This window comes from Bacillus sp. P4_E1 (assembly GCF_056401715.1).
This window is the reverse complement of the sequence record NZ_JBFUIV010000021.1, coordinates 1-57073: the sequence shown is the minus strand read 5'-3', so window position 1 is coordinate 57073 and position 57073 is coordinate 1. Positions and strand designations below refer to the sequence as shown.

Here is a 57073-nt window from a genome sequence, read left to right as displayed (position 1 = left end):
CATAAGAACGCTCTAAATAAGATTCTCCTTTTTGGTAAAGAGGAGCAATAACAGAGTCCTTAAATAAGATTTTTTCTGATGCTAGTAACGCTTCCCAGCGAGCTTTTTCATCACCAGCCAAAGTAGTTTTAACTTTTTCAATTGTGTCATCAAACTCTTTATTAGAGTAATGATCTAAATTGTAAGGGTTATTCGTCGTAAATAGTTCAAGGAATGTAATTGGATCAGCAAAGTCAGGGCTCCAACCGTCAATTCCAATCTCGTAGTCACCTTTTAATAAGAGTGAAACTTGTTGTTTACGTGGTTGCGGTTTTATATTTACCGTTAAGCCATCTAAATTCTTTTCTAGTTGTCCTTTTAGGAACTCACCAGTTTTCTTCTCAAGGTCACCATCACTTGTTAATAATTCTAATGTTATCTTTTCAGAACCAAGTTCTTTTTTTGCTTTCTTCCATAATTCTTGTGCAGATGTTGTATCAACTTTTGTTAAATCGCCGTTTGCAGTACGGAAGTCTTTTCCATCAGGCCCTTTTGCAAAGTTTTTCGGCACGAGACTAAAGGTTGGTGTAGAGCCATCATTTAATAACGTATTTACAAAAGATTTTCGATCAATTGTTTGATCGATTGCTTGGCGTGCAGAAACGTTTTGAAGTACTTTGTTTTGCTGATTCATACGTAAAAACTGTACCCCTACGTTCGGACGTTCTTTAAAGTTAGCATCCTTTTTATATTTATCAACGAAGTCAGATGTTAGTTTTATACGGTCTAATTGTTTGGATTCGAATAAATTTACTTCTGTTGATTTCTCTTTCACAACGTTGAAATTGATTTCTTCGAGTTTGACATTATCTTTATCCCAATAGGTAGGGTTTTTCTTAAATTTAAAGCTTTGTTCATGCTTCCAATCACTTAGTGTAAAAGCTCCGTTGTACAAGATTTTGTTATCTTCTAAAGCGTACTTATCACCTTGTGCTTTAAAGAATTCCTCGTTGATTGGTAGAAATGTTGGGAACGCCGTTAAGCTAATAAAATACGGAACAGGGCGCTCTAATTCTACTTCAAACGTATGGTCATCAACTGCTTTTATACCAAGTTGATCGGATGGGAGTTCTTTGCTATTAATTTTTTTAGCGTTTTTAATATCCAGGAATAAAAAAGCATATTCAGAAGCTGTTGCTGGATCGACAGCTCTTTGCCAAGCGAAGACAAAATCTTTCGCTGTTACAGGTGTGCCGTTCGACCATTTTGAATCTCGTAAATGGAATGTGTATTTCGTTTTATCAGCACTTACTTCATGAGATTTCGCAACGCCAGGAACAGGTTTATTACCTTCACCAAGATTGTATAAACCTTCAAATACGTTTCTCATTACTTGACCAGAATCAGTATCTGTAGCACGAGCCGTATCCATTGTTCGAATCTCAGTAGGTGAAGATAAGTTTAAAACTTGCTTACTAGGTGCCTCATCTTTTGCATTTGCTCCGCTCGCTTCGTTTTTATAACTAACGCAACCAGATAATAAAATACTTACTCCTACAACTGATGCAATACCGGGTACAAACTTCTTTTTCATTTGATTTTCCTCCTAAATAGTTAATAAGATTGGATGATGATGAGGGAAATGAAAAACAAAAAATCCCTCTTTTCGTATTGAGAAAGAGGGATTTTTACGTACAAGTTATGCACCCGTATATAAACGAAGTCCCTCATTCTATCTTTCAAGCACAAAGCTTGCAGGAAGTGGCACAGTATTCAAAATGAACCTGCTGCCGAGGTTTCAAAGGGCCAGTCCCTCCACCTCTCTTGATACAATGAGAATAAATTTTATTAATTTTTGTGTTTCTTTGATAATTCAAAATCTTACACCTTAGATAATGAAGTGTCAATCAAATGGAATATAGTTCAAATTTTCAGTTTTATTAAAAATAAAAAAACCACTGCATATGGCAGTGGTTTCCCTACTAGAAGTTAAAGTTATCTGGATCTGGACCAACGCGATGATTTTCATTTAAAGCTTGAATTGCTTTCATATCATCCGAGCTTAATTCAAAGTCAAAGATGTTTGCATTTTCAATAATGCGGTGTTCTTTAATAGACTTAGGGATTGTTACAACTTCATTTTGTAGATCCCAACGTAAAATAACTTGTGCAGTCGATTTATTATATTTCGTAGCGATTTCTTGTAATGTTGGGTGATTAAGTAGCTGCCCCTGCATTAATGGTGACCAAGCTTCAAGCTGGATGTTATGTTCTTTACAGAAGGCATGTAATTCTTCTTGTGCTAAACGTGGGTGGTATTCCACTTGGTTAACCATTGGTTTAATTTCTGCAATTTCAAATACGTCTTGCAAATGGTGAATATGGAAATTACTCACACCGATAGCACGAACACGACCATCTTTATAAAGCTGCTCTAAAGCTTTCCATGATTCAGTGTATTTTTCTTTTACAGGCCAATGTACTAAATATAGATCTAAATATTCTAGACCTAATTTTTCTAATGTAGTTTCAAATGCTTGTAGTGTTGACTCGTAACCTTGATCACTATTCCACACTTTTGAAGTGATGAATAACTCTTCACGAGGAATACCAGATTCTTGAATTGCCTGTCCAACGCCTTCTTCGTTTTTATATATCGCAGCAGTATCGATACTACGGTATCCATTTTTTATAGCTGCTTTTACAGAATCAATTACTTCTGTACCATCTTCAACTTTAAAAACACCCAAGCCGAACCAAGGCATTTTCACGCCGTTATGTAATGTTGTATAGTCGTTTAAACTTGTTAAAGTCATATTAATTCTCCCTAGCTTTTTTATTGGTCGCTTCAACTGCTTGTTGAATGACTTCTGAAAAATTATTTTCATATAGAACTTTTAAGCCTTCAGCCGTTGAACCTCCTGGTGTTGTTACTTGTTCGCGGAGCATAGCTGGATCCTGATTTTGCTGGAGCATAGCGGCAGAGCCAGCAATCATTTGAATGACAAGGTGTTTTGCTGTTTCCTCATCAATACCATAGCTTTTCGTTGCTTCAATTAAACCTTCAGCAAAGTGATAGAGAAAAGCGGGTGCACTACCAGTAACTGCGGTAAGTTGGTGAACTTCCTCTTCGGTACAAAACTGTGAGGTACCGATACCTTTTAAAAGAAGTTGTAACGTTTCTTGATGTGTTTCATCTACAGAATGTCCCGTCGTATATAAGGAGATAGACTTTCCAATCCCAGCAGCTGTATTTGGCATAATCCAAGCAACAGGTGTCCTTTGGGGAAGTCTTTCTTCTAGATAAGATGGTCCGATTCCGGCAGCAACTGTCACGACAAATTGATTAGTTAGAAGAGGGGATAGATCCGCTAATAGCTGTTCATGTGCGACAGGCGGCATTGCTAAAACGATTGTATCTACAGATTTAATATGCTGTTTCCAATCTGTTGTAATCGATAGATCATATTGAGTTTGTAATTGCGTTAGTTTTTCTATGTTACTTCGGTTGGAAACAATAATTTCTTCGATGTATTCTTTACTTGTTGTAAGTAGTCCAGCAAATATAGCTTCTGCCATACGACCGGCACCAATAAATAAAATTCGATGTTTATTAGGCATATCCTTTATTCCTTTCTGATGAGAATATGTTATAAAAAACGATAACATTTTTAAGAGAATTTTGTAAAAAGAAACGGCTTATCGTAAGTGGAATAGATGAGTGGGGAGTTTTACAGGAGAAAATTTATAGTAAGTATAAGAGTTATTTCTTATACTGTTGATAGGGAGTTTATTACATATCTGGGGAGAGATAAATATGGTTAGAAGTCCACTTTTTTTACTCATTTCTAGTATTATTTGCATATTAGTTGGGTTCTATATCCGATCAAGTTATATTGAAATTTTCGCATCGGTTATGGGGATTATTAATGTTTGGTTACTTGCAAGGGAAAAGGTATCAAACTTTTTATTTGGGATGATTACAGTTGCGGTATTTCTGTATATTTTCACTACACAAGGCTTATACGCAATGGCAGTATTAGCAGCCTTCCAATTTATATTTAATGTGTACGGTTGGTATTACTGGATTGCGCGTAGTGGGGAGGAGAAGGTAAAACCGACAGTTCGCTTAGATTTGAAAGGATGGATTATTTATATACTTTTTATTTTAGTTGCTTGGATTGGTTGGGGATATTATCAAGTCCGTTATTTAGAATCGACAAGTCCATATTTAGATGCTTTAAACGCTGTATTAGGATTAGTAGCTCAATTTATGCTGAGCCGAAAAATCTTAGAAAATTGGCATTTATGGATTTTGTATAACATAGTTAGCATTGTGATTTATATTTCAACGGGCTTATACGTCATGTTAGTATTAGCTATTATTAATCTATTTTTATGTATCGATGGCTTGCTAGAATGGAAGAAAAACCATAAAGAGCGAGAACGTGTAAAAAATTATATTTAGAAAATAATTGTAATCAAAAACCCCCTGAAGCATATACGTTTCAGGGGGTTTAAATATAGTGTGAATTTATGCTTTTGTCATACCAAGCAATACAGCGCCGCCGATAATTAAAACACTACCTAGGGCAATAAAGATCAATTGACGTTTTGTTTTCTTTTCACCTAAGAAGACAATCGCACCGAATGTTGAGATAACGATTCCAGTTTGAGATAATGGGAAGCTTGTCGCTACTCCGACACGTGGTAATGAAAGAAGTAAGAATAAGTTTCCTGTTCCCCAAAGTAAACCAGATACAGCATTACGAATTGCATATTTGTTAAATGGTTTATGTTTAGACGTCAGTACAACCGCACCAACGAACATACCAACTGCCTGTGGTAAAATAGCAGACCAACCATCGATATTATACCAACGAATAATAATTACATATACAAGATAGCCGAAAGTAGAAACAATTAAAGTAAGAAGTCCCTTTTTCAATTGTCCTGGTGGCTGTGCATTTTCTTTATCATCTAGTGATGTGAATACTACACCAATTACGATTAATAGGATTGCAATCGTTCCCAGAACAATCGTTGTAGTAGTAGTCCACTCACGAAAAGCGATAACTCCAAAGATAGAAGTTGCAACAAGTTGCATACCAGTAGAAATAGTTACAGTAGTTGAAACACCTAGTTTTTCAACTGTTTTTAATTGGTTTACTTGTCCTAAAGCCCAGAATAAACCTGAAATAAAGCCAACAATCAAGACTGTCATTGTTAAAGTTGGTTGAGTAAATACATACATAGTTGTTGCGAAGAATAGAGCACCGATTGTCATACCTACCGTTTGGCTATATGCACCACCGCCCATTTTTACGCTTACTAATAAGATGTTTCCCCATGCGATTGCAGGAAGAAGCGCTAATAAAATGTCCATTACAAGACTCCCTTCGGTTTTCTATACCAATATAATTACATAGAGTTCTAACGATCGGTAATGCCCCACTAATAGAGTAGAAGATTACCGATCGCTAAAACAGGATGAAGAATTTACGATATAAATGCGTTTTCATTTCTTCATTTTTTGAAACACTTTCATATAATAACAGGAAATTACCTATTTTAGAAAGTGAATTCAAATAAAATGTATATTTAAATAAGGGAAAAAATTCAGTTATTAATCAAATCATTTTATTTTCCGGGAAATAAAAAGCAACTTTTGTCGAAAGTTGCTTTAAGAAGTAGTAATTCTTCTATTAATGAGTTGAATGCATAGTAAGAATAGAAGGGACATACTAATCGTTATGATTACAAGCGTCCAAGCTAGTTGCATATTACTCGCATCAATAGCCATATAAATCGCCGTTGGAATCGTCTGAGTTTTGCCAGGTATATTTCCTGCAAACATTAAAGTTGCACCAAATTCACCGAGTGCGCGAACAAAGCTTAAAATCATACCGCTAAGTAGTGCGGGGAATGCAAGCGGGAGTGTAACATGTAGAAAAACTTGATATTCACTTGCACCAAGATCGCGCGCGCCATCTTCAATTTGTACATTTGCGATAGAAAATCCTGTTTTTGCTGATTGGTACATGAGCGGAAATGCAACGACTGTAGAAGCAATGATAGCAGCAGTAGATGTAAACATAATGGACTGCTGAAATAATGATTCAATCCACTTTCCAATGGGACTGTTATTTCCAAAAATGATAATTAGAAAAAAGCCGATAACAGTTGGTGGAAGCACCATTGGTAATAAGAAAATAGTTTCTAGTAGTACTTTATATCGCCACGAGGAGCGCGCTAATGCTCGTCCAATAATCGTTCCTAAGATCGTAACGATTATTGTGGCGCACGCAGCTACTCGCAAGGATAGAAAGACAGGTGACAAAATTGCATCAAAGCTCATAGCGATTATGGCAGGATTGTAAATCCATATTTCTTAAAGATAGATTGTGCATCTTTTGATTGTAAATACTCATAGAATGAAGTCGCCTCTTTCTTATGCTTAGATTCCTTTATAACACCTAAAGGATAGTGGATTGGCTCATGAGAATTAGCTGCTACCGCTTCTACAATTTTTACCTTGTCTGAAACGAGAGCGTCAGTTTTATATACAATACCAGCATCAACATTACCTGTTTCTACATATGTTAACACTTGGCGAACATCTTTTGTAAATACGATTTTATTTTGAACGTCATTCCAAAGATTTTCATATGTGAGAGAAGCTTTTGCATATTTTCCTGCAGGTACAGATTCGGGTGTACCAAGTGCGATTTTCTTGATTTTCTCATCCTTTAAATCTTGAAGTTTTGTAAGAGCACTATCTTTTGGAATGACTAGAACTAGTTCATTTCCAAGAAGGTTTTTCCCTTCTTTTTCATTAATAAATCCTTTTTTAACAAGAGTTTGGAATTTATCCTCTGCTGCAGAGAAGAATAAATCAGCAGGTGCACCTTGCTCAATTTGTTGTTGAAGTGCACCAGAAGCACCGAAGTTAAAAGAAAGTTGAATAGTTGGTTCTTTCTCTTTATATTGCTTTTCAATTTCTTTTAATGCATCTTGTAAACTTGCAGCAGCTGATATAGTCAGCTCCACTGATTCTCCCTCTTTAGCAGCTGACTTTTCTTCACTTGAACAAGCTACACTGAATATAAGAAGAAAAGAAAGTATAAGTACCCCAATGGATCGTAAAGTAAATTTGTTCATAAAAAATCTCCCTTCGTTTACTAAATTAATTATAACTAATTATAACTAGTTATAACTAGTTATAATTGAATATAATTTGAACGATATAGTTGTTTTTAAAAACTAGGAGAAATATTCTTTTCTTTGTTACAATGAAGGAAGAAAGTGAGGAATCGTCTATGGATCATCATTCCTACACAACGGAAGAAGTAGCAAAGCAATTAAAAGTATCAAAATTAACTGTATACGACCTAATTAAAAAAGGAGAACTTCCTTCTTATAGGGTTGGTAGACAAATGCGCATTGATGCAGCTGATTTAGAACAATATATAAAGCAAATGAAAACAGGGAAGGTACAATTTACTCCTGTAAAGAAGGACGAAATTAGTAGTTCGAATACACGCATCATTAGTGGTCAAGAACTAACGTTAGATATGTTGGCAAAGCATATAGAAAATCGATTGCCAAATTCTAATATATTGAGAGCGTATCAAGGTAGTTTAACGAGTTTAGTGAAGATGTACCAAGGAGAAGGAAGCGTCGTTAGTTTACACTTATTTGATGGTGAAACGGGTACATATAATGTTCCTTACGTAAAACGTATTTTAGTTGGACAACCATATATTATGATGAATTTATTAGCAAGAAATGTTGGGTTTTATGTGCAAAAAGGGAATCCACAAAATATAAAAACATGGGCTGATTTAGCTCAGTCATCTATACGATTTGTAAATCGAGAAAAAGGTTCTGGTATTAGAGTGTTAGTGGATGAGCAATTGCGAATTCGAAAATTAAGTAAAGAAGATATTAACGGGTATGAATGGGAAGAATCGAATCACCTTGGTGTTGCCTCGCAAGTCGCGAATGGAAAAGCTGATGTTGGGGTAGGATCAGAAAAGTTTTCCCAAATTGTGAACGTAGACTTTATTCCAATAATGAAAGAACAGTATGATTTAGTACTTCTGAAGAATAAAGAAAATGATGAACTTATTGAGGTTATAAAAGGAATTTTGCAATCTGAAGAGTTTCACAATGAATTAAAAGCAATTGGTGGATATGATATAAGCAAAACAGGCCAAATTATATATGAAACAAACTAAAAAGCTGCTTGTCTATAAGACGAGCAGCCTTTTCTATATAAAGGGGGTTGGGGAAACGAATTGTTAAACGAGACTTTGAGCAAGTGTGTAAATGAAAGCTGTAAGAAGAGCTGCTCCACTTGCAAGTCCGATAAAGTGAAACTTTAATCAGTGAGGGCGGGGTATCCCTCGCTGATTATTAGCCCTCACCAATCGGGCTTTTACGGGCAGTTGATCCCAAACCTAACTTCTTTGATTTCGCTGAATTTTGAAGTGGGAGTCTTACTGCCCGTTAATGCGGGATAAAGTCTGATTTGTTGAAAGTAATGTTGTTCATTATAATCTCTCCTTATTTGTTTAATGTAGTTGCGACTGCTTTTGCATCGACAAGTGCGGATAGCACCATGCCCATTGTATTGAAAAATTTATTTGATTTCATTTTGTTCATCATGCGTATCCGCTCCTTTTCGAATTGTTGTTGCCCTGCTTTCTGTCTTAATTATATGAAATATAGCAGCCTGCAACTATCGAATTGGCTTACGTAAGACTTACACTTTTGTAAGAAAAAAAGACATTCGTGTAAGAATGTCCTTCAAAGCATATTGATATGATGGTGCTCTTTAATTGTTTTTAAAAAGCTGCGCATCGAATTGGTCATGTAACTATCTTTACGGCGTATGAAAACAGTTGAAATACTGCCGTATTTCTCCGGAATTGGATGGCAGTGGACTTTACCTGCTGTAGAAAGGTGCTGCACCGCAGACTGGGGGACGAGTGTAATCCCAAGACCGAGCGCTACGCTATTTAATATAGTTTCTAATATGTTAAACTCCATAATTCTTTTTGGTAACAAACCTTCATCTTTAAGCCATCGTTCAAGCTTGGAACGGTATCCACATCCTTGATTAAAAACGAGTAGGGGCGTCGTAGTAAATTCTTCTATATGAAAAGCTTTATTTTGTGTAACAAGCATTAATTTCTCAGTACTAACATCGTATTGTTCAATTAGTGGATGTTTAATAGGACCTGATATAAAGGCGCCATCTAATTGATGATCGAGTACTTCTCTAATAAGCTCTTCCGTTAGACCGGCTTGTAATGATAAATCGACATTTGGATAGCTTTTATAGTAAGAAGACAAGATGGTAGGTAATGTACTGACTGTTTCGACTGTACCAATTTTTAATATGCCAGAGGGTGTTTCACTATCTAAAAACACTTGTTTTAGCTCTTCAACATCTTGCAAAATTTTATGAACGTAAACGAGCATTTTTCTTCCTTCAGCTGTTAAAGTCATGCCTCGCTTATGACGGTAAAAGAGAGGTGTTTTCAGCTCGTTTTCTAATTGTTTAATACGTGCGGTTACATTTGATTGTACATAATTTAATTCCTTTGCTGCGCCGCTTACACTACCGCGGTCGGCAACGCTCTGGAAGATTTGTAAGTCTCGTAATTCCATTTTATGCTCCTCCTTGATGTTAACTATCATTATAAATGATAGTTAACATCATTTTGAATCATTTTACGTGATATATTTTTTCTTTTACAATTCTCTTTGTGCAAATAGAAAGAAGCGGGGGATTGTGGTGAGAAAAGGTCAAATGATAATAGGTGCTTTGGCATGTTTAATTGCAAGTATGTCATGGGGAGCGATGTTTCCGGTTGCTGATCATGCTCTAGAATACATAGATCCATTTTATTTTTCGTTTATTCGTTATGGGGCGGTAGCAATTGTATTGATTGTATTATTGCTAATGAAAGAAGGAAAGAAGGCATTTCGCTTAGAAGGAAGAGGGAAGTTACTCGTCTTTTTTGGAACAATGGCTTTTACCGTATATAATGTATTAATTTTTCTAGGGCAAATGTTAATGGGAAAATCAGGTGTAATGGTAGCTTCTATTATGGAGGCGCTTATGCCAATGATTTCAATTTGTATTTTATGGGGATATAAAAATATAAAGCCGAAGAAATATATGATAACGAGCATGATTATTGCGTTTGTAGGGGCTGTATTTGTTATTACGAAAGGTGATATGAGTTTCTTTTTAACATTGAAAGATAATATGTTTTCACTAGTATTTATATTTGTTGGTGTTGTAGGATGGGTTATTTATACGATGGGTGGTCAAACGTGTAGCGATTGGTCAACATTACGTTATTCAACATTAACTTGTATATTTGGGACAGCAGTTACAGGAATTATAACTATAATCATTACGTCACTTGGATATGTATCTGTTCCAAGTATGGAAACGATTTCTATTGTGAAATATGATTTATTATTTATGATGACATTACCAGGTATTGTAGCGCTACTTGCTTGGAACTACGGTGTGAAAATCTTATCATCAATTAATGGTATTTTATTTATTAACTTTGTGCCAATTACTACTTTAGTTATTATGATGATACAAGGATATAAAATAACGACATTTGATGTATTAGGAACATTATTTGTTATTGCAGCGCTTATTCGTAATAATGTTTGTCAGAGAAAAGAAGAAAATATAAATAAACAAATTTTGCAAGAAAAGCAATTGCGTCAAGCTGTTTAATAGGCAACTGGAGGATTTTATATGTTAGAAAGTTTATTGTTTTTCTTTGCTGCTGGAGTTGCCTGCGAGCTTGCAGCAATTAATCGAAACGGTCGTAAAAATATAAAACAACAAGCTGAACTGATACAGCTTTTAAAAGACTTGAAGGAAAGAAAAAATTAAAAAGACGACCGGGCATAGACGGTCGTCTTTTCTATTATTATTTATATAAAGGGGAAAGGGGACACAAAGTTATATAAGCGTAGCAGCGTAAATGAAAGCAGTAAGAAGAATCGAGCCGCTAGCTAGTCCTAAAAAATCTAATTTATTAAAAGTCATGTTATTCATTATAAATTCTCCTTACGTGTTTAATATAGAAGCAACAGCTTTTGCATCGATAAGAGCGGAGAATACCATGCACATTGTATTTAAGAAATTGTTCGTTTTCATTTTGTTCATCATATAGATCCGCTCCTTTTCAAATGGTTGTTGTTACTTTCTGACTTAATTGTATAAGATAGTGGAGGGAGTCACTATCGAATTAGCTTACAAGAAAATTACACTTTTGTAAGAATTGAAATTTAACAATAAATACTTATTTTTATTACCAACTCCTAAAACTTAGTGTTATAATCGTTGTAAGAAAATAATTATACTTCGGATATTCAGAAAGGAACGAAACAAATGTATAAACCAATTACATTTTCGTTGAAATATATATTTAAAATGGCTGGGAAGGTAGAAGTACAAGGGAGAGAGAAATTACCGGAAGATGGCCCTTACGTTGTTGCGTGTACACATACAAGTTTTATGGATGTTTTAATGTTAGCGGCAGGAATGTACCCAACCCAAATTCATTACATGGCAAAAAAAGAATTGTTTGAAGGGAAATTTAAAAATTGGTTTTTTAAAAATGTAAATGCATTCCCTGTAGACCGTGCGAATCCAGGGCCAAGCACATTGAAAATTCCATCACGTTTATTAAAAGAAGGAAAAGTAGTAGGGATTTTCCCGAGTGGGACGAGGTCATCAGAAGACGTTTCACTAAAAGCTGGGGCTGTTACGATTGCAATGCGTTCTAACGTTCCGTTAATACCGGCAGCTTATGTTGGTCCATCAAGTATAAAAGAATTGATAAAAGGAAAAAAAGCGCGATTAGTTTTTGGAGACCCAATTCAAATCGATGCTGAAGAACAAATAGATCGAAAAACGGCTATGAAAATGATGACAGATGAATTAAATGCAAAGTTTGAAGAACTAAAGGAAGTTTTGCAGCCAAATCAAAAATAAGAAAAGACGATCGTGCATAGACGGTCGTCTTTTCTATTATTATTTATATAAAGTGAAACTTTAATCAGTGGGGGGTGTTCATCCCCACTGATTATTAGTTGAACCAATCGGGCTTTTACAGGCAGTTGATCTCCCGCCTAACTTCCTCGCATTCGCCGAATTCTGAGGTGGGAGTCTTACTGCCCGTTAAAGCGGGATAAAGGGGAAAGGGGACACGAAGTTATAGTGTAGCAGCGTAAATGAAAGCAGTAAGAAGAACCGTGCCGCTAGCTAGTCCTAAAAAATCTAATTTATTAAAAGTGATGTTGTTCATAATGCATTCTCCTTACTTGTTTAATGTAGAAGCAACAGCTTTTGCATCGATAAGAGCGGAAAATACCAAGCTCATTGTATTTAAGAAATTGTTCGTTTTCATTTTGTTCATCATATAGATCCGCTCCTTTTCAAATGGTTGTTGCCCTGTTTCTGACTTAATTATATGAAATGTTGCGGAGAGTCACTATCGAATTAGCTTACAGGAAAATTACACTTTTGTAAGAAAAACGAATGAAAGTGTCATGATGAGAAGATTTGACATATGTTCATGTGATTCATTAAGTTAAAAGTAGAGGTGAGTGTATGGCTAATATTAAAGATATTGCAAAGATGGCTGGGGTTTCAGTTACGACTGTTTCGAGGGTATTAAATGATCATCCATATGTAAGTGAAGAAAAAAGGAAAGTTGTTTTAGAAATAGTTGAGAAATTGAATTACTCGCAAAATGCAAATGCTGTTCATTTATCAAAAGGGAAGACGAATATTGTTGGCGTGATTTTACCTTATATTAATCATCCGTCCTTTGATGCGATGGTGGGTGGAATGATGGAAGTTGCGTTAGCTCATAATTACAGGGTGCTTCTTTGTCAAACGAACTACAATAAAAAAGAAGAAATGAAAAGTTTACATATGTTGAAAACAAAGCAACTAGACGGTCTTATCATTTGTTCTCGTGCCAATGAGTGGGAAACTATAGAGCCTTATGCAGCGTATGGGGCGGTTATTGCTTGTGAGGATAATGATATTGAAAGCATATCGAGTGTATATACAGATCATTTTAATGCCTTTCAATTAGGGATGAGTTACCTTATTGAAAAAGGTTATAAGAAGATTGGATATTGTACGGGAAGAAAGTTAGGGCCAAGTAGTAAGAAACGTTTTGATGCTTATAAACAACAGCTACAATTAATAGATGAAGAAGTGATGGAAGATCGGATTTTCACAGAATGTTTTACGTTAGAAGATGGTGTAAGAGTTGCACATCAATTCAAGGAGATGGAGAATCCTCCTGAAGCATTAATAGTGGCAGGAGATGAAGTTGCTATTGGGATCATGACAGAAGTTAAAAAATTAGGTATTGAAGTTCCTGAGGATTTAGCGATTATTGGTTTTGATAATCAACCGATTTCTCAAGTTTTACAACTGACAACCATTGACCAAAATTTAAAGGGAATAGGTAAGACGGCTTTTGAAATGTTTTATAGGCAAGTAAGTGATGAGAGTTCTAAACAAGAAAAGATGGAAATTCCGTATAAACTTGTAGAACGCTCGACGGTTTAGTATTTATCCGTTATGTGTATAATCACATAACGGATTATTTTTTGAAATGTCTTTGACAGGAAACGCGTTTCATACTTTATAAAAGAGTTACACCGGTCTGTAATAATCCATGGATTCTTTTCAAGTGTTAAAACAATGAATAGAATTTGGAGGAATATGCATGAATGAACTTTTATTAAGTATGAAAAAATATGTAGAGGATGACGAAAAGATTTTAGCGTTTGTCGTAGGGATATTTGAAAAGGATGACTTTACTTTATGTTATCAACATGGGATTTTTGTTGCCACTACTAGACGTCTTCTATTTTACGGGAAATTTTCGTGCTATCCTGCGATATTTGAAGAGTATTCATATTTGCATATAGATGACATAGATTTCCGTCCATATTTCGAATGTACTTGTAATCGTGAAACCATTAGAGCTAAGTATATTCAGAGTGGGAATGTGGAGCGCTTTGTCCGTACAGTTAGAGCGAATATGAATAATTAATCACCCCTTTGTTTAAACATAATATCTTGGTCTTTGTGAGGGGAAATGCGGAATAAAAACAACTTCTAAACCTCTAGGAGATAGTGATACAATGTCAAATGGGGGGAGGTATGAACTATGGTTAATCAACGTATAAAGGAAATAACACTAATTACAATTGGTTCATTATTATTCGCAATTGGTATTAATTACTTTGCAATTCCAAACCGTTTATCAGAGGGTGGAATTATTGGTTTAACGGTTGTTACGTACTATTTATTTGATTGGTCACCAGGAATTGTGAATTTTGGTTTGAATGCAATTTTATTAGCTGTAGGTTATAAATTTTTTGATAAGAAAACGATGGTTTACACAATTATAGGTATTGTGGAAACCTCTTTGTTTTTATATGTTACAGAACATATCGAATATCAAGTAAATAGTGATACGTTACTAGCAGCTTTATTTGCTGGTGTATTTGTAGGTATCGGATTAGGCTGTATGTTCAAAGCTGGAGGTACATCAGGAGGATCGGCAATTTTAGCTCGACTAGCAAATCAATATTTAGGTTGGAGCGTTGGTAAAGGCGTACTTATTATTGATATCGTTGTAATTGCGGGTTCTGTATTTATAATAGGACAAGAAAAGGCAATGTATACACTTGTAGCTGTATTTGTCGGAGCGAAAGTAATTGATTTCATCGTGGAAGGTATGGATACAAAAACAGCTGTTACAATCATTTCAAATCAACCGGATTTAATACGTGAAACTATTACAAAAAACATGACACGCGGTGTCACTGTATTAGAAGGACGCGGCGGATATACTGGTAAAAATAAAGAAGTTTTATATATCGTTATTAATAAACAAGAGCTTGTTAAGTTAAAGCAAGTTATTAGTAGAGTTGATGAAGATGCCTTCGTTGTCATTCACGATGTGCGTGATGTACTTGGCGGTGGCTTTAAAGCAAGCTAAAAGGTGAACGAGAAAATTCGTTCATCTTTTTTTTATCCCGCATTAACGGGCAGTAGAACTCCCACCTCAAAATTCAGCTGGAGCAAAGAAATTAGGTGGGAGATCAACTGCCCGTAAACGCCCGATTGGTGAGGGCCGATAATCAGTGGGGGGATGAACAAAACCCCCACTGATTAAAGTTTCACTTTATTCTTACAAAAATGTAAGGGTAATGTAATGGGATTGAATGGTAGATTAAATTCCTGCTCTTTAGAATGGATGTATAAGTATCCTGCAGAGGAGGAAGATCAGTATTATGAAGAAAAAAATAATTACTACTGTAATAGCTATGGTAGTGATAGTAGTAGTATTACTACCTACGAAACTTGGACCAGTTATTGATAAATATAATCCGCTTTATACGACGAAAGAATACTATACAATTGTGGATGCGATTGGTCAGCATGTCGGTGATGAATGGTATGAATATGAATTTATTGCATTTGATGAACGTGGAAGAGAACAAAAAATAAAGAAGACTGTTAAGCATATGTTAAAGAGAGATGAAGCATTAAAGGTGTACGCAAAAGGACGCTACGGCGAGGCAATTGAAGAAATTGAAGCTGTAAATATTCCTATTAATGCGAAGAGTAAACTTTTAACGATGAGATAGCGAATTATACCCCCGCCTATTTTTTGTCGAAAATAAAAATACTAGGTAGGGGTATTTTAGGTTCGTGAAAAAGCCTTAGTCCATATGGACTAAGGCTTTTCTTATTATATAAAGGGGAAGGGGGTACATTGTAGTAGCATGAGTGAAAGGTATAAGAAGAGTCGGCTACTAGCAATGTAATTTGGTTATGTGAGTGTTCTTCTTATTTGGCTTACTTTCTAACTTTATTGTACGAAATATAGGTAAGGGAAACTATCGAATTACATTACACATAGCTTACAAACATGTAAGCCTTCTGTAATGTAATTCGATGGTTAAAATATAGTAAATTTCATATAGTGTAACTAGAAAGTCTCACTGTATCACTTTCTGTTTGTAATGTTAATGAAGAATGAAAAACCAACTAATTTTTAATAGCCCTCATCTCTATTTAGATGAGGCTCTTTTTCAAACCTTACAACATTGTAAGGTTTACGTAAGTTAATTCGATAGTAAATTTGTCATATTTTTTGCATAATAGATACAAATAGATAAAAAATAATTAGGGATATATTAAGAAGGGAGAAAACTGGGATGCGTAAAGAAGAAGTAGTGAAGTTTCCAATTAAAGATTTCTGTAGCTACTTTACTGTTGCCGTAGTATGTATTGGATTATTTGATATAATAACAAATTTAATTGTTAACTAATATAGATGATAAAACAAGAAGGAAGACCCTTTCTTGTTTTTTTTATGGGGGCATAAAGATGAAATTGATTGATAGTCATATACATGTTGATCAATATGAGAATGAAGAGAAAAGTAGATTATTTATAGATGTGGAAAACAGTAAAGAGATACAAGGGCTTATTGCAGTATCTATGAATTATCAATCATGTCTAGAAACTTTATCTTTAGCAAAGCGATATCCTTTTGTACATCCAGCAATAGGTTTTCATCCGGAGCAGCCGATTCATAAAGAGGAATGTGAGCAAATTTATAAATTAATTGAAGATCATGTAGAGGAAATCGTTGCGATTGGTGAAGTCGGCTTGCCATATTATTTAAGGAAAGAAGATGAAAATATTGCTATTGATCCATACATAGCGGTGTTAAAAAAGTTTGTGGAACTAGCTAGTAAATACGATTTACCAATTATATTGCATGCGGTTTATGAAGATACTGACACTGTATGTGATTTACTTGAAGAATATAAAGTTTCGCGTGCACACTTTCATTGGTTTAAAGGAAGTGAAGAGACAATGAAACGGATGATGAGGAACGGTTATTATATTTCTATCACACCGGATGTTTTACATAAGGAGAAAATTAGAAAAATAGTTTCGTATTATCCGCTTGAATATATGATGGTAGAAACAGATGGGCCGTGGGAATTTCAGAAGGATACGATGACACATCCTTATATGATAAAAGATGTATTACAAGAAATTAGTATAATAAAAAAAATATCAGTAGAGAAAGTTACTGAGCAAATATATGCGAATACGGTGCGATTTTATAAAGTTAGTGAGTCATAAAAAAACACCAAGCATCTCGCTTGGTGTTTTTTTTATGACTCTAATTTTTTCGCACGTCTTAATAATAAAAGAAAGACAATTATAATGAACCCAATTATAAGGAAGAACCCATATTGTTTTATATAATCAATTATGTCATTCGCACTTGTTGGTTTTTCAACGTGAATGCCTTCTTTATTAGTAGTAATATGAATATCTTTCATTTTTACTTCATTCATGTCTTTTTGTAAATCAATCCACTCTATGTTTGGAATACTTTCTAGTTCTTTTAATACTTCTTTTAATGGTTCAACGCCCAAGTAAGGATGATAAAATGCACCGATAATTCCATCAGATAGTTTAGTGATAGATAAAGCACGTTCTTTCATTTTTACTATAGCTTGTGGCTTCCCTTCCTCAATAAAGCCAACAGTTTCAGGAATTAATTTCATCCCATGCAAAAATGACGGTGTACTTATATAAGCTGGTGAGTGCATTGATTTCCAAGTTGTATCGTTTAGTTGTATTTGTCCTACATAAGTTGAAAAATATTGTGATAGTATTTCATATCCTTTTTGAGACATTGTATAGTGCGGAGCTTCAAAGGCAACTGGATATAATTTAGCTTCTACAAGCTCTGTAATCCCTTTTTCAATATGATCTTTAATATATTTTTCTTCGAAGGCTTTCCCGTTTTTTACGTATTTATTATAGTCTTCTGTAGACTGAAAATCTTTTTTTGTTTTTGATTTTTCATGGTTTGGTTGGCGAATTGGTTGATCTGTTTTTACATCCCAAAATTCAAAACCTTCGCCAGTTTCACTATCATAAAACTGATGTGTGTAACCATGCATAACGATAGAGCCACCATTATCTTGCATAAAGTGTAAAACATCGATTAATTCAGAGTTATCCTTTAAATGTACTGTTTTTCCTGTGTCTGGATCTTTGTAAACAGGGATAACGGTAATCATATAAGGGAGCTTTTTCTCTTTTAGTAATTCAGCGATTTCTTTTAATTGCTTTACATCTACAGCTGGATGAACGTCTTCAAGACGTAAATAAGCTGAAGTTTTATTTGTTTCAGGTTTTTGTCCGAAATAAGAAAATAACATTTCACCGACGTAATGAGACATCCAATCGAAAAGGTTTGGAGTTGCAACATAATAGGATGTTCCTTGTTGAACGATTAACGGATGAGTTCCACTTGAATTTAAAGCATTAGCAAGAACTGTTCCATTTGCATCAAGCGATCGAACTAATCGTTCTTCCTCTAAGGTATTTTTCAGCTTATGGGCTGGATATTCAATTTTTTTAACTCGTATATCATCATTTTTCAATGTAATGAAAGAAAAACGATTAGATAATTGTTCAACATTTTGTCCTAAAACTAATACTGGACCTGAGAAGTTTTCTAGAAATTGTTTTGCTGCAATAGAAAAATCTTCTTTTTTCTCTCCGATATAAACAATATGTGTATAAGAAGATGATTCAGTACTTTCCTTTATTTCCTTTAAGCTTTTTACTGTTATATCTTTTGTAAAGTGCCCTAACTGAGTATTAAGGATTTGTACATTGTTTGTAATTTTGTTGTCTTCTGTACTATACAAAACGAGTACTTTTGATTTTGATGATGTTTGTGCAGAGGTATGTATAGGAATGAGTAGTAAAATGCTGAAAAAGATTAGTAGAGTTCTTTTCATTTATTTATGCTCCTATTCTATATATGGAATTCAATTTACAATTATATACAAGAAATAAGTTATAGTCCATGTAAGTTACATTTTTGTACGTATTTACCATATGTTTTTTCACAAAATCGGTCTAAAGCATGATGATAATATGTATAGTTATTTGCTATGATTGAAAGGTAAGAGAATGATAGAGTGTTGGTAATTGTAAAAGGAAGGCTGAAAGGGGACAAATTTCAGCGGAGAAAGAGGTAGAGGTAGTGAAGAAATTCTTTGTAGGATTTTTAGTTGTTCTTGGAGTGTATTTATATTTCCAAGGAAAGTCTGAAGGAATGGGTAAGCTAATGAATGAAACAAGCTATGTTGATTCAGAAGAAGCAAAACAGATGAAACAAATCATTATAGAGGAAGCAAAGAAAGTAAACCTTCCGGAATGGATACCTCTTACAATTGCCGAACATGAAAGTAGGTTAAATCCAAGAAGTGTTGGAGATAACGGAACTTCATTCGGATTGTTTCAATTACACCGCGGTGGTGGGCTTGCGCCAGATCATTTAACTGATGAAGAGCTGAAAGATCCACGTACAAATGCGCAAATTGCAATGCCGCATTTAATGAAAGGTTATAAGCGCGGGGTGCAAAAAGGTTTGACTGATTTTGCATTACTGAAATATATAGCGAATACATCTGGATGGCCAGGGAATTTAGGACCAGAGTGGACGGATAACAATATGAAGTATAACATCGGATTAGAGGATGTATACTATCGAAATAAAGGTGTAATCAAAGAGTAGGTTTTCTATACCTACTCTATTTTTTTATGAATAATTTCATCCTTTTCTTTCATGAAATACTGCGCTAGTTGTATTTTCACATCTTCTAGTTTTGTAGAAACTTGAGGTATTTTATATCCTACATACAACGGTGAAACGACAAACCTAGGAACAACTTTACAAATGATTTTTCCATTTAGATGATAGAAGAATAAGTTATAACTACTACATCCTTTATGGAAATCTGTCAGTATGTAACGTACAGTTTGCTGAATATAATTTGCCATTTCATCTATAAATGCAATATCTTCAATGACTATGTTAAATTCAGTAAAGCCAATAATAGGACGCTCTGAAATGTTGAGTTCAATGCGTTCATTTTTTTGAACAATTACCCCTTGGAAATTTGCTTCCTCAATATTTTCAAGATAGTCTACATGTTTCATTCCGATAATTTGCATATGTGCATGATGCAAACTTCCGCCTGAAAATGGACCATGATTTTTGTATAAAATCACAGAAGTGAATTCTTCATTTTCCTGTAAGTTTAACCAATGGAGAATAGAGAAGCGAATTAGTTTTCTCATATGTTCTTCTGTATATGTTGCGATATGGTCTTCGCAATTATCTGTTTCGATTAGCACGGTTTGAAAGGTATCCTGTAATGTAGGGAATTTATTTTTTAACCAAATAATAGAGCCCTCAGTTGCTAAAATATCCGTTAAATTTTCTCTGTCACAAAAAGGACATGCAGTGTTTCTGTTCCGAATACTTTCTGGTTTTTGTTTACCGATATCGTTTAAAAAATATAGTTGTTGTGTATCCATTTGTATTTATGCCCCTTTAAAATATATGTAAAAATCCCGCTTAATACATTCGGGAAAAGGAGAAGGAAATCCTTTAAAGGGAATAGGGAAAAATAAAAGACAAGATATCCTCATTGCAATAGGGTACCTTGTCTTTTATTTTTTCTTTAATAGTGTGTATGGATAATATAGGGCATTTTCATTTTGTTTCTTTTTTCTATTTTTTATTGTGTATAAGGCAATTGCTGTACTTGCGATTACAATAATGGCTTTCTTCATATTCATATACCCCTTTTTATTGTTGGTTTAATTCTTGGCTAACTGCTTTCGCATCAACTAAAGCATGTAAGATCATTTTTACCATGTTCATCATAGTTCTTTCCTCCCTTTTATAGTTCGTTTAGTTCTTTTACAACTGCTTGTCCGTTCACTAATACCTCAAAGATTGCTTTTACGATTTCTTTCATCATGATTGTTTCCTCCTTGTTTTTGTCTCTCTTGTTTACATCTTTATTGTATAGGGAGGTGTCTTTTCGTACTATCGCTTTCCATTACGTGAACATAACAGTTTTGTAAGATTTGATGTCACTTATTGAAATGTTTAGTCTATCTTTATTATTTTCAGAAAAATGACTATTCAAACATAAATCGGGGAAGTATAATAAAGAAGTAAGTATTAAATTCCGTACGAAAGGAGTGAATGAGATGAAATGTTCTTTAGCTACGCGCGCAAAATTTTTAGATTATATCTATATTTGTCGTGCGATTTTTCATGATGTAGTTGTTAACGGGATACGTATGCCCTTTTTTAACAATTGCATAGTAGCTATTGAACGATAGAAGTCTCTTCACCCATTTTTGATAAACGTGTGAAAAGGGAGCTATTTGGCTTCCTTTTTCTATGACAAAAACCATGGGGAATGTTTCTTTCCCATGGTTTTTTATATTGAAAGGAGTACGGAAAATGACAATTTGTAGTGTAAATAATGTAAAGAAATCTTTTGGTGGAAACATCATATTTGAAAATATATCGCTTGAAATAAAGAATGGAGAACGTATTGGATTAGTTGGTCGTAACGGTAGTGGGAAGACAACTATCTTTCAGCTTTTAACAGGAATTGAGGGTTTGGATGCGGGAGCTATTCATGTGAAGAAAGGTACGCGCATTGGTCATGTAGCACAAATTCCAAAATTTAATAATGAAATGAATGTATATGATGTATTAAGCTCCGCTTTTAAAAAGGAAAAAGAGTTGGAGATAGAAATGCATGCTTTAGAAAAAAATATGGCGGAAGAACAGGAAGCATCTGCTTTACAAAAATTGATGGAGAGATACGGAGTAATTCAAGAAAGATACGCGTTTCTCGGTGGCTATGAAATAGAAGCGAATATTATGAAGGTAGCAAATGGTCTACAGGTGACGGAACTATTTCCCCGATCATTTATGGAGTTAAGTGGTGGAGAACAAACAAAAGTAAGTCTTGCGTATATGCTATTGCAGAAACCAGATCTACTTTTGTTAGATGAACCAACAAATCATTTGGACTTATTTGCAGTCGAGTGGTTAGAGCAATTTCTAAAAGAATATACAGGAACAGTTATGGTCATTTCGCATGATCGCTATTTCCTTGATGAAGTTGTAACGAAAATTTTTGATTTAGAAGATGGAGAAATTCACGTATATCATACGAACTATTCACAGTTTGTTGAGGAAAAGGAAGAAAGGCTGCTTCAAGAATTTCAAGCGTATCAAGAACAGCAAAAGAAAATAAAGAAAATGAAAGAAGCAATTAAGCGTCTACGTGAATGGGCAAATCAAGCGAATCCGCCGAATGAAGGATTGCATAAGAGAGCCAGAAATATGGAACGTGCATTAGAGCGCATAGAGAAACTAAAGAGACCCATTTTGGATAGAAAACAGATGGGACTTCAGTTTGAAGGGCAAGAGAGAAGCGGGAAAGATGTTGTTGTAATGAAAGAAGTGAGTAAAGGATTTGATGAACGATCTTTATTCGAGAAAGTAAATTTGCATATTCGTTTTCAGGAGCGCGCAGCTATAGTTGGACGTAATGGTACAGGAAAGACTACGTTATTAAAACTATTACTAAAAGAAATGCAGCAAGATGCTGGAGAAATTCGGATTGGTAGTAGTGTGAAAATCGGTTATTTATCGCAACATGCGTACGGGAATATGAAGAACAATGTATTGGAAGCTTTCAGAGATTGCGTGGCTGTAACAGAGGGAGAAGCAAGACATATATTAGCTCGTTTCTTATTTTATGGTCCAGCTGTTTTTAAGAAAGTAACACAACTTAGCGGTGGAGAAAAAATGAGGTTAAGGCTCGCGCAACTTATGTATCAAGATGTTAACTTTCTTATTTTAGATGAACCGACGAATCATCTTGATATTGAATCAAGGGAAGTTTTAGAGGAGGCCCTTGAACAATATAATGGGACGATTTTAGCTGTTTCACATGATCGTTATTTCTTAAATAAATTGTTTGAAAAGACATATTGGATTGATGAGCACAAATTATTTGAGTTTGCAGGGAACTATGCATGGGCTCGTCAAAAGTGGGAAGAAAAAATTGAGAAACAGGTAATAAAACAGAAGCAGCAACAGCAAGGGAATAAAGCGTTAGAAGTAATGCCTATAAAAAAGAAGAAGTCTAGGGATTTAGAGGCAGTTGAAAATGAGTTAATGCATATAGAAGAAGATATATATGCACTCGAATGTAAAATGGAAAATGTAGTTGATGTTGAAATGCTTGAACAATTATATGAAGAAAAAACGAAAAAAGAGTTTTTACGAGCGGAGTTATATAATGAGTTAGAGAATATTGTGGAGTAAAGAAAATAGAATGAAAAAGAGCAAGTTGTTTCCTCATATTTTTGGGGAGGGCTTGCTCTTTTTAGTATAATGAAAGCGGAAAAATTGGTATAATTTTCTTGCTGCTGTGATAATAGAATGAACTTTAGGTCACTAAAACGTGGGGAGAATTTTATGTTAGGATATGCGCGGATTGCTACAATCGTCATGATTTGCTTAGTTTACGCAAATCATGTTTCACGTGAAACAGAAAATTTACAAATTTTTGTCGGTATTGCACTTTTTATTTATATTGTGAATCATATTTTGCTTGTAAAAGCAAAAGGGAGTAGGAAACTTGTTTTTTATACCTTGCTCACAAACGGTATTGTCACAGCGTTATTAGGTTTTTTATTTCCCGAGACATGTTTGTATTTAATTATATTTGGAATTGATGCGGTAGGATTATTTATTCATGATTGGCGTAAAAGGATGACTTATTTTTTTATCGCTTTTTTCTTTCTTTGTTGGTTTATAAATATACTACATACGTATCAACATACAGAGAGTCTGGAATTGGAGAGTAATGCAATTAACTTTATGTTTATCATTTTCAGTGCTTTAGCTGGAAACTTAATAAAGAAACTTACAGCTGCTCGGCAAATGGTAGATGAGCAATATGGGGAATTAGCATTATCTCATACAGCTTTAAAAGAAGCACATGAGCAATTACGTCTATATGCAAAAGAGGTAGAAGAATTGACAGCTGTTCGGGAGCGAAATGATATTGCCCGAGAAATTCATGATACTGTTGGTCATAATATGACGGCATTACTTGTTCAGTTACAACTGGCGGAGGTTTTATGGAAACAAAAATCGGACGCTACAGAAGAGGTTTTACATACATGCCATGGGTTAGCTAGAAAATCACTTCAAGAAGTGAGAGCTTCTGTGCATGCCTTAAAAGAGGTAAGTAAACTAGGGAACATAATAGAGAATATGCGTGAAATGTTACATGGATATTCTAAAGTGACGAAAGTACAAGTATCTTTTCAATTACAAGGAGATCCGGTTTTGATTCCGTTGTCACTACAGCCTACGTTGCTTCGTATTATGCAAGAGTCTTTAACGAATGCAAAACGTCACGGAAAAGCTAGTTTATGTGAAGTGAGTTTAGTTTGTTCAGTGGAACAAGTTAAGTTATGTATTTTGGATAATGGTATGGGAGTCAATGAAGTAAGCCCTGGATTTGGCTTACTTAATATGAAAGAACGTGTAGAGGAGCATGGTGGAATCATTCAATTTGAGAGTGAAATAGAAAAAGGTTTTCGCCTAAAAATCGAATTTCCACTCCGAGAAAAAACATGGGTAATAGGGGGAGCGTTATGATTCGAATTATGATTGTTGATGATCAATCACTGATTCGTGATGGATTGGCAATGATATTAAATTTACGTCCGGAACTGGAAGTGGTAGGGACGGCTAGTGATGGGGATGAAGTCGTACAAAAGGTGAAACAATTACAGCCTGAAATTATTTTGATGGATATTCGGATGCCTCGTATGAATGGTGTTGAAGGAACTCGTTTAGTTAGAGAAAAGTTTCCTTATATAAAGGTTCTTATGTTAACAACTTTTAGTGATAGTGAGCTTATTTTTGAGGCATTAGAGCAAGGAGCGAGTGGTTATTTATTGAAGGATATGGAGACAGATGCAATCGCGCAAGCAATTTTAACGGTGCATAGTGGCGGGGTTGTGCTTCCTCAGGATATAACAGCGCAAATTATAGAGGAATTAAAAAAGACGAAAGTGGCAGTAGAGTGTAACCCACCAGAACAACTAAAACAATTAACTGAGCGAGAAGTAGATGTTTTAAGAGCAATTGGACTGGGGTTAAATAATAAAGAGATTGCCGAAAAGCTATTTATTACAGAGGGAACTGTTAAGAATCATGTTTCTAATTTGATTAGTAAGCTAGAACTGAGAGATCGAACACAAGCAGCAATATACGCAGTAAGGTATGGCGTCACGATGTACACATGACTTTTGGCATATATAAGTGTGAAAAAGCAGCAGAATTTGCTGCTTTTTTATTTTGTATTTCTATCTTAAGGGTGATGGAGAGAAGAAGAAATTTTTCTACAATGAAAGTGTAGATGAATACAAAGGGGCTGAATCAATATGTTAGTCATAGATCATATTACGAAATCATTTGGCAAGAAGGAAATCGTAAAGAATGTTTCTTTTGAAGTGAAAAAAGGTGAAACATTTGGATTGCTTGGACCAAACGGAGCGGGGAAATCAACGACGATATCAATGATTTGCGGGTTAATTCCATACGATAGTGGTGATATAAAAGTTGGTGGGAAATCTGTAAAAGAGTATCCATCAGAAGCGAAAAAGAAAATCGGTATTGTCCCGCAAGACATTGCGCTGTATCCGACACTTTCAGCAAAGGAAAATTTAATCTTCTGGGGAAAGATGTACGGTTTAAATGGAAAAGTTGCAAAAGAGCGGGCAGAGGAAGTGTTAGCTTACGTCGGTTTACAGGATCGGGGAAAAGATAAAATTGAAACATTTTCAGGTGGAATGAAAAGGCGTATTAATATTGGTGCAGCACTTATGCACGAACCAGAGTTATTAATTATGGATGAACCGACGGTCGGGATTGATCCGCAGTCGAGAAATCATATTTTAGAGACTGTTAAAAAGTTAAATGAAAAAGGTATGACGGTCATTTATACGAGTCATTACATGGAAGAAGTTGAGTATTTATGTGAGCGAATTGCCATCGTTGATCATGGAAAGGTAATTGCACTAGGAACGAAAAGAGAGCTATGTAATCGTCTAACAGATGGGTTTATGGTGAAATTGCAATTAAATCGCTACAGTACGGAACTGCTACAAAAGTTGAAGGCACTACCTGTTGTTGAGCGGATTATTTTTGACGAAGATAGTAGCACGATTGATATTGGACTAAATGGTGGCGAGGCAATTGGCATAGTTGTTTCAGAAGTTGTTGAAAACAAAGCTCAAATTTTAAAACTGGAAGTAAAAGAACCGAATTTAGAGGCACTTTTTTTACAATTAACAGGACGTTCACTTCGTGATTAAGGGGGTTAGTACGAGATGAGAAGTTTCATTATTGCATGGAAAGATTTAAAAATCCGTTTAATTGATCGGCGCGGATTTATGATGATGTTAATTATGCCACTTGTATTAACGGCCATTTTAGGTTCAGCATTAAGTAATGTATTTGAGAGTGGTGGACTACCGAAAACAGTAATTGGCTATTATCAAGAGGGAACGGATGAGTTTGCAGATGTCTTTCAAAAAGATGTATTGCAATCTAAAGAAATAAAAGATGATGTGAAAGTAAAGGTAGTTAACTCTCGGGAAGAGCTTGAAGATATGTTAAAGGAAAAGAAAATAGATGTAGGAATTGCCATCCCAAATAAATGGAGCGAACAAGTACAAGATGGAAAATTAAAAGAACCAAAGGTGCTTATAGACCCATCAAAAGATATACAAGCAAAAATTGCTGAGTCAATGATCCGCTCTTTTTCAGAACGTGTTCAAACAGTCGCAGTATCTACTAAAAGTGTTGTAACAGAATTAGCAAAATCTCAGCAGAGTGATGTAGCAAAAGTTGCAAAAGAGGTAAGTGGAAGTCTACAGACGATAGCAACTGCAAGTGTGGGTAACATCCAAAAAGGAACGGTAGGCAAAAAAACAGTTGCAGCGATGCAATATTATGCAGCAGCAATGTTAGTCATGTTTTTACTATATAACATAACAGTAGGTGCAAAGTCAGTTGTAACAGAGCAACGAACTGAAACGTTGGCGCGTTTGTTCAGTACACCGACGAGCTCATTTTCAATTTTATTCGGGAAGTTTTTAGGTACATTACTATTTGCCTGTATACAATTTGGAATATTTATAGTTGCTACACACTTTATGTTTCATGTGGAATGGGGCGCAGATGTGTCTCAAATAGTAGTGTTGGGAATTTCTTATGCAATTTGTGTTTCTGGTTTATCTATGTTAATCGCCGCTTTTATTCGTGAGGAAAAAACGGCAGACTTAATGGGGGGAATCGGTATTCAAATACTAGCTATATTAGGAGGGTCAATGTTACCGATTTACGTATTTCCCGATACACTTCAAACAGTTGCAAATATTGCTCCGAATAAATGGGCACTTACGAGCTTTTTAAATATTATGTCGGGAACATCTTGGGATGTGCTATTCCCTGTCATTTTAAGTTTATGTAGTGCAGGAATTATCTCCGTTATGATTGGAACGTTACGTTTACGTACGAGATAGGAGGGGAAATGATGAAGAAAGTTTGGGCGCTTTGTTGGCTAGAATTAAAACAAATTTTAATTAAGCCACAAAGTTATATACTCATGTTTGGAATGCCTATTATTTTTACACTCATTTTCGGTGGACTTTTAGGCGGAAGTGGGAATGAGGAAGTAAATATTAGTTTAGTAGATAAAGATGGTTCTGTACTATCTGGCAAGTATTATGAGGAAATAAAGAAAAGTGATTTAATTTCTATAGAAAAGGTAACGTATAGGGAAGGGACACAGAGGATCGAAGATAAGAAAGCATCTGGTATAATCATCATTCCGAAAGATTTTCAAAAGGGTATGCTAGATGGAAAAGTAGAAAATATCCAATTTCAAGCCAGTGCTGATTTTACGGGTGGAACTTCTGTAGAGCAAGTATTAGCAAGTGCATTAAAAAAGATGGAGATAGAAGTTAGTGCAGCAAGAGATTTTGAGAAGAAAAGTAACACTTCGTGGGAAACGATGTATGAAACAATTTATACAAAAATAGATCCTGTTTCGATTCAAAAAGAATTGATTTTACACGATGATCAAAAGCTAAATAACGTTACAGGGCGAGCGGCAGGTTTTTCAATTCTATTCGTCATGATTGTCATGTTAAGTGCGACGGGAACTATTTTGAAAGCTAGACAACTTGGTGTTTGGTCTCGTTTATTAGGGGCACCAGTTTCAAAAGTTCAAATACTAGCAGGATATATCCTTTCCTTCTTTTTAATAGGGTGGATTCAATTTGGTGTTTTAATGATATTAACGCATTCATTATTTGATGTGCAGTGGGGAAATTTATTAGGGGTTATTACACTCGTTTCAGTATTGCTATTAGCGGTTATTGGTCTAGCTTTATTATTGGCAAGTATCGTGAAAACAACAGAACAGCAGTCCGCACTAGGGAATATCGTTGTAATTTCAACGTGTATGATTGGTGGTCTTTATTGGCCAATTGAAATTGAGCCTTCATGGATGCAAGCGGCGGCAAATTTTGTTCCGCAAACGTGGGCGATGCGTGGCTTTACTGAGTTAATTGTAAGGGGAGGTACATTAGCAGATATAGGAGGATATATTGGTATACTCATTTTATTTGCAGGAGTATTTTTCGTAATTGGTTTAACAAGAATACGTTATGACTGAAAAAAGAAAGCAGAGTTACAGCTTTACGCGCTGAACTCTGCTTTCTTTTTGTGTGGTATCTTCCCTTGTTGAAATTATAATAGCGATCCCGAGCATAATAAAAAAAGCTAAAAAGAGGACGAACTTTGGGAAGAAAGGGAATAGTAATAACGCCCCGACTATCATGATTGTTAATAATACATAGTGCAGGACATATTGGAATAGGTTGTCCATATTTTCGCCCCCTTCTTGGTAGTTAATTGTTATTATTCTATGCTGGGCTAATAGATAATAGAATGAATTTTTTACTAAGTTTGCCTAAATTAAAGATTGATAAATAATTTTGAAAAAACTCTCAAAATATTTATATAGAAATAATTGACAAAATATACTGAAAGATATAAGCTAATAACCATAAAGTCTACCGGAAAGGTCGGAATAAGATTGTTACCCCTCAAAAACAACTATTTTTTTATAACCAAAACCGACTTTTCCGATTGGCTATAAAATGTTGCTGTGGGAGGCATACATTAGGCAAGCAGTTCATAAGGTGTAATTATTAAAAAAAGTTAGGGTGGGGACAATGAAGAAAAAGACAAAAAAATGGGCTGGTGTATTTTCGGTATTACTGAGTAGTTCGCTTGTGTTATCTGCTTGTGGGGGACAGGAGGATACGGCTTCTACAGAACCAGTAAAACAGCAAGATTTAAAAAATATAAAAGTTGAAAATATTGCTGCGACAGATAAGACGAAAGTACCAGATAAAGCGAAGAATAGAAAAGATACGTTAGTAGTTGGTATTAGTAAACCAGGCGGCGTATTTTTACCATATTTCCAACAAAATGGTTGGGATGGAAACGTCACTTCAGTTATTTTCGCATCTCTTGTATCTACAGATAAACAGGGAAAACCAACTCCAGAATTAGCTGAGAAGTGGGATATTTCCTCTGATCAGTTAACATATACATTCCATTTACGTAAAGATTTGAAATTTAGCGATGGTTCACCATTAACAGCAGATGATGTAGCGTTCACATTGACGCTTTTACACGATAAGGCATATGAGGGTGACAAAGACATTTCTCAATATGCTGTTAAAGGTGGTAAAGAATATAAAGAAGGAAAAGCAACTTCTATTGAAGGAATTCAAGTTGTTGATCCACAGACAATTAAAATTACAACTGAAAAAGTTAATTCACAGGCACTAACAGCCTTAGGTGGAGAGGTATTATCAAAAGCTTATTATGGAAAAGATTACAAACAAAATACAAGCTTAGATTACTTAAAAGCGTTATATGAAAAACCGATAGCTGCGGGTCCATATAAATTTGAAAAGTATATCCCAGGGCAAGAAGTGCGATTTGTAGCAAATGAAAATTATTATGCGGGTAAACCAAAAATTCCAAACTTCATTTATAAAATTACTTCTGGTGATACGAAGCTTCAATTATTCCAAACAGGTGAGGTTGACTACACTGGCCTAGGTACTGGTGACGAAGTTCTTGAACAGGCTAAGGCTTTAGAATTTGCAAATATCCAAATCGAAACAGCAGCGTCATTTAGCTATATTTATATGAATAATAATAAGCCGTACTTAAAGGATAAAAAGGTTCGTCAAGCACTTATTTACGGATTAGATCGTAAAAAATATGTTGATACAGCATTGAAAGGATACGGTACGGTAGCTAATGTACCAATTCATCCAACTTCTTGGGCTTATACGGAAGAAGGAGTTAATAAATATGAATACGACAAAGAAAAAGCGAAAAAATTATTAGATGAAGCAGGATGGAAAGTTGGTTCGGATGGAATTCGTGAAAAAGATGGTCAAAAATTAAAGCTTTCTTATTTCGGCCCAAGTTCGGCTAAAGATAGCGATTTATTAATTCCGATTGCAAAAGAGAATTATAAAGAAATAGGTGTAGAATTTAACCCTGAATTTATGGACTTTAATACTATGCTTTCGAAGGTAAACAAAGGTGATTATGATTTAGCTTCTGTTTCGACACCAATTACAAGTGATCCGAGTGAAACAGCTGGTGAATATTTGTCGGGTGTCAATGAGAAGAGTCTTGGTTATAAAAATGCAAAAGTAGATGAGTTAATTCAAAAGGGTATTGAAACGGTAGATATTGAAAAACGTAAACCAATCTATAAAGAACTGTATAAAGAATTAAGTGATGATCCACCAGTAATTCTATTAAACTATCGTAGAACAATTACTGGTTATAACGGGAATATAAAAGGAATTGACCCTGAAAAATACAATAGTATTAGTGCAAACTTACCAGCTCTATCTATCGAAAAATAACGAGAAGAATGTATAAGTAGAAGACATTTTTTCATTCGGCAAGTAGTGTGCCGCTTTGAAAAAATGTTCTTCTATTTTAAGCATAAGATTGGAGAGAAAAAGGGTGAAAACATATATCATTCGTAGGCTGTTACAAATGATTCCTACACTGTTGGGGACATCGATTATTATCTTCTTCCTGTTCGCACTTCTTCCAGGAGATTATATTGATTCAAACCCGAAGATTACACCGGAAAGAGCAGCTGAACTTAGGGAATTGTATGGATTGAATAAACCAATTGTTGAGCGATATTTTCACTGGCTAGGTAATGCATTGCAGGGGGACTTTGGTTTTTCTCTTCAATATCAAGAATCTGTAACGTCATTATTAAATAAATTTATATGGAATTCGTTTATTGTTGCGATTATTGCATTGTTCTTTATTTGGCTAATTGCACTTATTATCGGTGTATTTTCAGCGACAAAGCAACATTCTTTATTCGATAAGCTTGTAACAATTGGTGTATTTGCAGCGATGTCATTTCCTTCATTCTTTATCGGTTTGTTTTTAATTAAAGTGTTTGCGGTTGACTTTAAGCTGTTACCGATAGGCGGGATGATTGATGTTGGGAGTAATTCAACTGGGCTTGCTTACGGAATAGAAGTTGCAAAGCATATGGTTTTACCCGTATTTATTTTAACTCTTCTTGGAGTTGGCTCATTAACTCGTTATTTTAGAACGAGTATGTTAGAGGTTGTACGGCAAGATTACATTCGAACGGCTAGAGCAAAAGGTTTAAAGGAGAAGACCGTTATTTATAAACATGCATTAAAAAATGCAATTTTGCCGGCTATTACATTGCTTGCATTTGAATTACCAGGGTTGTTTTCAGGGGCAATTATTATAGAACAAATTTTCAACTGGCCAGGTATCGGTAATATTCAATTAGAAGCATTAAATTTTCGTGATTATACGGTATTAATGGCATTTACGATGTTTCTTTCGTGTTTGACAATTGTTTCAAACTTTTTAGCGGATATTGTATATGCAGTTGTTGATCCACGTATTCGGTTGAAGTAAGGGGGGGAAAGAGATGGAAACTGTTACAGCAACTACGGAAAAAAAAGAAAAAAAGAAAAGAAGGAATGAATCATCGCCGTGGAGGCAAGCTTTTAAAAGGATAAAGAAAAATAAAATGGCACTTATAGGATTTTACGCATTAGTTTTTATGTTTTTATTTTGTTTTATTGGTCCATTCTTTTCACCGTATGCATCAGGAAAAATACAAGTTACGCTAATTAACAAACCACCTAGTTTTTCTCATTGGCTTGGCACAGATCAATTAGGAAGAGACATTTTAACGAGGCTTATGCAAGCAGGACGGATTTCATTAACAATTGGCTTAGCCTCAATGGTGTTATCCGTTATACTAGGTGCTTTATTAGGAGCGATTGCAGGTTTCTACCGTGGTATCGTCGATAATATTATAATGCGTCTTGCGGATATTTTAATGTCGATGCCAGGATTACCGTTACTTATTATAATGGGAGCTATTTTATCAGAATGGAAAGTACCATCTGATTATCGTCTTTATGTCATTATGATCATTTTAAGTTTAGTAGGTTGGCCAGGACTTGCACGCCTCGTACGAGGTCAAATTTTATCGTTGCGAGAACAATCGTTTATGCAAGCTGCTGATGTACTCGGGATAAACGATTACCGGAAAATTGTATATCATTTAATCCCAAATGTTCTGCCGATATTAATTGTTGTATCCACATTAGGTGTTGCAGGTTCTATTTTAGGAGAGTCTGCACTAAGTTACCTAGGACTTGGCGTTGTCCCGCCTACACCATCGTGGGGAAATATGATTAGTGCAGCAAACTCATTAATCGATTTCCAAAAGCGTCCGTGGTTATGGATCCCGCCTGGTTTTGCAATCTTTATAACAGTTGTATCAATTAATATACTTGGCGATGCACTTCGTGATGCATTAGATCCAAAGATGAAGCGGTAGGTGAGAAAGCATGAGTAGAGCGGTAGTAGAGCTAAAGGATTTACAAACACACTTTCAGACGGAAGAAGGTACAGTAAAGGCTGTCAATCATGTTAGCTTTTCAGTTCGAGAAGGTGAAACAGTTTGTGTAGTAGGCGAATCAGGTTGCGGGAAAAGTGTAACGGCTTTATCTATTATGGGACTTATTGCTGAATCTGGCGGCATCGTTGGTGGTGATATTCTTTATGAAGGAAAAAGTCTTTTAGGAATGAAAGAGAAAGAACTTCGTAGTTTAAGAGGAAATGATATCGCCATGATTTTCCAGGAACCGATGACATCGCTTAATCCGGTCTTTACTGTTGGAGAGCAAATTGTTGAGACGTTAAGAGAGCATGAACTACTTAGCAAAAACGAAGCATACAAAAAAGCAATTGAATTAATTCGTAAAGTTGGTATTGCTCGTGCTGATGAAATTGTCCATTCTTATCCGCACGAATTAAGCGGTGGCATGTTACAACGTATTATGATTGCTATTGCACTTAGTTGTAATCCAAAGTTATTAATTGCAGATGAACCGACAACAGCTCTGGACGTTACGATTCAAGCGCAAATATTAGATTTACTAAGGCAAGTAAAAGAGGAATTTAAAACATCGATTTTATTAATTACACATGATCTAGGTGTTGTAGCAGAAATGGCCGATTATGTTGTCGTTATGTATGGTGGAAAAGTTATTGAAGAGGCACCGGTACTAGAGATATTTCAAAATCCGAAACATCCATATACGCAAGGGCTGCTAAAATCAAAACCAGTAATGGGGAAACGAACAGATAAACTTTATTCTATTCCAGGGCAAGTTCCAAATTTAGTTGGCTTAGATGAGTTTTGCTACTTTAGTGGTCGCTGTGAACATTGCATGGAAATATGCAAAAATGAAGCGCCAAATCTTAATGTGCATGACGAGGATCATAAAGTAGCTTGTTGGTTATATGAGGAGCGTGCTGGGCAATGAGTGAACCATTATTAGAAGTGAAGAACTTAAAAACGTATTTTCCGATTAAGGGCGGCGTATTTAGTAGAACGATTGGACATGTGAAAGCGGTAGATGGGGTAAGCTTTACAATTGATAAAGGAGAAGTGTTTGGCCTTGTAGGAGAGTCTGGAAGTGGGAAAACGACGATAGGAAAAACAATTCTCCGTCTCGTTCAAAAAACAGAAGGCGAAGTGAAATTTAAAGGTCAAGATGTTCATGCTTTATCAAAAGAAGAGCTGAGAAAGCATCGTCCTAATATGCAGCTCGTCTTTCAAGATCCATTTAGCTCATTAAATCCAAGAATGAGAATTGGAGAAGCGCTTGGTGAGCCAATGTTGGCTCACGGACTAGCGACGAAAGAAAATGTCCGTGCAAAGGTGATAGAAGTATTGGAGTTATGTGGTTTAGCGCCGTATCATATTGACCGGTACCCTCATGAGTTTTCCGGTGGGCAACGTCAACGTATCGTTATTGCAAGGGCGATGGTATTAGATCCAGAATTTATTGTAGCTGATGAGCCTGTTGCGGCATTAGATGTATCTATTCAAGCGCAAATCATTAATTTGTTTAGTGAATTACAGGAGAAAAAGGGATTATCCTATTTATTTATTTCACATGATTTAAGTGTTGTGGAGCACTTATGTACGAAAATTGGAATTATGTATTTAGGAACTATTGTGGAAACAGCATCACGTGATGAGTTATTTGCGAATCCGCTTCATCCATATACAAAAGCATTGTTATCAGCAGTGCCAATACCGGATCCAACGGTTAAGCGAGAACGGATTATTCTAGAAGGGGATATTCCAAGTCCTGCAAATCCACCATCAGGTTGCCGTTTTCATACACGTTGCCCCGTTGCTACAGATATTTGTAAAACGAATGTACCAGAATTCCGTAATGTGGGTGAAAATCATTTTGTTGCTTGTCATCATGTGTAAAAGAAAAGGACTCTTTCAAAATGTGAAAGAGTCCTTTTTTTACCCCGCATTAACTGCCCGTAAAAGCCCGATTGGTTCAACTAATAATCAGAGGAACCCCACCTCTGATTAAAGTTGAACTTTATTTACTAGATGAAGTTTGTTTTAATACAAATTGCTCAATTGCATGAGCAACACCGTTTTCATTATTTGTTAATGTAACAACGTCACATAATTTTTTTACGTCTTCTTCAGCATTTCCCATTGCAACTGATAAGCCGGCTACTTGTAGCATTGGCACATCATTAAAGTTGTCACCGATTGCAACAGTATCTTCAATTGGTATATTGAAATAAGCTGCCATTTCTTGCAAACCATTGCCTTTATGGCCATGCTTATCCATAATTTCTACATTAGTAGGAGCTGATGCGGTAACTGAAATATCCGTATCTTCTTGTAAAGTTTGCAATAGCTGCGAACGATGAGCAGCATTAAATGTCAAAATAAAGAATTTAGATATTTCTAATTCTGGATTATTTACGACATCTTCGATTTTTTGGAAATCAGTAATTAAGTTTGATTTCTTTTGTTTTTCTGTAATTCTTTCAAGTTCCTCAAGTGTAACATCTAGTGTATGCTTGTTTTCTTCGAATGCCTGCATAACTTGATCTTGCCATGTATAAGGAGAGTAAACCCCTTTATTTGTGTACAACTTATATGGAAAACCTTCAGATTCTAGTAATTTTGCAAGCTTGTATACTTTATCATTTTGTAAACAACGCGAGTTAATTACTTTTCCGTCCACATAAACAATTGCCCCATTGCTTGCTCCAACTGGAAGAGATAGTTTATATTCTTCCAATAATTTCAAAGCATCCTCTTTCGCGCGGCCAGAACAAATCATTACAATATGACCAGCCTCTTTTGCGGTTTGGATAGCTTGTAAGTTCTCTTTGGAGATTTCAAGATTAGATGATAGTAGTGTACCATCCATATCTAGTGCGATTAATTTCAAAATGACCACCTCTTTGTTTCCATTATACATAGTTATATAGAGGAAACATATAAACTTATCTTGGAAAGATAGTATTTTATCCCGCATTAATTTCTAGTAAAAGTGCGATTGGTGAGGGGAATAATTAGTAGGGAATGGAACTCTCGTTGATTAAAGTTTCACTTTGGTTTTTAACAAAATAGAGATGAATAATATTATATTTCGCTTTATGACCTTAATGTTACACTAGTGTTACAAATATGATTGTAGTAGAAAACGCATTAAAACAAGGTTTTTGAGTGTTAATTTAAAAAAACGTAAAAAAAGTGTAATAAAATTTACGTAATTATATTGCAACGTAATAATAGTTATGTTACATTAGTGTTACAAACGTTACGTAATTAATTTCAATGTAACGTTAACATGAAAACTATGAACTAATCATTTCTTAGTAATTACATATAGATAACTTATAAAAAAGGAGAATGAATGATATGAACAACGAGCAAGTATTAAACGTAACAAAAGGTGACTTCTTAGGATCAGCAAGCGGAGCAGTAGTATTAACAGCATTAATCGTATTTCTATCAAGCGTATTAGTATAATAGAAGTTTTGTAACAAAAATAAGAGAAGGGAGAATGAAARTTATGAACAACGAGCAAGTATTACAAGTAACAAAAGGTGACTTCGTAGGATCAGCAAGTGGAGCGGTAGTATTAACAGCATTAATCGTATTTCTATCAAGCGTATTAGTATAATAGAAGTTTTGTAACAAAAGATAAATGAAGGGAGAATGAAAGATATGAAAGAGCAAGTATTACAAGTAACAAAAGGTGAYTTCKTAGGATCAGCAAGYGGAGCRGTAGTATTAACAGCATTAATCGTATTTCTATCAAGCGTATTAGTATAATAAAAGTTTTAAATTGTACAAAATGAAAGGAGAATGAGGAATATGAACAGTGAACAAGTGTTACAAGTAACAAAAACAGATTTATTAGGATCATTAGGCGGAGCGGTAATATTAACATCATTTATTCTATTCCTTGCAAATATATTAGTATGAAAAATATAAATACAATCATTCAAAAAAAATAAAGACCCTAACGTATTAGTAAGTAGTTAATATGTTGGAGTCTTTTTTGTTTTCCTCTCATATATACCTTCAAGTATTAATATTTTCCCCTTACTTTAAAGAGAAAAAAGTCGAATTTTATATGTAAGAAAAAAAGAGGAATTTGACAGAAAAGATAGAAAATTTTAAAGGTCGGAAATTGTTAGCTTGCTAACTAATTTCTATTAATTGATGTTGGAAGCGTTTTCGGTTGGTTTTAAGTATGGACCATTTAATCTATTTACAGGGGGATGAAGATATTATGAAACAAAAATCTATGGATACGCTAGCTGCACAAATGGAGGACTTTTTTCCGGTACGTGATGTAGATCATTTGGAATTTTACGTAGGGAATGCAAAGCAATCAAGTTATTATCTTGCGAGAGCGTTTGGATTCAAAATTGTAGCTTATTCTGGATTAGAAACAGGAAACCGTGAAAAGGTATCTTATGTTCTTGTGCAAAAAAATATGCGTTTTGTTGTGTCTGGAGCTTTAAGTAGCGATAGCCGTATTGCAGAGTTTGTAAAGACTCATGGTGATGGAGTGAAAGATGTGGCTTTACTTGTTGATGACGTTGATAAAGCCTACTCTGAAGCTGTAAAACGTGGCGCTGTTGCGATTGCTCCTCCTGAAGAGTTAACAGATGAGGAAGGTACCTTGAAGAAAGCGGTTATTGGTACGTATGGTGATACAATTCATACGCTTGTAGAGCGTAAAAATTATAAAGGAACATTCATGCCAGGATTTCAAAAGGTAGAGTTCAATATTCCATTTGAAGAATCCGGTTTAATTGCTGTAGACCATGTCGTTGGTAACGTTGAGAAAATGGAAGAATGGGTTAGTTATTATGAGAACGTCATGGGATTTAAACAAATGATTCACTTTGATGATGACGATATTAGCACAGAGTATTCGGCATTAATGTCAAAAGTTATGACGAATGGAAGCCGTATTAAGTTTCCAATTAATGAACCAGCAGACGGAAAAAGAAAGTCACAAATTCAAGAATATCTAGAGTTCTATAACGGAGCGGGTGTACAGCATCTTGCTTTATTAACAAGTGACATTGTAAAAACAATTGAAGTGCTTCGTGCGAATGGCGTGGAGTTTTTAGATACGCCAGATACGTATTACGATGAGTTAACTGCACGAGTGGGGAAAATTGATGAAGAAATTGATAGATTAAAAGAATTGAAGATTCTAGTAGACCGTGACGAAGAAGGTTATTTATTACAAATCTTTACGAAACCAATTGTAGATCGTCCAACTCTATTTATTGAAATCATCCAACGTAAAGGTTCTCGTGGATTTGGCGAAGGGAACTTTAAAGCGTTATTCGAATCAATTGAAAGAGAACAAGAGCGTCGCGGAAATTTATAAAATTTGTATCCACCAGCAAGAGTTCCTTTGTTGGTGGAAATTTCATTTTCATAGGGAGGAATCACGATGAAATTTGTTACATTTCGTCTCCCATCGAAAGAAATGCGAGCTGGATGGCTTGAAGGTGACAAAGTAATCGATATGAATCTTGCGAGTAATGGACAATTACCTTCTTCTATGTTCGCCTTTTTAGAGAAAGCAGATGAGTATGTAGAAGTATTGCGTAATATTAAGAATCCTGAAAAGGGTATATATTCCTTAGAGGAAGTTCAATTAGCAGCGGCAATTCCTAATCCGAGTAGCATTCGAGATTTTTATGCATTTGAGCAGCATGTAAAAACAGCCCGCGGGAGAAGAGGGCTAGATGTTGTACCTGAATGGTATGATATCCCGGTTTTTTATTTTACGAACCACCGTGCTGTTATTGGGCCAGATGATTTTGTTATTGGTCCGAAGAAGTCTAAAAAGCTTGATTATGAGTTAGAGATTGCTTGCGTAATTGGGAAAGAAGGACGAAACATTTCTCGTGAACAAGCAGAGGAATATATTTTTGGTTACTGCATTATGAACGACTGGAGTGCAAGGGACTTACAGGCAACAGAAATGAAAGTGGGACTCGGTCCAGCGAAAGGAAAAGATTTTGCAACTTCATTAGGAGCGTATCTCGTTACGAAAGAGGAATTAGACGTTTATCGTAACGGTGATCGTTATGATTTAGAGATGACTGCTCATGTAAATGGAAAGATATTATCAAAGGGAAACTTCCAAGATATTTACTATACATTTGCTGAAATGATTGAACGTGCTTCGGAAGACGTTACGTTATATCCAGGAGATGTGATTGGTTCTGGGACAGTAGGAACAGGATGTATTTTAGAACTTGGTACAGAAGAGTGGCTACAAGATGGAGATGTTGTAGAGCTGTCGATTACTGGTTTAGGTACGTTACGTAATACGGTCAAAAAAGACATGAAAGCAGGTGATGGGCATGTTTTATCGTCACATGGGGGAGCTACCTCATAAACGACATGTACAATTTCGTAAAAAAGATGGATCGCTTTATCGTGAGCAGGTAATGGGGACAAAAGGTTTCTCTGGTACCCAGTCTATTTTGTATCATCATTATATGCCAACAGAAGTAGGGCACGCGGCATTATCGCATTCTTGTCAGTTACAGTATGAAGAGGATGCCCTTCTTGCTCATCGCCACTTCCGTACGAAAGAAAATAAAAAAACTGGTGATGCAGTAAGCGGAAGAAACTTTATGCTTGGGAATGAGGATTTATTAATTGGAGTAGTGAGTCCAACAGAAAAAATGGATTATTTTTACCGTAATGGTGATGGCGATGAAATGTTATTTGTTCATTATGGAACAGGAAAAATTGAAACGATGTTTGGAACGATTCACTATAGAAAAGGTGATTATGTAACAATTCCAATTGGAACGATTTATCGTGTTATTCCAGATGAGGGAGAGACTAAGTTTCTTGTTGTAGAGGCAAATAGCCAAATTACAACACCAAGTCGCTATCGCAATGAATATGGGCAATTGTTAGAACATAGTCCGTTTTGTGAAAGAGATATGCGTGGACCGGAGAAATTGGAGACATATGATGAAAAAGGTGAGTTTGTCGTAATGACAAAGTCGAGAGGTTATATGCACAAGCATGTGTTAGGGCACCATCCGTTAGATGTTGTTGGATGGGATGGGTATTTATATCCGTGGGTCTTTAATGTAGAGGATTTTGAACCAATTACAGGTCGTATTCATCAGCCACCACCAGTACATCAAACATTCGAAGGGCATAATTTCGTCATTTGCTCTTTCGTACCGCGTTTATACGATTATCATCCAGAATCTATTCCGGCACCATATTATCATAGTAATGTGAATAGTGATGAGGTACTGTACTATGTAGAAGGTAATTTTATGAGCCGAAAAGGTGTAGAAGAAGGTTCTATTACGCTTCATCCAAGCGGGATCCCGCATGGGCCACATCCAGGGAAAACAGAAGCGAGTATAGGGAAGAAAGAGACACTTGAACTGGCTGTTATGATAGATACATTCCGTCCGCTTCGTATTGTAAAACAAGCACATGAGACGGAAGATGAAAAATATATGTATAGCTGGATTGAAGAGGGTTCATATACTGTGAAATAAGTAAAAAGAGGCATGCTCACTACGGGAGCATGCCTCTTTTATGGAATCGACATGTATAATAATACCAAAAAAAGTTATAGAAAGATATATAGAAAGAGTGATAAAGATCGTGCATATTCAGAAGAATTTCTACTTATTTCGACAGGGATTGTTATGGCTAGATTTTATGTTTGAAAATTTACATTTTTCTAATTATATATAATATAATTGTTGGGGAACTAAGGGGGGAATTTATGAAAAATACATGGCGTGAGTTAAGAGAGATGGATCGTAACGTATGGATTCGATTTATCGGTGAGACATTGAACGGAATTGCGATGATGATGTTAATGCCTTTTTTTGCACTATATTTAAAAGATAAGGTAGATTCTTTATTACAAGTTGGAATCATTATGGCGCTTTCTCCAATAGCTGCAAGTTTTGGTTCGCTTATAGGCGGAAGAATAGCTGATATATATGGAAGAAAGCCAATTATGATATTTTCAATGGCGAGTAATGCATTACTAATGCTCGGTTTTTTATTTATAGAAGGGTTTATTCCATATGCCATTTTATCTATTTTTTTAGGGTTAAGTAATTCGCTATTTCACCCAGCGGCATCAGCGATGGTTGCAGATGTGACGGCGCCAGAAAAAAGAACAGAAGCATATGGTTTATTGCGAATGGGACACAATATTGGTGCTGCAATTGGACCGATAATGGGAGCATCAGTAGTTGTTTTATCAAAGAACCTCGTGTTTATTATTGCTTCATCCGCTATGTTGTTTTATGCGCTACTAGTGTTAGTACTTATTAAAGAAACAATGCCAAAAATGACGGATATGACGGAAAAAAATAAAGAGCAGGAATCCGGAGCAATTTGGAAAATTTTAATGAGAGATAAGGCGTTAATGATTTATTTGTTAGCGGGGATCATTATTTCTATGGGGTTTTCTCAAACAGAAGGCATGTTACCGCTTCACTTTGATAACGAAATGAAGGATATTTTTGGAGTCAACAATCCATACCCATATTTAATGGCATTAAATGGTCTATTAGTTGTTTTATTTCAATTTCAAATTTCAAAATGGGCGACAGATAAACCTGTTGGAAAGACGATGTTATACGGTGCGTGTTTGTTCGGAATTGGTTTGTTTTTTATAGGATGGTTACCGAAGTGGTTTGGAGAATATGATACAAATGCTACAATTATTTTAATGACGTTAATGTTTGTTTATGCCATATATACGTTAGGCGAGATGATTATGTCGCCTGTACAGATGACGTTTGTAGCGAATTTGGCCCCTGAGCATTTGAGAGGAACCTATATGGGGGCGGCGAGTTTGCAGTGGATTACAGGAAGTGCATTCGGTCCACTTCTTGGTGGTTTTTTATTGGATCGTTTGCTTGGTCACTACTTATTTACAATTTTAAGTGTAGGGTGTGTAGTTGCAGGCTTTGTATATGTTTCTTTAGATCGTCTTGTTGAGCAGAGGCAAAAAGATACGCCTACAAAACAGTCTTCTTAATAAAATGAAACTTTAATCAGTGTTTTTTCATTCTCCACAAATGGTAAGGTAATATAGATGACATACACACAAAGTGGATTTCTACATATTTTAGGTACATAACTAGATTAGATAGCAATTTTGCTCTAAAGTTTAATTTTGTTTAGGTGTGTAGAAATTAAAGGGAAAAAGTGTAGAAAACCAATAAGTGGTGTCTTTTAATTATTTGTGGAAGTTACATTTTATTTCAAATAGGAACTACCTATTTTTATAAAAAGTGCTAAAATAGAAAAATGAAAACAATTGGTTAGGGTGATTTCAGTGACAAAAATTAAATTAGGTTTATTATACGGTGGAAAATCAGCTGAGCATCAAGTTTCGTTACAAACGGCTCTTGCTGCTATTAAAGCATTAAATCAAGATAAATTCGAGATTCATCCAATTTATATTACAGAACAAGGCCAATGGATGCGTGGAGAGCGTATTGAAGGCGAAGTAACAAATGTTGAGGCATTACAAATGAGTGGGGAAGAGAATACAATTTCTCCTGTATCATTAAGTACAGAAATTATCCCAACGGCAACTTCTAAACAAGAAGATGCAATTGATGTTATTTTCCCATTATTACATGGACCGAATGGCGAAGATGGAACAGTACAAGGGTTATTAGAATTACTAAACATTCCATATGTAGGTAACGGTGTATTAGCATCATCTGCTGGTATGGATAAAGTTGTTATGAAAAATATCTTTGCAGAAGCTGGATTGAAACAAGCGAAATATGCATCTTTCATTCGTAGCGCATGGGAAAAAGATCGTGAAACAGCGTATGAAAAAGTAGAAGAAGTATTAGGATATCCTTGCTTCGTAAAACCAGCAAACCTTGGTTCAAGTGTTGGTATTAATAAGTGTAACGATCGTGAAGAGCTCGAGAATGCATTCGAAGAGGCATTCCAATTTGACCGTAAAATTATTGTAGAAGAAAATATTGTAGGTCGTGAAGTAGAAGTTGGTGTATTAGGTAATGATGAGCCGAAATGTTCAGTTGTAGGTGAAATTGTACCGAAAAAAGATTTTTATGATTACAAATCGAAATACATCGATGGTGATACAGCGTTAATTATTCCAGCTGAAATGACAGAAGAAGAGTCTAATGTAATTAAGCGAGATGCAATTATCGCATTCCAATCATTAGATGGTTCGGGCTTAACACGAGCTGATTTCTTCTTAACGAAAGATGGAGAAGTATATATTAACGAAGTAAACACAATGCCAGGATTCACGCCGTTTAGTATGTTCCCTCTATTATGGCAACATACAGGGTTACCGTATCCGGAATTAATTGAAGAGCTAATTCGCTTAGCGATTGAGCGTCACGAAGAAAAACAAAAAATTAAATATACAATCTAACAAAAAGGAGGAAGCACTATTCGAAGGAATAGTGCTTCCTCTATGTAAGGAGTGTTTTCATGATAAATCGAACGTTAAAACAAGTAGAGCAGATGATAAATGGTACTGGATTAGCAGAGCGGTATGAGGGAATTACTATACAAGGAGTGTCTATTGATACGAGGAAAATTGAAAATGGAAATTTATATGTTCCAATTCAAGGTGAACGTTTCGATGGACATGCTTTTGTAGACAAAGCTGTTGAAAATGGGGCGATTGCTACATTATGGATGAAAGATGTAGAAAACCCACCTGAAAATCTTCCGGTTATTTTTGTAGAAGATACACTAGCAGCATTGCAAATGTTAGCGAAAAACTATCGTGATCAATTGGATGTAAAAGTTGTTGGTGTAACGGGTAGTAATGGTAAAACATCTACGAAAGATATTGTAACAAGTATTCTTGCGACTAAATTTAAAGTTCAAAAAACAGAAGGTAATTTCAACAACCACATCGGTTTACCTCTTACTATTTTAAATTTAGAGGAAAATACAGAAGTAGCTGTATTAGAAATGGGCATGTCAAGCCGCGGAGAAATTGAATTTCTATCTAAGTTAGCTCGTCCTAATGCAGCTATTATTACGAACATTGGTGAGGCGCACTTAATGGATTTAGGCTCTCGTGAGGCGATTGCTGAAGCGAAGTTAGAAATTGTTACAGGTTTACAAAAGGGTGGCGTGTTCGTATATAATGGAGATGAGCCGCTATTAACGAATCGTGTTCCAGAAATGAATTTAGCAGCTGAAACAGTTACATTTGGTGATGCGAGAGCAAATGATTACTATCCAACTACTGTAACATTGCAGGCTACTGGGACACACTTTAAGATGAACAGGGATGAAACTTTGTCATTCTATTTGCCAGTACTAGGAAAGCATAATGTATATAATACGCTTGCTTCAATGGCAATTGCAAAACATTTTGGTGTAACGTGGGAAGAAATGAAACAAGGTTTAGTAACACTTCAAATGACAGGTATGCGTATGGAAATTGTAAAAACAGATAGTGGTTTAACAATTATCAATGATGCTTATAATGCTAGTCCAACAGCTATGGAAGCTGCGTTCCACCTAATGAATGGTTTAGATGGATTTGCTAAAAAAATTGTTGTGCTTGGTGATATGTTAGAACTTGGAAATCAAGAAGTGCAATTTCATTATGAAGTAGGTAAATTAATTGATCCAGCAAAAATTTCATATGTATTCACATATGGTAAATTAGGGGCTCAAATTGCTGAAGGTGCAAAAATTAATTTCCCTAAAGACCGTGTAAAAGCGTATGATAGTAAAGAAGAGTTAATAAAAGAGTTGCAAGCAGTAGTCGGTACGAAAGATGTTGTATTAGTAAAAGCATCTCGCGGCATGAAATTAGAAGAAGTAATTACGATGTTGAAATAATTGGTGTATATAAATAGGGATGATAGCCACGAAAATAGTGGAAACTTATAATAAGCGCTTACAGTAAACGATAAAAAAATAAAAGTAAAGAAAAAAGCTCTGAATATGAAATAAGGTAACAGTTGGGGTTTGCTTTTTACACCTACAAAACTTATAATTGATAAAGTGTAATAACGTTTAGAAGTATTTTCGTGAAGAATATACGCCCGGTTATACGTCAGTATTCAGGAAAAGGGCTTTTCCGCAAGTTCGGAAAACGCCTTTTTTTAAATGATAAGTATAGGATAGAAAAGGAGAAGTAACATTGACAACATTTCGAGAATTAGGATTAAGTGAGTCTTTACTACAATCTGTTGAAAGTATGGGTTTTGAAGAGGCTACGCCGATTCAAGCTGAAACAATTCCACATGCATTGCAAGGTAAGGATATTATTGGGCAAGCGCAAACAGGTACAGGGAAAACAGCAGCATTCGGATTACCACTATTAGATAAAGTGGATACAAATAAAGATGCAGTTCAAGGTATTGTTATCGCGCCAACGCGCGAATTAGCAATTCAAGTTGGAGAAGAGCTATACAAACTTGGTAAACATAAACGTGTTCGTATTCTACCAATTTATGGTGGTCAAGATATTAACCGCCAAATTCGTGCTCTAAAAAAACACCCACACATTATTGTTGGTACGCCGGGTCGTATTTTAGATCATATTAACCGTAAAACACTTCGCCTGCAAAACGTAGAGACAGTTGTTCTTGACGAAGCAGATGAAATGTTAAACATGGGCTTCATTGAAGATATTGAAGCGATTTTAACAGATGTACCAGAAACACATCAAACATTATTATTCTCAGCGACAATGCCAGACCCAATCCGTCGCATTGCTGAGCGTTTCATGACTGAGCCTCAACACATTAAAGTAAAAGCAAAAGAAGTAACAATGCCAAACATTCAGCAGTTCTATTTAGAAGTGCAAGAAAAGAAAAAGTTTGACGTGTTAACACGCTTACTAGATATTCAATCTCCAGAGCTTGCAATCATATTCGGTCGTACAAAGCGTCGTGTTGATGAATTATCAGAAGCATTAAACTTACGTGGTTATGCAGCAGAAGGTATTCATGGTGACTTAACACAAGCAAAACGTATGTCTGTATTACGTAAATTTAAAGAAGGTGCTATCGAAGTTCTTGTTGCAACAGACGTTGCTGCACGTGGTCTTGATATTTCAGGCGTAACACACGTATACAACTTCGATATCCCGCAAGATCCAGAATCATACGTTCACCGTATCGGTCGTACTGGCCGTGCCGGTAAAAAAGGTATTGCAATGTTATTTGTAACGCCACGTGAATCAGGACAATTGAAAAATATCGAGCGTACAACAAAACGTAAGGTTGATCGTATGGAAGCACCGACACTTGACGAGGCACTAGAAGGTCAACAACGTTTAATCGCTGAAAAACTTCAAAGCACAATTGAAAATGATAACTTATCATACTATAAGCGTATTGCAGAAGAAATGTTAGAAGAGAATGATTCTGTAACAGTAGTAGCTGCTGCTTTAAAAATGATGACAAAAGAGCCGGATACAACTCCGATCGCTTTAACATCAGAACCACCAGTTGTTTCAAGAGGTGGCGGTGGCGGTTCTAAAAAACGCGGTGGTAACGGAAGTGGATACCGTGATGGTAACCGTAATCGTAGTCGTGATGGACGCGGCGGTGGCGATGGTCGTAACCGTGATCGCAATCGTGATGGACGTGGAAGTGGAAGTGGAAGTGGAAGTGGCGATGGTCGTAACCGTGATCGTAATCGTGATGGCGGTAGCCGTGATGCTGGTAGCCGTGATGGCAACCGTGGTCGTAAAGGTGAAGGTCGCCCTGGATCTTCAAATGGACGCGGCGAAAGAAAACATCATAGCCGTCCACAAGCTTAATAAAAAAAGAGAATGCCCTTTGCTGGCATTCTCTTTTTTTATTTCTGTAATTGTGCATACTACATAGTAACTCGTATAGAAATGAGGTGCTGTATGCTTGTAAGACTTGGGTATGTTGCGATGAGTGTACATTTGAAGAATGCTTCTCCATCTCAAACGATGACGTATGCACAGTTTCAGCGGATTGATGATCGAGAGGCTGCGATTCGTAAACTTGAAAGAATCGCTAATTCGAATTTGGAAAATTGCTTACGGTTATTAAAACATAATAAAGGGCATGATATATCTTTCTTTCGACTTAGTTCCAAGCTTATTCCTTTAGCGAATCATGAGGAGTTGTTAGATTGGAACTATATTCGTCCGTTAAAAGAAAATCTGAAAGAATTAGGTGAATATGCAATTCGTATGAATATGCGAATTGACTTCCATCCAGATCACTTTGTTGTACTAAATTCACCTGAGGAGAGTATTTTCAAACAATCTGTAAAGACATTGCAGATGCACAAAAAATTGTTAAAGGGTATGGGAATTGAACATAAGCAACGATGTGTATTACATGTGGGAGGAGGTTATAAAGATAAGGAGCTTGCATTAGAACGCTTTATAGAAAATTGGTCAACTGTTCCAAGAGGTATTCAAGAGATGATTATATTAGAAAATGATGACACGACCTTTTCTTTAGAAGAAACATTGTATTTAGGTGAGAAATTAGACATTCCAGTCGTGTTTGATTTGCACCATCATATGATGAATAATGACCAGGAAGATTGGCATGAAGATTGGGCGCGTGTTGTACATACGTGGGAATCGTCTTTGTTACCGGTTAAAATGCACATCTCCAGTCCTAGAGATGGAAAAAACCCGAGAGCACATGCAGATTTTATTGATGTAGATACTTTCTTATCTTTTTTGAAAAAGATAAAGGGGAGTGTTCCGCGAATTGATTGTATGATTGAGGCGAAGAAAAAGGACGAGTCTTTATTTCAACTAATGAGAGAGTTAAGTAAACAAACAGATGTGGAAATTATCGATGGTGCGAGCTTCTATATTAAATAAGCTCTGCGCCATCGTTTTTTTTTGTCCCGCTATTTGCCGGGCAGTAAGACTCCCGCCTCAAAATTCGGCGAATGCGAGGGAGTTAGGTGGGAGTCGGGCTGCCCGTAAAAGCCCGATTGGTGCGGGCTAATAATCAGTGGGGGATGGAACCCCCCCACTGATTAAAATTTCACTTTATTAAAAAAGGGGTGCACATGCCGCCGATGATCAGTCCTGTTAAATGGCTTATAGGATTGGCAGAGGGATTAAAGAAAGTAAATAGTAGTAATATAAGTATCATTATTGAAAAAATAGCGATGTCTCTTGGTTTTGAAGAACGATATCGACTATACAATAAAAATAATTGGGCGCCTAGTAATCCGAAAATACCACCAGATGCTCCGGCGTGAATATATTCAAGAGGCATAATAATATAAGAAGAAATATTCCCGAGAATGCCAGAAAGGAAAAAAATAATGATGAAAGAAAAGTGTCCTAGTTGTTTTTCGATGGAAGAACCAAATACGAATAAACAAATACTATTAGAAAGGAAATGTTGTAAGTCTACGTGTACAAGTAAGGAAGTTATGACACGCCACCATTCTCCTTTAGCGATATATTCATTGTAGGCTGCCAGGTGAAAGAGGGAAAAGTCGCTCAATATAATCATGACTAATTGTATAAGAAGTAAAGAAATGATAATCGGTTGTAAGGAAATGCGAGTGGATGGTATTAGCATGTTGTTAGTATCACTCCTTTTGCATCAGAAAGATTCCTGTTATTCTTACAATATGAATGAAGAAAGCTAAATAGAAGAAGGGGATTTTGAAATGATTGTAGGGATTGGAATCGATATTATTGAGTTAAATCGAATTGAAAAAATGCTAGATGGAAAGCTTAAATTTATGGAACGTATTTTAACTGAAAGAGAACGTGGTGTTGCCGAGGGGCTGAAAGGAAGTCGTCTTACAGAATTTGTAGCTGGAAGATTTGCAGCAAAAGAGGCGTATTCTAAAGCGGTAGGGACCGGTATCGGGAAAGAAGTGAGTTTTTTAGATATTGAAGTAAGGAATGATGATAGAGGTAAGCCGATTATCATTACAAATACAGAGCATATTGTTCATTTATCAATTAGTCATAGTAAAGAATTTGCCGTTGCTCAAGTTGTTTTGGAAAGCTCGTCACGCTAGTCTGCATATTTTATATCTTTGTCTCATATATTTGAGGTAGCGATAAGGAAGGCATATCTTCCATTCATTTATAGGGGCAAAGGGGCTGAAGTGATGAAAAGGCGTCTGTTTTTAGTTCTTGTCGGTTTATTGACCGTTTTTGTGTTGGCGGGTTGTATGGAAAAGAAACAGGAAGATGTTGTGAGAGATTTAGAAACGAAAGTTAAAAGTATGAAGAGTTATCAAGCTGAAGCGAAATTATCTATTAAAACAGGAAATGAACCTCAAGAGTACAATGTAGAAATTTGGCATAAAGAACCTTCGTATTATCGTGTGAATTTGCAGAATGCGAAAAAGGATCAGAGTCAAATTATTTTAAGGAATGATGAAGGTGTATTTGTATTAACACCGGCACTTAATAAGAGTTTCCGTTTTCAAAGTGATTGGCCGCAAAATAGTAGCCAGGCTTATTTATATGAATCACTTGTAAGAGATATTTTGCAAGATAAGAAAAATCTCTCTTTCGAGAAAACAGATAAGTATTATGTGTTTAAAACAAAAACAAATTATCAACATCAAAATATGTTGCCGAAACAAGAAATTAAGCTGAATAAAAGTGATTTAACACCAGTTTCTGTGAAACTGATGGATAATGATCAAAATGTCCTTGTAAAAGTAGATTTCACTAAAGTAAAGTTTGATGCAAAGTTTGATAAAGGTGCATTTGATACGAAACAAAATATGTCTAGAGCACAAGTAGATGTTCAGACGGCAGCGAAGGAAGACAAACCGTTTGCTATTTTGTATCCACGTGATACACCGCAAGGTATGACTTTGAAAGAGGAAGAAGAGTTGAAGACAGACAGTGGCAAGCGTGCAATACTCACATACACTGGAAGTAAGAAATCCTTTACTTTAATACAAGAAAAGTCAAAAGTTGCAGAGGCCTCATCGGCGGTAAGTGTAAGTGGAGAGCCGGTTGATCTTGGTTTCACGATTGGTGCATTGACGAAAGACTCTGTAACGTGGTCACATAACGGAGTAGAATATATGCTCGTGTCTAAAGGTTTAGAGACGAATGAGTTGTTGATGGTTGCTCGTTCGGTTACAGCGAAGCAGGTGAAGTAAACTTCTTAGACGTGGTGATATATGTGCACCACGTCTTTTCTTAGTTTGAAGGTGGATTTCATAAAAGAAGCATATAAAAGAATAAGCTTCGCATATCGTGTATAAGGAAGTGTATTTATGGAAGAAGCACCGTTTTACCGTGACACGTGGGTGGAAGTGGATTTAGATGCAATCTATAACAATGTTACGCATATTAAAGAGTTCATTCCAAGTGATGTAGAAATTTTTGCTGTAGTTAAAGCGAATGCATATGGGCACGATTATGTACCAGTGGCTAAAACCGCATTAGAAGCAGGGGCAACAAGATTAGCAGTTGCTTTTTTAGATGAAGCTTTAGTGCTTCGGAGGGCTGGTATTACTGCACCGATTTTAGTATTAGGTCCTTCCCCTCCTCGTGATGTAAATGTTGCTGCTGAAAATGATGTAGCATTAACTGTTTTTCAAAAAGAATGGGTAGAAGACGCGATAAAGCTCTGGGATGGTTCATCAATAATGAAATTCCATATTAATTTTGATAGTGGTATGGGGAGAATTGGAATACGCGAACGAAAAGAATTAAAGGGGTTCTTAAAGAGTTTAGAAGGCGCGCCATTTTTAGAGTTAGAAGGAGTATATACACATTTTGCAACATCCGATGAGGTTGAGACTTCTTACTTTGATAAGCAATATAATACGTTCTTGCAGCAGTTAAGTTGGTTGAAAGAATTTGGAGTGAACCCTAAATTTGTCCATACAGCCAATAGTGCTGCAACGTTAAGATTTCAAGGGATTACATTTAATGCAGTGCGAATTGGTATTGCGATGTATGGACTATCCCCATCTGTAGAAATACGTCCTTTTTTACCGTTTAAATTGGAACCGGCGTTGTCACTTCATACGAAAGTTGCTCATATTAAGCAAGTGATTAAAGGGGATGGGATTAGTTATAATGTCACATACCGAACGAGAACCGAAGAATGGATTGCGACAGTTGCGATTGGGTATGCAGATGGCTGGCTTAGAAGATTGCAAGGGTTTAAGGTACTTGTAAACGGTGAAAGAGTACCGATTGTAGGGCGAGTAACAATGGATCAATTCATGATACATCTTCCTTGTGAAGTGCCACTTGGTACGAAAGTTACACTCATTGGGAGACAAGGTGATGAGTATATTAGTGCTACCGAGGTTGCTGAATATTCCGGGACTATTAATTATGAAATTATTGCAACGATAAGCTTCCGTGTACCGAGAATATTTATACGACACGGTAAAGTTGTAGAAGTAATCAATTATTTGAACGATATATAGAAGAAGGTATTATTACTCAGCATCTCGTCATTTGGAGGAGTTTCACTAATAAAGAATAGGCTCTTTTTCGCTGGGGAGCTTCTTTTTATACTTGTTATTAATATAAGTTGCAATGAAATATTACTGAAGGATTGCTTTATTTCTTGTTTGAAAGAGATAAAAAGTAAAAGAAGATGAATGTTTTATTTATGAATTGGAAAACATAAGCAAGGAATAAGGAAGTCTTTGCAACAGGCTCCATACAATGGTATTATTACAATAGGTGTCATATATATATTTGGGTGTGTAGTTGACGGTGGAGGTGTATTTTTGTGTCCGAATCAAGTGTAACTACTGAAATCGTGGTTCGGTTGCCAAAGCAAATGGTAACGGAATTGGACGGAATTGGAAAACAAGAGAATAAGAATCGCCATGAACTAATTTGCCAGGCAACACAACTGTTATTGCGTCAACATAAGACGAAGAAACGCTACCAACATGAATCAATGCGACGTGGGTACATTGAAATGGGAAAAATTAATCTTGGTATTGCATCTGAAGCTTTCTTAGCAGAGTATGAAGCAGCTCATACAGTAGAACGCTTAGTTAGCGGGGGGTAATATTTTGATTGTAAAACGCGGCGACGTGTATTTTGCAGACCTTTCCCCAGTTGTTGGTTCTGAGCAAGGAGGCGTTCGTCCGGTTCTTGTCATTCAAAATGACATCGGAAATCGTTTTAGTCCGACTGTGATTGTAGCGGCTATTACTGCACAGATTCAAAAAGCGAAATTACCCACTCATGTGGAAATTGATGCGAAAAAGTACGGTTTTGAGAGGGATTCTGTTATTTTACTTGAGCAGATTCGAACAATCGATAAGCAACGCTTAACGGACAAAATCACTCATTTAGATGAAGTGATGATGAGTCGTGTAGATGAAGCGTTACAAATTAGTTTAGGACTAATAGATTTTTAAATCGGCAGTTTAAGTTGCTCTCTTTACAGGGCAACTTTTTTTTATTATAGAGGAGGTTACGGTTGGATATGGAAATGGTAGATAATCGACAAGGGTTAATGAAAATGTTAGTGAAAGAATTAGGCTTTACAGAAAAGCAAGTTCGTCATGTTATTCAATTAACAGAAGAAGGTAACACAGTTCCATTTATCGCTCGTTACCGAAAAGAATGGACAGGGTCTCTTGATGAGGTGCAAATTCGTGCAATCTTAGAAAGATGGCAATATATGATGCAACTAGAAGATAGGAAAGAAGAGGTTCTTCGTCTTATTGGTGAAAAGGGTAAACTAACCGAAGAGTTGCGTCGTCATATTGTTGCTGCAACAAAACTTCAAGAAGTAGAAGACTTATATCGTCCATATAAAGAAAAAAGAAGAACGAAAGCTACAATTGCTAAAGAAAAGGGATTAGAACCGTTAGCTGAGTGGCTATTATTATATAAAAAAGAAAATCCAGCAGAGAAGGCTATGGAATTTGTTAATGCAGAAAAGGAAGTGGCGTCTGCAGAAGATGCGTTGCAAGGTGCGCAAGATATTATTGCGGAACTTGTTTCGGATAATGCGGCATATCGTAGTTGGATTCGCAATACTACTTTCCGAAAAGGGATTATGTCTTCATCTGTAAAAGATAAAGAAAAAGATGAAAAGAATATATATGAAATGTATTATGGCTATGAAGAACCGTTGCAAAAAGTAGTGCCGCATCGTGTACTAGCTATGAATCGTGGTGAAAAGGAAGACGTATTAAGAGTTTCTGTTATCACGCCAATTGAAGAAATTCTTCAGTTTTTACATAAAAAAATGATTCTTGATGAAGCTTCTAAAAGTGCGCATTATGTACAATTAGCGATGGAAGATGGATATAAGCGATTAATTCAACCTTCAATAGAAAGAGAAATTCGTAAAGAATTAATGGAAACGGCCGAAGAACAAGCGATTCATATTTTCTCTGAGAATTTACGTAATTTATTATTACAACCTCCGATGAAAGGGAAAGTTGTGTTAGCGGTAGATCCAGCATATAGAACCGGTTGTAAATTAGCTGTAGTAGATGATACAGGAAAAGTTCTTCACATAGATGTTATTTATCCGCATCCGCCTGCTCGTAAATATGAGGATGCAAAAACGAAAATCATTTCAATTATAGATAAATATGAAGTTGAAATGATAGCGATTGGAAATGGTACAGCTTCGAGGGAAACGGAAGAATTTATAGTAGATGTATTACAAAATGTAGAGCGAGATGTATTTTACATTATTGTAAATGAAGCGGGTGCTAGTGTGTACTCAGCATCTGATGTAGCTCGCGAGGAGTTTCCAAATTTACAGGTTGAAGAAAGAAGTGCTGTTTCAATTGGGAGACGTCTACAAGATCCACTTGCAGAGCTTGTGAAAATTGACCCTAAATCTGTTGGGGTGGGACAATATCAACATGATGTATCTCAAAAGCGATTAAATGAATCATTAACATTTGTAGTAGAGACGGCAGTTAACCGAGTTGGTGTTAATGTAAATACAGCTTCAGTTGCATTGTTGCAATATGTTTCGGGGTTATCAAAAACAGTTGCGAAAAATATTGTAGCTAAGCGTGAGGAAGATGGGAAATTCACGAAGCGTACTGAGTTAAAGAAAATCCCACGTTTAGGTGCAAAAACATATGAACAATGTATCGGGTTTTTACGTATATTAGAAGGAGCGAATCCGTTAGATCGCACAGGGATTCATCCGGAACAATATAAAAATGTTGAATTGCTATTGAAGAGCTTAGGGTTATCAAAGAATGATGTGGGGAAACCAAACTTGCAAAAGAGTTTCGAAGGAGTAGATATTTCTAAATTATCTCAAGAGACGGAGATTGGTGAGCCGACATTAGTTGATATTATGGATGCTTTAATTAGCCCGGAGCGAGATATGAGGGATGAGTTGCCAAAGCCACTTTTGAAAAAGGGGATTTTAAAATTAGAAGATTTAAAGCGTGGTATGGAATTAGAGGGAACGATCCGCAATGTTGTTGATTTCGGTGCCTTTGTTGATATTGGTGTGAAGCAAGATGGTTTAGTGCATATTTCTAAACTAAGCAAACAATTTGTAAAGCATCCATTAGATATTGTATCCGTGGGACAAATTGTAAAGGTATGGGTAGATGATATTGATACGAAAAAAGGTCGTGTTGCATTATCAATGTTACCGATTGAATAGTAAGAAAAGAGAGCAGATGAAACTGCTCTTTTTTTATGAACTGGAAAGTTTAATTGATTATGAGCTTTGATGTATTTTACTATAATAAAACCAGCATTCATTTAGTAACTTGATTTGATACCGGTTTTTCTCAAAATATGCACGTTGCATTTGTTTCTTTAGCCACGTGGGCATAGGAATCCCTCCTTGTTTAATCCTGCTCTCAAAAAAAGTAGCTCCTTTTAGCTAAAGTAACTTTGATGAGAGGTTGGTGAGTGGATTTCTAGCAATGCTGCATTTTTAGAAATCACGCTTCTTGAATGAGGATGGGTATATGTACTATTTACTATATGTATAAGAAGGGAGAAAAGTGTGGAAATATTTTTTAGTTTAGGAGGAATGAGAATGGATGAGCAAGAAATTCAGCGGTTAGTGGAAGAGGTATCGTTACAATGCTTTGGAATGCCGTTTTTACATAAAGCGATGTTTAATAGTAGGTTACGTACAACTGGTGGGCGTTATCTATTGAAGAATCATAATATAGAATTGAATTATCGATATTACGAAGTATATGGAAAAGAAGAGTTAGTCGGGATTGTTAAACATGAACTTTGTCATTATCACTTACATATCACAGGAAAAGGGTATAAGCATCGAGATAGAGATTTTCGTGAGTTATTAAAGAAAGTAGGTGCACCACGTTTTTGTAAACGAATGATTAGTGAGGAGGAAATGAGAGTTTCTATGTATGAATGTATGGGGTGTTCTTTTCAATATGTAAGAAGACGTCAAATAAATACACAAAGATATGTATGTGGAAAGTGTAAAGGACAACTAAAACTGGTAGTGAAAACATCTTGACAGTGAAAACGCAATCCAGTATATTATAAACATGTCACGTTTGCGCAAGATGTTGTGAAAAAACTTCTTGACTTACGATGAGAATTTTTATAAGATACAAATTGTCTTCATTATTCCGCAGTAGCTCAGTGGTAGAGCTATCGGCTGTTAACCGATCGGTCGTAGGTTCGAGTCCTACCTGCGGAGCCATACAGAGAAGTACCCAAGTGGCTCAAGGGGCTCCCCTGCTAAGGGAGTAGATCGCTAACGCGGTGCGAGGGTTCGAATCCCTTCTTCTCTGCCATACATATTGGCCCGTTGGTCAAGTGGTTAAGACACCGCCCTTTCACGGCGGTAACACGGGTTCGAATCCCGTACGGGTCACCACTTCGGAGGATTAGCTCAGCTGGGAGAGCACCTGCCTTACAAGCAGGGGGTCGGCGGTTCGATCCCGTCATCCTCCACCATATAAATTATATAAATAATATTATCGCGGGGTGGAGCAGTACGGTAGCTCGTCGGGCTCATAACCCGAAGGTCGCAGGTTCAAATCCTGTCCCCGCAACCAAATGGTCCCGTGGTGTAGTGGTTAACATGCCTGCCTGTCACGCAGGAGATCGCCGGTTCGACCCCGGTCGGGACCGCCATTTTAACTTCTGCTATATAGCAGTTGTTTTTTATTGGACATTATGGTAAAATAACATTTGTCTTTGAAAAGAAGATAACTATTTCGATGGGCTATAGCCAAGCGGTAAGGCAACGGACTTTGACTCCGTCATGCGCTGGTTCGAATCCAGCTAGCCCAGCCATTTACGAGCCATTAGCTCAGTTGGTAGAGCATCTGACTTTTAATCAGAGGGTCGAAGGTTCGAATCCTTCATGGCTCACTTTTGTTTTTTCCGCGCGGTCGTGGCGGAACGGCAGACGCGCTAGGTTGAGGGCCTAGTGGGGGAAACCCCGTGGAGGTTCAAGTCCTCTCGGCCGCATCAAAAAATCTTTTAAAAAGTACTTGCATTTGAAAATGTAGTATGGTAAGATAATTGAGTCGCCAAAATACAACGACGAAAAAACATCATGAATAAGCGCCCGTAGCTCAATTGGATAGAGCGTTTGACTACGGATCAAGAGGTTAGGGGTTCGACTCCTCTCGGGCGCGCCATAACGGGAAGTGGCTCAGCTTGGTAGAGCACCTGGTTTGGGACCAGGGGGTCGCAGGTTCAAATCCTGTCTTCCCGACCACGCGGGTGTAGTTTAGTGGTAAAACAAGAGCCTTCCAAGCTCTGGTCGAGAGTTCGATTCTCTTCACCCGCTTTTAGTTCTTTGAAAACTGAACGAAACAAACAACGTGAACGTCAATTTTTATTTTTAGATGCTAGACAAACTAACTTTATTGGAGAGTTTGATCCTGGCTCAGGATGAACGCTGGCGGCGTGCCTAATACATGCAAGTCGAGCGAATGGATTAAGAGCTTGCTCTTATGAAGTTAGCGGCGGACGGGTGAGTAACACGTGGGTAACCTACCCATAAGACTGGGATAACTC

Annotated in this window: 58 protein-coding genes, 12 tRNA genes, 1 rRNA gene, 1 pseudogene and 1 riboswitch (1 of these 73 cut by a window edge); of the genes and pseudogenes, 55 read left to right on the top strand and 17 right to left on the bottom strand. The window is 36.1% G+C overall.

Going from position 1 to position 57073, the window contains the following annotated elements:
• The 3 genes from AC1DS7_RS23575 to proC form a co-directional block, all read right to left on the bottom strand.
• Nucleotides 1-1573, bottom strand: partial view of a peptide ABC transporter substrate-binding protein gene (locus tag AC1DS7_RS23575; RefSeq protein WP_215588668.1) — the 5' portion only. Its footprint begins 68 nt before the window's first position; only the first 1573 of its 1641 coding nucleotides appear in the window; it begins with the start codon at nucleotides 1571-1573; its stop codon lies off the left edge, out of view.
• Between the two features lie 135 nt (nucleotides 1574-1708).
• Nucleotides 1709-1813: riboswitch (SAM riboswitch) on the bottom strand.
• A gap of 148 nt (nucleotides 1814-1961) precedes the next feature.
• Nucleotides 1962-2795 carry an aldo/keto reductase gene (locus tag AC1DS7_RS23570; RefSeq protein ID WP_061689444.1) on the bottom strand — a complete coding sequence of 278 codons (834 nt, stop codon included), beginning with the start codon at nucleotides 2793-2795 and terminating at the stop codon, nucleotides 1962-1964.
• Between the two features lies 1 nt (nucleotide 2796).
• Nucleotides 2797-3600, bottom strand: a complete 804-nt coding sequence (proC, locus tag AC1DS7_RS23565) for a pyrroline-5-carboxylate reductase (protein WP_215588669.1) — start codon at nucleotides 3598-3600, stop codon at nucleotides 2797-2799.
• A 196-nt stretch (nucleotides 3601-3796) separates the two neighbouring features.
• Here proC and pnuC point away from each other — a divergent pair, with 196 nt between their 5' ends.
• Entirely contained in the window at nucleotides 3797-4447 is a 651-nt protein-coding gene (gene pnuC, locus AC1DS7_RS23560) for a nicotinamide riboside transporter PnuC (RefSeq protein ID WP_002140140.1), read from the top strand.
• Between the two features lie 66 nt (nucleotides 4448-4513).
• Here pnuC and AC1DS7_RS23555 read toward each other — a convergent pair whose 3' ends face one another.
• The 3 genes from AC1DS7_RS23555 to modA all read right to left on the bottom strand — a co-directional run bounded on the left by AC1DS7_RS23555 (nucleotide 4514) and on the right by modA (nucleotide 7140).
• Entirely contained in the window at nucleotides 4514-5365 is an 852-nt protein-coding gene (locus tag AC1DS7_RS23555) for a GRP family sugar transporter (RefSeq protein ID WP_002140141.1), read from the bottom strand.
• A 297-nt stretch (nucleotides 5366-5662) separates the two neighbouring features.
• Nucleotides 5663-6337 carry a molybdate ABC transporter permease subunit gene (gene modB / locus AC1DS7_RS23550; RefSeq protein ID WP_002029397.1) on the bottom strand — a complete coding sequence of 225 codons (675 nt, stop codon included), beginning with the start codon at nucleotides 6335-6337 and terminating at the stop codon, nucleotides 5663-5665.
• Nucleotides 6338-6342: 5 nt separating this feature from the next.
• Nucleotides 6343-7140: a molybdate ABC transporter substrate-binding protein gene (gene modA / locus AC1DS7_RS23545; RefSeq protein ID WP_002140142.1), complete on the bottom strand. Its 798-nt coding sequence runs from the start codon at nucleotides 7138-7140 to the stop codon at nucleotides 6343-6345.
• 131 nt (nucleotides 7141-7271) lie between these two features.
• Between modA and AC1DS7_RS23540 the strand changes: the two genes are divergently transcribed.
• A complete protein-coding gene (locus tag AC1DS7_RS23540; RefSeq protein ID WP_033708621.1) occupies nucleotides 7272-8219 on the top strand; it encodes a substrate-binding domain-containing protein in 948 nt (315 codons plus the stop codon).
• Between the two features lie 63 nt (nucleotides 8220-8282).
• On the opposite strand, the pseudogene AC1DS7_RS23535 reads toward AC1DS7_RS23540, so the two are convergent.
• Nucleotides 8283-8363: pseudogene (locus AC1DS7_RS23535) on the bottom strand (DUF3948 family protein); the annotation flags it as partial.
• A 427-nt stretch (nucleotides 8364-8790) separates the two neighbouring features.
• Nucleotides 8791-9657, bottom strand: a complete 867-nt coding sequence (locus AC1DS7_RS23530) for a LysR family transcriptional regulator (RefSeq protein ID WP_002063480.1) — start codon at nucleotides 9655-9657, stop codon at nucleotides 8791-8793.
• 127 nt (nucleotides 9658-9784) lie between these two features.
• Between AC1DS7_RS23530 and AC1DS7_RS23525 the strand changes: the two genes are divergently transcribed.
• Both AC1DS7_RS23525 and AC1DS7_RS23520 read left to right on the top strand, forming a co-directional pair.
• Nucleotides 9785-10753 (top strand): DMT family transporter, encoded by a 969-nt coding sequence (locus tag AC1DS7_RS23525; protein WP_002140144.1) that lies wholly within the window; start codon nucleotides 9785-9787, stop codon nucleotides 10751-10753.
• A 21-nt stretch (nucleotides 10754-10774) separates the two neighbouring features.
• Entirely contained in the window at nucleotides 10775-10915 is a 141-nt protein-coding gene (locus tag AC1DS7_RS23520; RefSeq protein WP_002063481.1) for a YrzO family protein, read from the top strand.
• A gap of 69 nt (nucleotides 10916-10984) precedes the next feature.
• On the opposite strand, the gene AC1DS7_RS23515 is transcribed toward AC1DS7_RS23520, so the two are convergent.
• Entirely contained in the window at nucleotides 10985-11080 is a 96-nt protein-coding gene (locus tag AC1DS7_RS23515) for a DUF3948 family protein (protein ID WP_002124767.1), read from the bottom strand.
• A gap of 336 nt (nucleotides 11081-11416) precedes the next feature.
• Here AC1DS7_RS23515 and AC1DS7_RS23510 point away from each other — a divergent pair, with 336 nt between their 5' ends.
• On the top strand, nucleotides 11417-12022 hold the full coding sequence (locus AC1DS7_RS23510; protein WP_002091412.1) for a lysophospholipid acyltransferase family protein: 606 nt from the start codon (nucleotides 11417-11419) through the stop codon (nucleotides 12020-12022).
• 220 nt (nucleotides 12023-12242) lie between these two features.
• Here AC1DS7_RS23510 and AC1DS7_RS23505 read toward each other — a convergent pair whose 3' ends face one another.
• The gene (locus tag AC1DS7_RS23505) at nucleotides 12243-12335 is read right to left on the bottom strand and encodes a DUF3948 family protein (RefSeq protein WP_012260201.1); all 93 of its coding nucleotides are present in this window, start codon (nucleotides 12333-12335) and stop codon (nucleotides 12243-12245) included.
• 305 nt (nucleotides 12336-12640) lie between these two features.
• On the opposite strand from AC1DS7_RS23505, the gene AC1DS7_RS23500 reads away from it, so the two are divergent.
• From AC1DS7_RS23500 to AC1DS7_RS23480, 5 genes are all read left to right on the top strand, one after another.
• Nucleotides 12641-13618 carry a LacI family DNA-binding transcriptional regulator gene (locus AC1DS7_RS23500; RefSeq protein WP_002140146.1) on the top strand — a complete coding sequence of 326 codons (978 nt, stop codon included), beginning with the start codon at nucleotides 12641-12643 and terminating at the stop codon, nucleotides 13616-13618.
• A 160-nt stretch (nucleotides 13619-13778) separates the two neighbouring features.
• Nucleotides 13779-14108, top strand: coding sequence for a PH domain-containing protein (locus AC1DS7_RS23495; RefSeq protein ID WP_002091410.1), 330 nt, complete (start codon nucleotides 13779-13781; stop codon nucleotides 14106-14108).
• 117 nt (nucleotides 14109-14225) lie between these two features.
• Nucleotides 14226-15062 (top strand): YitT family protein, encoded by an 837-nt coding sequence (locus AC1DS7_RS23490; RefSeq protein WP_002009911.1) that lies wholly within the window; start codon nucleotides 14226-14228, stop codon nucleotides 15060-15062.
• 295 nt (nucleotides 15063-15357) lie between these two features.
• Nucleotides 15358-15714, top strand: a complete 357-nt coding sequence (locus AC1DS7_RS23485; protein ID WP_002029403.1) for a YxeA family protein — start codon at nucleotides 15358-15360, stop codon at nucleotides 15712-15714.
• A 745-nt stretch (nucleotides 15715-16459) separates the two neighbouring features.
• On the top strand, nucleotides 16460-17230 hold the full coding sequence (locus tag AC1DS7_RS23480; RefSeq protein ID WP_002140148.1) for a TatD family hydrolase: 771 nt from the start codon (nucleotides 16460-16462) through the stop codon (nucleotides 17228-17230).
• Between the two features lie 32 nt (nucleotides 17231-17262).
• Here the strand turns inward: AC1DS7_RS23480 and AC1DS7_RS23475 are convergent, their stop codons facing one another.
• Entirely contained in the window at nucleotides 17263-18912 is a 1650-nt protein-coding gene (locus AC1DS7_RS23475; protein ID WP_016103281.1) for a DUF2334 domain-containing protein, read from the bottom strand.
• Nucleotides 18913-19160: 248 nt separating this feature from the next.
• On the opposite strand from AC1DS7_RS23475, the gene AC1DS7_RS23470 reads away from it, so the two are divergent.
• Nucleotides 19161-19694: a transglycosylase SLT domain-containing protein gene (locus AC1DS7_RS23470; protein WP_000713256.1), complete on the top strand. Its 534-nt coding sequence runs from the start codon at nucleotides 19161-19163 to the stop codon at nucleotides 19692-19694.
• 11 nt (nucleotides 19695-19705) lie between these two features.
• Here the strand turns inward: AC1DS7_RS23470 and AC1DS7_RS23465 are convergent, their stop codons facing one another.
• Together AC1DS7_RS23465 and AC1DS7_RS23460 are read right to left on the bottom strand one after the other, a co-directional pair.
• Complete coding sequence (locus tag AC1DS7_RS23465) at nucleotides 19706-20500, bottom strand: DUF4931 domain-containing protein (protein ID WP_002140151.1); 795 nt, start codon at nucleotides 20498-20500, stop codon at nucleotides 19706-19708.
• Nucleotides 20501-20635: 135 nt separating this feature from the next.
• Nucleotides 20636-20764, bottom strand: coding sequence for a hypothetical protein (locus tag AC1DS7_RS23460; protein WP_002029408.1), 129 nt, complete (start codon nucleotides 20762-20764; stop codon nucleotides 20636-20638).
• 420 nt (nucleotides 20765-21184) lie between these two features.
• Here AC1DS7_RS23460 and AC1DS7_RS23455 point away from each other — a divergent pair, with 420 nt between their 5' ends.
• The 7 genes from AC1DS7_RS23455 (at nucleotide 21185) to AC1DS7_RS23425 (ending at nucleotide 28770) form a co-directional block, all read left to right on the top strand.
• Nucleotides 21185-21319 (top strand): RAxF-45 family protein, encoded by a 135-nt coding sequence (locus AC1DS7_RS23455; protein ID WP_002139888.1) that lies wholly within the window; start codon nucleotides 21185-21187, stop codon nucleotides 21317-21319.
• Between the two features lie 124 nt (nucleotides 21320-21443).
• Nucleotides 21444-23330: a ribosomal protection-like ABC-F family protein gene (gene abc-f, locus AC1DS7_RS23450; protein ID WP_016103283.1), complete on the top strand. Its 1887-nt coding sequence runs from the start codon at nucleotides 21444-21446 to the stop codon at nucleotides 23328-23330.
• Nucleotides 23331-23483: 153 nt separating this feature from the next.
• Nucleotides 23484-24677 (top strand): sensor histidine kinase, encoded by a 1194-nt coding sequence (locus AC1DS7_RS23445; RefSeq protein WP_016103284.1) that lies wholly within the window; start codon nucleotides 23484-23486, stop codon nucleotides 24675-24677.
• Nucleotides 24674-25330, top strand: coding sequence for a response regulator (locus AC1DS7_RS23440; protein ID WP_000619338.1), 657 nt, complete (start codon nucleotides 24674-24676; stop codon nucleotides 25328-25330). Before AC1DS7_RS23445 ends, AC1DS7_RS23440 begins: the two co-directional genes overlap by 4 nt.
• A 138-nt stretch (nucleotides 25331-25468) precedes the next feature.
• Nucleotides 25469-26401 carry an ABC transporter ATP-binding protein gene (locus AC1DS7_RS23435; RefSeq protein ID WP_215588672.1) on the top strand — a complete coding sequence of 311 codons (933 nt, stop codon included), beginning with the start codon at nucleotides 25469-25471 and terminating at the stop codon, nucleotides 26399-26401.
• 15 nt (nucleotides 26402-26416) lie between these two features.
• Nucleotides 26417-27613 carry an ABC transporter permease gene (locus tag AC1DS7_RS23430; RefSeq protein WP_215588673.1) on the top strand — a complete coding sequence of 399 codons (1197 nt, stop codon included), beginning with the start codon at nucleotides 26417-26419 and terminating at the stop codon, nucleotides 27611-27613.
• An 11-nt stretch (nucleotides 27614-27624) separates the two neighbouring features.
• The gene (locus tag AC1DS7_RS23425) at nucleotides 27625-28770 is read left to right on the top strand and encodes an ABC transporter permease (RefSeq protein ID WP_215588674.1); all 1146 of its coding nucleotides are present in this window, start codon (nucleotides 27625-27627) and stop codon (nucleotides 28768-28770) included.
• Nucleotides 28771-28785: 15 nt separating this feature from the next.
• Here the strand turns inward: AC1DS7_RS23425 and AC1DS7_RS23420 are convergent, their stop codons facing one another.
• Nucleotides 28786-28983 carry a hypothetical protein gene (locus AC1DS7_RS23420; protein WP_000369259.1) on the bottom strand — a complete coding sequence of 66 codons (198 nt, stop codon included), beginning with the start codon at nucleotides 28981-28983 and terminating at the stop codon, nucleotides 28786-28788.
• Between the two features lie 349 nt (nucleotides 28984-29332).
• On the opposite strand from AC1DS7_RS23420, the gene AC1DS7_RS23415 reads away from it, so the two are divergent.
• From AC1DS7_RS23415 to AC1DS7_RS23395, 5 genes are all read left to right on the top strand, one after another.
• On the top strand, nucleotides 29333-31060 hold the full coding sequence (locus AC1DS7_RS23415; protein WP_000730686.1) for an ABC transporter substrate-binding protein: 1728 nt from the start codon (nucleotides 29333-29335) through the stop codon (nucleotides 31058-31060).
• Between the two features lie 103 nt (nucleotides 31061-31163).
• Nucleotides 31164-32120, top strand: a complete 957-nt coding sequence (locus tag AC1DS7_RS23410; RefSeq protein ID WP_002091399.1) for an ABC transporter permease — start codon at nucleotides 31164-31166, stop codon at nucleotides 32118-32120.
• 13 nt (nucleotides 32121-32133) lie between these two features.
• Complete coding sequence (opp4C, locus tag AC1DS7_RS23405) at nucleotides 32134-33057, top strand: oligopeptide ABC transporter permease (protein ID WP_000451066.1); 924 nt, start codon at nucleotides 32134-32136, stop codon at nucleotides 33055-33057.
• Nucleotides 33058-33067: 10 nt separating this feature from the next.
• Nucleotides 33068-34048: an ABC transporter ATP-binding protein gene (locus AC1DS7_RS23400; RefSeq protein WP_002091396.1), complete on the top strand. Its 981-nt coding sequence runs from the start codon at nucleotides 33068-33070 to the stop codon at nucleotides 34046-34048.
• Nucleotides 34045-35010, top strand: coding sequence for an ABC transporter ATP-binding protein (locus tag AC1DS7_RS23395; protein ID WP_002140155.1), 966 nt, complete (start codon nucleotides 34045-34047; stop codon nucleotides 35008-35010). Before AC1DS7_RS23400 ends, AC1DS7_RS23395 begins: the two co-directional genes overlap by 4 nt.
• A gap of 121 nt (nucleotides 35011-35131) precedes the next feature.
• On the opposite strand, the gene AC1DS7_RS23390 is transcribed toward AC1DS7_RS23395, so the two are convergent.
• Nucleotides 35132-36004: a Cof-type HAD-IIB family hydrolase gene (locus AC1DS7_RS23390; RefSeq protein WP_002091393.1), complete on the bottom strand. Its 873-nt coding sequence runs from the start codon at nucleotides 36002-36004 to the stop codon at nucleotides 35132-35134.
• A 464-nt stretch (nucleotides 36005-36468) separates the two neighbouring features.
• Between AC1DS7_RS23390 and AC1DS7_RS23385 the strand changes: the two genes are divergently transcribed.
• The 12 genes from AC1DS7_RS23385 (at nucleotide 36469) to uvsE (ending at nucleotide 47959) form a co-directional block, all read left to right on the top strand.
• Nucleotides 36469-36588 (top strand): DUF3948 family protein, encoded by a 120-nt coding sequence (locus AC1DS7_RS23385; protein WP_002009865.1) that lies wholly within the window; start codon nucleotides 36469-36471, stop codon nucleotides 36586-36588.
• 34 nt (nucleotides 36589-36622) lie between these two features.
• Entirely contained in the window at nucleotides 36623-36742 is a 120-nt protein-coding gene (locus tag AC1DS7_RS23380; RefSeq protein ID WP_476999241.1) for a DUF3948 family protein, read from the top strand.
• A gap of 35 nt (nucleotides 36743-36777) precedes the next feature.
• Entirely contained in the window at nucleotides 36778-36894 is a 117-nt protein-coding gene (locus AC1DS7_RS23375) for a DUF3948 family protein (RefSeq protein ID WP_476999240.1), read from the top strand.
• Between the two features lie 42 nt (nucleotides 36895-36936).
• A complete protein-coding gene (locus tag AC1DS7_RS23370) occupies nucleotides 36937-37047 on the top strand; it encodes a DUF3948 family protein (protein WP_001083697.1) in 111 nt (36 codons plus the stop codon).
• Between the two features lie 310 nt (nucleotides 37048-37357).
• Nucleotides 37358-38476: a 4-hydroxyphenylpyruvate dioxygenase gene (gene hppD / locus AC1DS7_RS23365; RefSeq protein ID WP_002140158.1), complete on the top strand. Its 1119-nt coding sequence runs from the start codon at nucleotides 37358-37360 to the stop codon at nucleotides 38474-38476.
• Between the two features lie 66 nt (nucleotides 38477-38542).
• A complete protein-coding gene (locus AC1DS7_RS23360; protein ID WP_002140160.1) occupies nucleotides 38543-39499 on the top strand; it encodes a fumarylacetoacetate hydrolase family protein in 957 nt (318 codons plus the stop codon).
• A complete protein-coding gene (locus AC1DS7_RS23355; RefSeq protein WP_002140161.1) occupies nucleotides 39465-40637 on the top strand; it encodes a homogentisate 1,2-dioxygenase in 1173 nt (390 codons plus the stop codon). The genes AC1DS7_RS23360 and AC1DS7_RS23355 overlap by 35 nt, the downstream gene beginning before the upstream one ends.
• 233 nt (nucleotides 40638-40870) lie before the next feature.
• A complete protein-coding gene (locus AC1DS7_RS23350) occupies nucleotides 40871-42145 on the top strand; it encodes an MDR family MFS transporter (protein WP_002140162.1) in 1275 nt (424 codons plus the stop codon).
• A gap of 300 nt (nucleotides 42146-42445) precedes the next feature.
• Complete coding sequence (locus AC1DS7_RS23345; protein WP_002009961.1) at nucleotides 42446-43534, top strand: D-alanine--D-alanine ligase; 1089 nt, start codon at nucleotides 42446-42448, stop codon at nucleotides 43532-43534.
• Nucleotides 43535-43593: 59 nt separating this feature from the next.
• A complete protein-coding gene (gene murF / locus AC1DS7_RS23340) occupies nucleotides 43594-44970 on the top strand; it encodes a UDP-N-acetylmuramoyl-tripeptide--D-alanyl-D-alanine ligase (RefSeq protein ID WP_002140164.1) in 1377 nt (458 codons plus the stop codon).
• A gap of 304 nt (nucleotides 44971-45274) precedes the next feature.
• Nucleotides 45275-46903 (top strand): degradosome RNA helicase CshA, encoded by a 1629-nt coding sequence (gene cshA, locus AC1DS7_RS23335; RefSeq protein ID WP_002091378.1) that lies wholly within the window; start codon nucleotides 45275-45277, stop codon nucleotides 46901-46903.
• 93 nt (nucleotides 46904-46996) lie between these two features.
• Nucleotides 46997-47959: a UV DNA damage repair endonuclease UvsE gene (gene uvsE, locus AC1DS7_RS23330; RefSeq protein WP_002029436.1), complete on the top strand. Its 963-nt coding sequence runs from the start codon at nucleotides 46997-46999 to the stop codon at nucleotides 47957-47959.
• 169 nt (nucleotides 47960-48128) lie between these two features.
• Here the strand turns inward: uvsE and AC1DS7_RS23325 are convergent, their stop codons facing one another.
• A complete protein-coding gene (locus AC1DS7_RS23325; protein ID WP_002139859.1) occupies nucleotides 48129-48677 on the bottom strand; it encodes a rhomboid family intramembrane serine protease in 549 nt (182 codons plus the stop codon).
• A gap of 91 nt (nucleotides 48678-48768) precedes the next feature.
• On the opposite strand from AC1DS7_RS23325, the gene acpS reads away from it, so the two are divergent.
• From acpS to AC1DS7_RS23295, 6 genes are all read left to right on the top strand, one after another.
• On the top strand, nucleotides 48769-49128 hold the full coding sequence (acpS, locus tag AC1DS7_RS23320; RefSeq protein WP_002009969.1) for a holo-ACP synthase: 360 nt from the start codon (nucleotides 48769-48771) through the stop codon (nucleotides 49126-49128).
• A gap of 156 nt (nucleotides 49129-49284) precedes the next feature.
• A complete protein-coding gene (locus AC1DS7_RS23315) occupies nucleotides 49285-50235 on the top strand; it encodes a LolA family protein (protein ID WP_002124820.1) in 951 nt (316 codons plus the stop codon).
• Between the two features lie 117 nt (nucleotides 50236-50352).
• Nucleotides 50353-51522, top strand: coding sequence for an alanine racemase (gene alr / locus AC1DS7_RS23310; protein ID WP_002009971.1), 1170 nt, complete (start codon nucleotides 50353-50355; stop codon nucleotides 51520-51522).
• Between the two features lie 311 nt (nucleotides 51523-51833).
• Nucleotides 51834-52121 (top strand): antitoxin EndoAI, encoded by a 288-nt coding sequence (locus AC1DS7_RS23305; protein WP_000004570.1) that lies wholly within the window; start codon nucleotides 51834-51836, stop codon nucleotides 52119-52121.
• 4 nt (nucleotides 52122-52125) lie between these two features.
• Complete coding sequence (gene ndoA, locus AC1DS7_RS23300; protein WP_000635965.1) at nucleotides 52126-52476, top strand: type II toxin-antitoxin system endoribonuclease NdoA; 351 nt, start codon at nucleotides 52126-52128, stop codon at nucleotides 52474-52476.
• A 68-nt stretch (nucleotides 52477-52544) separates the two neighbouring features.
• A complete protein-coding gene (locus AC1DS7_RS23295; protein WP_002029442.1) occupies nucleotides 52545-54713 on the top strand; it encodes a Tex family protein in 2169 nt (722 codons plus the stop codon).
• 57 nt (nucleotides 54714-54770) lie between these two features.
• On the opposite strand, the gene cmpA is transcribed toward AC1DS7_RS23295, so the two are convergent.
• Complete coding sequence (gene cmpA, locus AC1DS7_RS23290) at nucleotides 54771-54887, bottom strand: cortex morphogenetic protein CmpA (protein ID WP_001143642.1); 117 nt, start codon at nucleotides 54885-54887, stop codon at nucleotides 54771-54773.
• A gap of 210 nt (nucleotides 54888-55097) precedes the next feature.
• Between cmpA and AC1DS7_RS23285 the strand changes: the two genes are divergently transcribed.
• The 14 genes from AC1DS7_RS23285 to AC1DS7_RS23220 form a co-directional block, all read left to right on the top strand.
• Complete coding sequence (locus AC1DS7_RS23285; RefSeq protein WP_476999239.1) at nucleotides 55098-55553, top strand: SprT family protein; 456 nt, start codon at nucleotides 55098-55100, stop codon at nucleotides 55551-55553.
• A gap of 114 nt (nucleotides 55554-55667) precedes the next feature.
• Nucleotides 55668-55742 (top strand) — tRNA-Asn (locus tag AC1DS7_RS23280).
• 3 nt (nucleotides 55743-55745) lie between these two features.
• Nucleotides 55746-55836 (top strand) — tRNA-Ser (locus AC1DS7_RS23275).
• A gap of 8 nt (nucleotides 55837-55844) precedes the next feature.
• A tRNA-Glu gene (locus tag AC1DS7_RS23270) sits at nucleotides 55845-55919 on the top strand.
• 4 nt (nucleotides 55920-55923) lie between these two features.
• Nucleotides 55924-55999: transfer RNA gene (locus AC1DS7_RS23265), tRNA-Val, on the top strand.
• Between the two features lie 24 nt (nucleotides 56000-56023).
• Nucleotides 56024-56100 (top strand) — tRNA-Met (locus AC1DS7_RS23260).
• Between the two features lie 3 nt (nucleotides 56101-56103).
• Nucleotides 56104-56179: transfer RNA gene (locus tag AC1DS7_RS23255), tRNA-Asp, on the top strand.
• Between the two features lie 87 nt (nucleotides 56180-56266).
• A tRNA-Gln gene (locus AC1DS7_RS23250) sits at nucleotides 56267-56341 on the top strand.
• 5 nt (nucleotides 56342-56346) lie between these two features.
• Nucleotides 56347-56419: transfer RNA gene (locus AC1DS7_RS23245), tRNA-Lys, on the top strand.
• A 16-nt stretch (nucleotides 56420-56435) separates the two neighbouring features.
• A tRNA-Leu gene (locus AC1DS7_RS23240) sits at nucleotides 56436-56518 on the top strand.
• 96 nt (nucleotides 56519-56614) lie between these two features.
• Nucleotides 56615-56691: transfer RNA gene (locus AC1DS7_RS23235), tRNA-Arg, on the top strand.
• A gap of 3 nt (nucleotides 56692-56694) precedes the next feature.
• Nucleotides 56695-56771, top strand: a tRNA-Pro gene (locus AC1DS7_RS23230).
• Nucleotide 56772: 1 nt separating this feature from the next.
• Nucleotides 56773-56843, top strand: a tRNA-Gly gene (locus tag AC1DS7_RS23225).
• 76 nt (nucleotides 56844-56919) lie between these two features.
• Nucleotides 56920-57073, top strand: a 16S ribosomal RNA gene (locus AC1DS7_RS23220); the annotation flags it as partial.

Bases quoted from the DNA above. Each gene is read 5' to 3' on its own strand.
- AC1DS7_RS23570 (WP_061689444.1), bottom strand. From the start codon at position 2,795: ATGACTTTAACAAGTTTAAACGACTATACAACATTACATAACGGCGTG.
- hppD (WP_002140158.1), top strand. From the start codon at position 37,358: ATGAAACAAAAATCTATGGATACGCTAGCTGCACAAATGGAGGACTTT.
- AC1DS7_RS23420 (WP_000369259.1), bottom strand. From the start codon at position 28,983: ATGGACAACCTATTCCAATATGTCCTGCACTATGTATTATTAACAATC.
- uvsE (WP_002029436.1), top strand. From the start codon at position 46,997: ATGCTTGTAAGACTTGGGTATGTTGCGATGAGTGTACATTTGAAGAAT.
- AC1DS7_RS23540 (WP_033708621.1), top strand. From the start codon at position 7,272: ATGAAGGAAGAAAGTGAGGAATCGTCTATGGATCATCATTCCTACACA.
- AC1DS7_RS23295 (WP_002029442.1), top strand. From the start codon at position 52,545: ATGGAAATGGTAGATAATCGACAAGGGTTAATGAAAATGTTAGTGAAA.
- AC1DS7_RS23400 (WP_002091396.1), top strand. From the start codon at position 33,068: ATGAGTAGAGCGGTAGTAGAGCTAAAGGATTTACAAACACACTTTCAG.
- AC1DS7_RS23440 (WP_000619338.1), top strand. From the start codon at position 24,674: ATGATTCGAATTATGATTGTTGATGATCAATCACTGATTCGTGATGGA.
- AC1DS7_RS23445 (WP_016103284.1), top strand. From the start codon at position 23,484: ATGTTAGGATATGCGCGGATTGCTACAATCGTCATGATTTGCTTAGTT.
- AC1DS7_RS23555 (WP_002140141.1), bottom strand. From the start codon at position 5,365: ATGGACATTTTATTAGCGCTTCTTCCTGCAATCGCATGGGGAAACATC.
- AC1DS7_RS23510 (WP_002091412.1), top strand. From the start codon at position 11,417: ATGTATAAACCAATTACATTTTCGTTGAAATATATATTTAAAATGGCT.
- AC1DS7_RS23475 (WP_016103281.1), bottom strand. From the start codon at position 18,912: ATGAAAAGAACTCTACTAATCTTTTTCAGCATTTTACTACTCATTCCT.
- AC1DS7_RS23455 (WP_002139888.1), top strand. From the start codon at position 21,185: ATGAAATGTTCTTTAGCTACGCGCGCAAAATTTTTAGATTATATCTAT.
- AC1DS7_RS23350 (WP_002140162.1), top strand. From the start codon at position 40,871: ATGAAAAATACATGGCGTGAGTTAAGAGAGATGGATCGTAACGTATGG.
- AC1DS7_RS23435 (WP_215588672.1), top strand. From the start codon at position 25,469: ATGTTAGTCATAGATCATATTACGAAATCATTTGGCAAGAAGGAAATC.
- AC1DS7_RS23325 (WP_002139859.1), bottom strand. From the start codon at position 48,677: ATGCTAATACCATCCACTCGCATTTCCTTACAACCGATTATCATTTCT.
- acpS (WP_002009969.1), top strand. From the start codon at position 48,769: ATGATTGTAGGGATTGGAATCGATATTATTGAGTTAAATCGAATTGAA.
- modB (WP_002029397.1), bottom strand. From the start codon at position 6,337: ATGAGCTTTGATGCAATTTTGTCACCTGTCTTTCTATCCTTGCGAGTA.
- AC1DS7_RS23460 (WP_002029408.1), bottom strand. From the start codon at position 20,764: ATGAATATGAAGAAAGCCATTATTGTAATCGCAAGTACAGCAATTGCC.
- AC1DS7_RS23505 (WP_012260201.1), bottom strand. From the start codon at position 12,335: ATGAACAACATCACTTTTAATAAATTAGATTTTTTAGGACTAGCTAGC.
- cmpA (WP_001143642.1), bottom strand. From the start codon at position 54,887: ATGCCCACGTGGCTAAAGAAACAAATGCAACGTGCATATTTTGAGAAA.
- AC1DS7_RS23500 (WP_002140146.1), top strand. From the start codon at position 12,641: ATGGCTAATATTAAAGATATTGCAAAGATGGCTGGGGTTTCAGTTACG.
- AC1DS7_RS23485 (WP_002029403.1), top strand. From the start codon at position 15,358: ATGAAGAAAAAAATAATTACTACTGTAATAGCTATGGTAGTGATAGTA.
- AC1DS7_RS23490 (WP_002009911.1), top strand. From the start codon at position 14,226: ATGGTTAATCAACGTATAAAGGAAATAACACTAATTACAATTGGTTCA.
- AC1DS7_RS23465 (WP_002140151.1), bottom strand. From the start codon at position 20,500: ATGGATACACAACAACTATATTTTTTAAACGATATCGGTAAACAAAAA.
- AC1DS7_RS23430 (WP_215588673.1), top strand. From the start codon at position 26,417: ATGAGAAGTTTCATTATTGCATGGAAAGATTTAAAAATCCGTTTAATT.
- pnuC (WP_002140140.1), top strand. From the start codon at position 3,797: ATGGTTAGAAGTCCACTTTTTTTACTCATTTCTAGTATTATTTGCATA.
- AC1DS7_RS23530 (WP_002063480.1), bottom strand. From the start codon at position 9,657: ATGGAATTACGAGACTTACAAATCTTCCAGAGCGTTGCCGACCGCGGT.
- AC1DS7_RS23385 (WP_002009865.1), top strand. From the start codon at position 36,469: ATGAATGATATGAACAACGAGCAAGTATTAAACGTAACAAAAGGTGAC.
- proC (WP_215588669.1), bottom strand. From the start codon at position 3,600: ATGCCTAATAAACATCGAATTTTATTTATTGGTGCCGGTCGTATGGCA.
- AC1DS7_RS23520 (WP_002063481.1), top strand. From the start codon at position 10,775: ATGTTAGAAAGTTTATTGTTTTTCTTTGCTGCTGGAGTTGCCTGCGAG.
- AC1DS7_RS23370 (WP_001083697.1), top strand. From the start codon at position 36,937: ATGAACAGTGAACAAGTGTTACAAGTAACAAAAACAGATTTATTAGGA.
- alr (WP_002009971.1), top strand. From the start codon at position 50,353: ATGGAAGAAGCACCGTTTTACCGTGACACGTGGGTGGAAGTGGATTTA.
- AC1DS7_RS23355 (WP_002140161.1), top strand. From the start codon at position 39,465: ATGTTTTATCGTCACATGGGGGAGCTACCTCATAAACGACATGTACAA.
- AC1DS7_RS23360 (WP_002140160.1), top strand. From the start codon at position 38,543: ATGAAATTTGTTACATTTCGTCTCCCATCGAAAGAAATGCGAGCTGGA.
- AC1DS7_RS23415 (WP_000730686.1), top strand. From the start codon at position 29,333: ATGAAGAAAAAGACAAAAAAATGGGCTGGTGTATTTTCGGTATTACTG.
- AC1DS7_RS23425 (WP_215588674.1), top strand. From the start codon at position 27,625: ATGAAGAAAGTTTGGGCGCTTTGTTGGCTAGAATTAAAACAAATTTTA.
- abc-f (WP_016103283.1), top strand. From the start codon at position 21,444: ATGACAATTTGTAGTGTAAATAATGTAAAGAAATCTTTTGGTGGAAAC.
- AC1DS7_RS23495 (WP_002091410.1), top strand. From the start codon at position 13,779: ATGAATGAACTTTTATTAAGTATGAAAAAATATGTAGAGGATGACGAA.
- AC1DS7_RS23395 (WP_002140155.1), top strand. From the start codon at position 34,045: ATGAGTGAACCATTATTAGAAGTGAAGAACTTAAAAACGTATTTTCCG.
- AC1DS7_RS23315 (WP_002124820.1), top strand. From the start codon at position 49,285: ATGGAAAAGAAACAGGAAGATGTTGTGAGAGATTTAGAAACGAAAGTT.
- modA (WP_002140142.1), bottom strand. From the start codon at position 7,140: ATGAACAAATTTACTTTACGATCCATTGGGGTACTTATACTTTCTTTT.
- opp4C (WP_000451066.1), top strand. From the start codon at position 32,134: ATGGAAACTGTTACAGCAACTACGGAAAAAAAAGAAAAAAAGAAAAGA.
- murF (WP_002140164.1), top strand. From the start codon at position 43,594: ATGATAAATCGAACGTTAAAACAAGTAGAGCAGATGATAAATGGTACT.
- AC1DS7_RS23480 (WP_002140148.1), top strand. From the start codon at position 16,460: ATGAAATTGATTGATAGTCATATACATGTTGATCAATATGAGAATGAA.
- AC1DS7_RS23285 (WP_476999239.1), top strand. From the start codon at position 55,098: ATGGATGAGCAAGAAATTCAGCGGTTAGTGGAAGAGGTATCGTTACAA.
- AC1DS7_RS23515 (WP_002124767.1), bottom strand. From the start codon at position 11,080: ATGAATAACATGACTTTTAATAAATTAGATTTTTTAGGACTAGCTAGC.